Here is a 41,019-nt window from a genome sequence, read left to right as displayed (position 1 = left end):
GGGACTTTTTTTCTACAAAAAAATAGGCTCCATAAGATCCATAGGGGATTTACCCACTACAAATATTATAGAGCCAATATAAAAAGCAACAGCTGAAATAGTTGTTGCTTTTTCTGGCTCTGAAAATGTTTCTCAGACTGTGATTGTTTTATTTCTCAACGCGTGATTTGTTGGCAATATCAGCTAGGATAGCTTGAACAAAGTCATCAACTGAGACAGTTTGTGTTTCTTTTTGTCCGTAGCGACGAACGTTGACTGTTCCGTCTTCCATTTCCTTGTCCCCAACGATTAATTGGTAAGGAATCTTGCTTGTTTGTGAAGCACGAATCTTGAATTGCATTTTTTCATTGCGCTCATCTACGTCTGCACGGACACCACGGTCACGGAGTTTCTTGGCAACTTCCCAAGCATAGTCCACGTGTTTTTCGTTAGATACTGGGATGAGGGTTACTTGGTGTGGTGCAAGCCATGTTGGGAAGGCACCCTTGTAGTTTTCAATCAAGATAGCTGTGAAGCGTTCCATAGTTGAGATAACTCCACGGTGGATCATAACTGGACGGTGCTCTTCACCATCAGCTCCGATATATTTAAGGTCGAAGCGTTCTGGAAGCAAGAAGTCAAGTTGGATAGTAGAAAGTGTTTCTTCTTTTCCAAGAGCGGTCTTAACTTGAATATCCAATTTTGGTCCGTAGAAGGCTGCTTCACCTTCGGCTTCAAAGTAGTCCACGCCCATTTCATCAAGGGCTGCACGAAGCATGGTTTGAGCATTTTCCCACATCTCATCGTTGTCAAAGTACTTGTGAGTATCTTGAGGGTCACGAAGAGAGAGGCGGAAGCGGTATTCAGTCAAGTTGAAATCTTCATAAACATCGATAATCAACTGAAGGGCACGCTGGAATTCTTCTTGGATTTGTTCTGGAGTCACAAAGAGGTGACCGTCGTTGAGTGACATTTCACGTACACGTTGAAGACCAGTGAGGGCACCAGATTTTTCATAACGGTGCATCATACCGATTTCAGCAATACGGATTGGCAACTCACGGTAAGAATGAACATGGTGTTTGAAGACTTGGATGTGGTGCGGGCAGTTCATTGGACGAAGGACGAATTCTTCCCCGTCACCCATGTCCATAGTTGGGAACATGTCTTCTTGGTAATGATCCCAGTGACCAGAAGTCTTGTAAAGCTCAACTGAAGCAAGTGGCGGAGTGTAGACGTGTTGGTAGCCTGAAGCCAACTCCTTATCAACGATATAGCGTTCCAACTCACGACGAATAGCCGCACCATTTGGCAACCAGAATGGAAGCCCTTGACCAACCTCTTGAGAAATCATGAAGAGGTCAAGCTCTTTACCAAGTTTGCGGTGGTCACGTTCCTTAGCTTCTTCACGCATTTGGAGGTAGTTTTTCAAGTCTTTCTTGTCGAACCAAGCTGTACCATAGATACGTTGCATCATAGCGTTGTCGCTATTTCCACGCCAGTAAGCACCCGCTACATGAAGAAGGTGGAAGATTTGGATGCGGCCTGTTGAAGGAACGTGTGGGCCACGGCAAAGGTCTACATATTCACCCTGACGGTAGATGGTCAAACCACCTTCGTCTTCTGAGTGTTCTTCAATCAATTCTAATTTGTAAGGGTCGTTCTTGAAGATTTCACGTGCCTCGTCTTTAGTAACTTCTTCACGGATTGATGGGAAGTTTTCTTTGACAATTTTTTGCATTTCTTCTTCGATACGAGGAAGGTCTTCGTTAGAGATTTGACCAGCTGTGTTGTCAGTATCGTAGTAGAAACCATCTTCGATGGCTGGACCAACTCCCAAGTGAATGTCTGGGAAAAGACGACGAGCTGCTTGGGCGAACAAGTGAGCAGCTGAGTGACGCAAGATTGGAAGGGCATCTTCGTGATCAGGTGTCACGATTTCGATGCTTCCATCTTCAGTGATAGCACGAGTAGTGTCGATGAGTTTGCCGTTGAATTTACCAGCCAAGGCTTTTTTAGCTAGGGAATTGCTGATAGATTGGGCAATTTCAAAAGTTGTAACGCCAGATTCGAATTCACGAACAGCGCCATCTGGGAAAGTAATGTTAATCATGATGTTCTCCTTACTTATATTATTGACGAATGTGTTAACCCTATTCTGAAAACAGGGACAGAGGACTGTGAAAGCTAGAAAAACAAAAAGCGACATCCTCGAAAGGACGTCGCAACGTGGTTCCACCTTCATTTATGTACCTCAAAAGAGAGGGACACCTCTGATTGGCTCTAACGTGGCCACCGTTTTATGTTTGCATAAAAGTCAGTAGAGTAGTATCACTATAGTCTTTCTATGCGTTTCCAGCAACCACGCACTCTCTAGTAGAAAGGGACTAAGTGACTTGTCTCTATGGATTATTATAGCATGATTGTGAGATTTTTCAAGGATTTTGTGAAAGTTTTTTGTTTTTCATTTTTGTAGAATATGCTTGATGCCAATACCGGAAGCCATGCCCACCAGAGCCAAGGTTTCATAGATTAGCAAGTAAATTAGTATAAACTCACCAAAAGTTATGATAGTAAAGCAAAAGAGCAGTCCGTTACCAATTAACCACCAAAGTGAGAAACGGAAACGGTAGCTATAGAGTAACGATACAATCAAGATTACCAGAGGTGTAAAGAAGAGAAGATTGTTTATATAGAGTCCCTTGAGTGTAAGGGGGGCAGAAACAACTAGCAAGAACAACTCATAAAGTGTCCAATAAAAGAAAAATATGACCAGATAGTAGGGGAGATGGGAATAGAATCTAGGCATGATAATCACCTCGTTTAAAAACAGATAACTTAGATTTCTTGCTATGATTATTATAGCATGTTTAAAACAAGAAAGTAAATCTGTTGACAAAGAAGTTAGTTATTGGTAGAATAGGGATTGTCGTAAAGACAAATAACTTCTTCTTGGTTACAGGCATGCCAACCTGTCACTCGGATGAAGCCAAATAAAAAGGAGAAACATCATGGCAATCTCAAAAGAGAAAAAAAATGAAATCATCGCACAATATGCACGTCACGAAGGTGATACAGGTTCAGTAGAGGTTCAAGTTGCTGTCCTTACTTGGGAAATCAACCACCTTAACGAACACATCAAACAACACAAAAAAGACCACGCTACTTACCGTGGATTGATGAAAAAAATCGGTCGCCGTCGTAACTTGCTTGCATACTTGCGTAAAAACGACGTTAACCGTTACCGTGAGTTGATCAACTCTCTAGGACTTCGTCGCTAATTCAAGATACAAAGGCCGTCAAAAGCACAAAGCAAAAATAGGAAAATTGACGAAGAAACTTCAGTTTCTAGGAGATTTTATCTTTTTTGCCAAGTGCTTAGGCCGTGTTCAATTGAGCATATCTTGATAATGAAGCTACTCTAAAATGGGTAGCTTTTTTACTTTTGTCACCTTACTTTGGTATGCTCAAGTATAATCTTCGGTTACGGTTCCTAGCACTGTAAGGTAAAATAAACCAGATATTCTCCCTTCGGGGAGATTTTTTGTTTCACTAAAAATTTTGTACAATCTTCGGCTTACCGCCTAGTCTATAAACGGTTTATCCAGCAAGAATTATGATGCTAAGGGCGTCAAAAATCCGTATGAAAATAGGGAAAGGACACCGTGTTCGATGAACACAAGGAGTTTCATCTTTTTTACTAGGATTTTAGCCCGGGCTCAAATCAGCTCTCTGATTTTCAGAGGGCTTTTTTATTGAGGTTTTATCGGTCACAATTTTGGAGACTACAAAAACCTCAAATGGTATCAGCTAATTACACCATAAGGGTGCGTAGCTACTCGGCTTGAAAAGCCGAGTAGCTGTCTGCAAGCCCCTTCGGAGAGCCCACACTTTACGAAGTAAAGTATAGTATGTTATACTTTACATGGAAGTAGTCACCGAATTCCAGTTAGAAATTACTTTGTAACTACGTTTTGAGGAGGAGTAAAATGCTTTCCTATGTTCGAAATTACCCACTAGCGATAGCTAAATTAATGTGTCTGTGCTCTCCTAAAATCTGCTGATTTATTACTGACTAATACAGGAGGGTTTTTTATGGGACAGACAATCATATCTGCTATTGGTGTTTATATTTCCACCAGTATCGATTATTTAATTATTTTATTTATTTTATTTGCACAGCTATCACAGAATAAACAAAAATGGCATATTTATGCGGGGCAATATCTAGGCACAGGCTTACTTGTAGGGGCGAGTTTAGTTGCTGCTTATGTCGTTAATTTCGTGCCTGAAGAATGGATGGTTGGATTGCTTGGTTTAATCCCTATCTATTTAGGGATTCGATTTGCAATTGTTGGAGAAGGTGAGGAAGAAGAGGAAGAAGAGGAAGAAATTATTGAAAGATTAGAACAAAGCAAGGCAAATCAACTGTTTTGGACAGTTACATTGCTGACAATTGCGTCTGGCGGAGATAATTTAGGTATCTATATACCTTATTTTGCTTCATTAGATTGGTCACAGACCCTCGTGGCCTTGCTTGTGTTTGTAATCGGCATAATTATCTTATGCGAGATTAGTCGGGTGTTGTCCTCTATTCCCTTAATATTCGAGACAATTGAAAAATACGAGCGAATCATTGTGCCCTTAGTATTCATTCTACTTGGACTATACATCATGTATGAAAATGGCACGATAGAGACTTTTCTGACCGTGTAGATTTTTTTGTTTCACTAGGATTTTATACCGAGCTCAAATCAGCTCTCTGATTTTCAGAGGGCTTTTTATGTTGTCATCGTACCTCGATATACTCAAGTAGAATCTTCGGTTACGGTTCCTAGCACAATAAAACCAACTATATTCATTTGTTCTCATCTTGTTCCATTGTTGAAAATATGGTATACTTTTCATGAGAATTTTCTAAATTTTTAAGATTCTATCAAAGGAGGTTTGCATGCTTTCCAAATTTTCTGGAAGCCGACAAGACCAGCAATTTGTGTTACTTTTAGTTATTTTGCTAGGTATTTTAGGGATTTCTCTCTTTCTAGCAGTTTCAATGGGATCTGTTGCGATTGAACTAGGAGATACCTATCGGATTATTTTGAGCAGGTTGGGATTTCCTCTTGAGATAGGAGAGGTTTCCAAGTCTACTCTTGCCATTGTATGGAACATGAGATTCCCTCGAGTATTGTTAGGTCTGATAGTAGGAGCAGGCCTTTCTATGTGTGGTAGTGTGATGCAGTCTACAGTGAATAATCCCATCGCAGAGCCTTATGTCTTAGGAATATCTGCGGGTGCAACTCTAGGAGCAACCTTGAGCATCATTCTTGGTTTAAAAGTGATGATTAGCCTTGGAGCTTTTATTGGAGCTATTTTGGCCACAATTGCTGTCCTCATCATTGCCTCTATGCAGGGAAGGATGACGACTTCCAGTCTGATCTTATCAGGAACGGTTGTCAACGCTCTCTTTCTGGCTTTTTCAAACTTTATTATCTCAGTTGGTGCTAATGCTGACAGTGTGATGACCATTAAGTTTTGGACCATGGGCTCGCTCGCTGGGACTTCCTGGGCAGACTTGGTCCTGCCAACTATAGTAGTAGGAATGGCCTTTCTATTTTTCTCTACTCAGTATCGTGTTTTCAATGCGATGATGATGGGAGATGAGGCTGCTTTAACTTTGGGAATTCCTTTACGATTTTATTGGTATCTTTATGTGACCATGGTGGCTGTGCTGACAGCAGTCTTAGTGGCAACCTGTGGGATTATTGGATTTGTCGGTCTGATTACTCCACATTTAGCTCGAGGGTTAGTAGGAACGAATTACAAGAGGCTTTTTCCTGTTGCAACCTTGATGGGTTCCCTCTTTGTCATCTGGGCAGACGTACTCTCTCGTATCATCATTCCAAACGCAGAGCTTCCTATTGGTATTTTCACAGCCTTAGTAGGTGCTCCCTTCTTTATCTATATTGTTGGAGGTAGACGAAGGGAGGTGAGGGTCTGATATGGACTTGATTTGTCAGGATATCCATTTTGGACTAGGAGAGAAAAAAATCCTCAAAGGAGTCTCTCTTAAGGTTGAAGGGAATCAATTTCACACGATATTAGGACCAAATGGAAGCGGGAAAACCAGTCTACTTAAACTCCTCTATCGTCAGGAAAAGGCGGATAAAGGCTTGATAAGCCTAGATGGAAAGCCACTGGAGCATTGGTCACTCAAAGAAACAGCCAAGCAAATGGCAGTTGTGACCCAGTTTAACCAATTGCAGTTTGATTGTACAGTTGAAGAAATCGTCTTGCTGGGAAGAACTCCCCACCTCTCTTTTTTACAGAAGGAAAAGGAAAGAGATTATGTCCTCGTTCAAGATGCTCTTGTCAAGGTGGATATGCTCGAGAAGAAAACTCGTCTCTATTCGTCTCTGTCAGGGGGAGAGAAACAGCGAGTCTTACTAGCCCGCGCCTTGGCGCAAGAACCGACTCTCTTGCTCCTAGACGAACCAACCAATCACCTGGATATCAAGTATCAGCTAGACTTGTTAGCCATTGTGAAAAATCTCAATATCAATATTCTAGCTGTCCTGCATGATATTCAACTTGCTTGTCGCTATTCGGATTATCTCTATCTGATGAAAGAGGGAGAAATCCTTTACCAAGGGACTCCAAAGGAGATCATCACCCCTGAGTCATTGCAAACTGTATACGGAGTTCAAAGTCAGGTGACTTGGACTAAGGATCAGCAAGCTATGATTCACTATTTATAAGAATGAAAAGGAAAACAAGATGAAAAAAACACTAAGCATTTTACTCGTAACAGTAGCTACCCTAACCATGGCAGCTTGTGGCAATACTACTACAGAAAAAGCTACCACACAATCTAGCACAGAAACAAGTCAAAAGGCGAGCACAGAGACGACTTATCCACTAACGGTCAAAACCTATGACGCGAAAGGAAATGAAGTCGAACAAGTTTTTGACAAGACACCTGAAAAAGTTATCACCAACAATCTTTCAACCACTGAAATCTTATTGGAGTTGGGGTTGAAGGATAAAATTGCTGGCATGCTCAATCCAGACAATGCTGTGACGGACAAATACAAGGACGCGATTGCGACGATTCCTCAAATTGGGGATAAAAAAACAGTCTCACAAGAGACAGTTCTTTCTTATGAGCCAGACGCTGTGATGGGGCGAAACATGATGTTTTCTGAAAAATCCTTGGGGACAGTTAGCACTTGGAATGAAAACAAAATCCCAGTGTATACTCAAAAAGCTTCTCTCTCAACAATTCAGCAAGATTTGGGGAATATCGTAGAAGATGTCAAAAATCTTGGAATGATTTTTAATGTGCAGGACAAGGCCAATGAATACGCAGCCCAATTACAAACTAAAATTGACGCTGTTAAGAAAGCAAACCCAGCAAGCCAAGGTGAAAAGAAAAAGGCTTTGATTATGGTTGCTTATAATGATGAAACCTTCGGTGCCTACAAGTCAGCTTTGCAAGAAAGTTTGCTGAACCAACTTGGTTATACAAACGTTGCTACGGGGACATCGGGCTTGACCTTGGAAAACCTCGTGTCAATGGATCCTGAATTGATTATCTATGTAACCAGCGACCGCAATAAAAAATTGGATGAAAAAGCAGTAGAGTTGATGAAGGCAAATGCTGTTTTGGAAAGCGTTCCCGCTATTAAGAATCAAAAAATCATGACCATCTCTTACGATGAGTTGATGGATTATGGTCCAGCAGTGATTGATTCCCTTGAAAAAATCAATGACTTTATCAATAAATAATGAGTTTGATTGGGAAGGAATTCAAGTTAAAATCAGCCTTCCTTCTAACTACGACCCCAATCAAACCTATCCGGCTATTTTATTGAATGATGGAAACTTGGACTTCCTATCGTCCCTTTCCGAATCTGTGATTTTAGTGGGCTTGACCTCTAAAAATCGCTTAGACGACTACACTCCCTGGGCAACATCAGCTCTGAGAGATGGAGCTCCAGATTTTGGAGGTCAGGCCAACGTCTATCATGAACATTTATTTGGAGGTCTTTTAGATAAGTTGCAGTCGCTTTATCGCCTGGACGAAACTCGCCTTGCTTATGGAGGCTACTCACTAGGTGGTTTGGCGGCAGTCTACAGTCTTTTCAGCTTTGACAAGGTTTCCTGTGTCTTCTCCATCTGCGGTTCCTTTTGGTATCCTGATTTTGTGACTTACTGCAAGGAAGAGACAGTGAAAAATTTAGACTGTTTGCTGTATTTACAGAACGGTCAAACAGAAGGAGTCAATCATAGCAATCGCTTGGCTCAAGCACCAGCCTATGCTGAGCAAATCCATACCAGTCTTCAGAAATTCTATCCGAATGGTCAATTTGTCTTTGATCCTTATGGACACCATGAACAAGTAGCTGAACGATTCCTAAATTTTTCCAGCTGGTTGGCCCAAAAATGGAAAATCGAATAAAAGATTTATCCCTTGGCTTTTGCCAAGGGATTGTTGTATTTATTTAACCAAGTTTTTCTCTCTTTTTATCTGGATTCCATACGAAGCTTGCGATAAAGCTAAAGATGATGGTTAGGATAGCGAGGATAATGGCAAGGATGAGAGCAGGGATGCGGATAAACCACCAGAGTGGATTTGGTTTTTTATTATTGTGCCATTGTTTCGTTTCTTGGTCCAAACGTTGAAATTCTGCTTGGATGCGATTGGCGACTGTTTCAATGCCTTCATCATTCATTTTCTTGATATCTGAGATATCGATTGGATTTCCAAAGTTCATATCGACACGTTCACGGCTAACTAAGCCCTTCAAAGTCATGGGACCTGTATAGGTAACCGGCATGATACGGACCTTGGCCATTTTGGCAATCAGAGCTACGCCACCCTTGACATCGTTTGAGTGACGGCTCCCACTTGGAAACATGATGAGAGAGCGATCACTTTTTTTGAGAACATTGATAGGGTATTTGATGGCTGAGGCGCTAGGATTTTCCCGGTCGATGGGAAAGGCGCCACACATACGAATCCACCAACCAAAGATACGGTTGGTAAAGAGTTCTTTTTTGGCCATGAAGATGAATTGTTTTGGCTTGGTCGCAAAGGCCATATAAACTGGATCCCACCAGGTACGGTGAGGCGCAACCAGAATATAATTTTCATCTTGATTTGGAATTTTATCAGTATTATGATAGTGGGCATTGCCATTGATGGACCATAGGAGCAAGACAACCAATCCACGTAAATAAGTATAAAACATGCGATCTCCTTCGATTCTTTTCTTGTTATTATTATACCTTATCAAAGGAGGGCTGGCAAACTTTTCCCTTGACTAGGTGCATATTTGGGATGAGATTAGAATTCTTTTAGAAAAAATGATATGATAGAGTTCATGGATAAAAATAAGATTATGGGATTAACCCAAAGAGAAGTCAAGGAAAGACAGGCTAAGGGCTTGGTCAATGATTTTACTGCATCGGCCAGTACTAGCACTTGGCAAATCATCAAACGAAATGTCTTTACCCTTTTTAACGCTTTGAACTTTGCCATTGCTTTGGCCCTTGCCTTTGTGCAGGCTTGGAGCAATTTGGTCTTTTTTGCTGTTATCTGCTTTAACGCTTTTTCTGGAATTGTCACCGAGTTGCGGGCTAAACACATGGTGGACAAGCTCAATCTCATGACCAAGGAAAAGGTCAAGACTATTCGTGATGGCCAGGAAGTTGCTCTTAATCCTGAAGAATTGGTGTTAGGAGATGTCATTCGTTTGTCTGCAGGAGAGCAGATTCCTAGTGATGCCTTGGTTTTGGAAGGCTTTGCGGAAGTCAATGAAGCCATGTTGACGGGGGAAAGTGATTTGGTGCAAAAGGAAGTTGATACCTTGCTTTTGTCAGGAAGTTTCCTAGCTAGTGGGTCAGTTTTAGCTCAAGTTCACCATGTCGGTGCAGACAACTATGCTGCCAAACTCATGCTGGAAGCTAAGACAGTGAAACCCATCAACTCCCGTATCATGAAATCGCTGGACAAGTTAGCAGGTTTTACTGGAAAGATTATCATTCCTTTTGGTCTGGCTCTCTTGCTAGAAGCCTTGATGTTGAAAGGCCTGCCTCTTAAGTCATCCGTTGTAAATTCGTCAACAGCTCTTTTGGGAATGTTGCCCAAGGGAATCGCCCTGTTGACCATCACCTCTCTCTTAACTGCTGTTATCAAGCTTGGGTTGAAAAAGGTTTTGGTGCAGGAGATGTATTCTGTTGAGACCTTGGCGCGCGTGGATATGCTCTGTTTGGACAAGACGGGCACCATCACCCAAGGAAAGATGCAGGTGGAGGCTGTTCTTCCTTTGACTGAAGAGTATGGAGAGTCAGCGCTTGCCAGCATCCTGACAAGCTATATGGCCCATAGTGAGGATAAGAATCCAACAGCTCAAGCTATTCGCCAGCGATTCCAAGGCCAAGTAGCCTATCCTATGCTTTCGAATCTTCCCTTCTCAAGCGACCGCAAGTGGGGTGCTATGGAATTGGAAGGTTTGGGGACAGTTTTCTTAGGGGCGCCTGAGATGTTGCTGGACTCAGAAGTCCCTGAAGCCAGAGAGGCCTTGGAGAGAGGTTCACGTGTCTTGGTCTTAGCTCTCAGTCAGGAGAAATTAGACCATCACAAGCCACAGAAACCATCTGATATTCAGGCTCTAGCCTTGCTGGAAATCTTGGACCCGATTCGAGAAGGAGCAGCAGAGACGCTGGACTATCTCCGTTCTCAGGAAGTGGGGCTCAAGATTATCTCTGGAGACAATCCAGTTACGGTATCCAGCATTGCCCAGAAGGCTGGTTTTGCGGACTATGACAGTTATGTAGATTGCTCAAAAATCACGGATGAGGAATTGATTGCTATGGCTGAAGAGACAGCTATTTTCGGACGTGTTTCCCCTCATCAAAAGAAACTCATCATCCAAACTCTGAAAAAAGCAGGGCACACAACAGCTATGACAGGAGATGGGGTCAATGATATTCTAGCTCTTCGTGAGGCGGACTGTTCCATCGTGATGGCTGAGGGAGACCCAGCGACTCGTCAGATTGCCAATCTGGTTCTCTTGAACTCTGACTTTAATGATGTTCCTGAGATTCTCTTTGAAGGTCGTCGCGTGGTCAATAACATTGCTCACATCGCCCCGATTTTCTTGATAAAGACCATCTATTCTTTCTTGCTCGCAGTTATCTGTATCGCCAGTGCTTTACTAGGTCGGTCTGAGTGGATCTTGATTTTCCCCTTCATTCCAATCCAGATTACCATGATTGACCAGTTCGTGGAAGGTTTCCCACCATTCGTTCTGACTTTTGAGCGAAATATCAAACCTGTCGAGCCAAACTTCCTCAGAAGATCCATGCTTCGTGCCCTACCAAGTGCTCTCATGGTCGTCTTCAGCGTACTCTTTGTGAAAATATTTGGAAGTAGCCAAGGTTGGTCTGAGTTAGAAATCTCAACTCTACTCTATTATCTCTTGGGGTCAATTGGTTTCTTATCCGTATTTAGAGCTTGCATGCCATTTACCCTATGGCGTGTCCTCTTGATTGTTTGGTCAGTAGGAGGCTTCCTAGCCACAGCTCTCTTCCCAAGAATTCAAAAACTGCTTGAAATTTCGACCTTAACAGGACAAACATTACCTGTTTATGGAGCCATGATGTTGGTCTTTACCGTAATTTTCATTCTAACCAGTCGCTATCAAGTTAGAAAATAAAGAAAGACTGCAATCTGTGGATTGCGGTCTTTTTAGGTGCAGGGGTGCTAGCTGAAATGTGGTATAATAAGAGGTAATAGAGTTTTGGAAAGTGAGAGAAAATGATTTCAAAGAGATTAGAATTAGTGGCTTCCTTTGTGCCACAGGGAGCTATTTTACTAGATGTGGGGAGTGACCATGCTTATCTGCCTATCGAGTTAGTCGAAAGAGGACAAATCAAAAGTGCCATTGCGGGTGAGGTGGTGGAAGGTCCCTACCAATCTGCAGTCAAAAATGTTGAGGCTCACGGTCTAAAGGAAAAAATCCAAGTCCGTTTAGCAAATGGCTTGGCAGCCTTTGAAGAGGCAGACCAAGTGTCTGTCATTACCATTGCTGGTATGGGTGGTCGTTTGATTGCTAGGATTTTAGAAGAAGGCTTGGACAAGTTAGCTAATGTAGAACGATTGATCCTTCAGCCCAATAATCGTGAAGACGACTTGCGCATTTGGTTGCAAGACAATGGTTTTCAGATTGTGGCAGAAAGCATTCTAGAAGAAGCTGGTAAGTTTTATGAGATTTTGGTGGTGGAAGCAGGACAAATGAAGTTATCAGCTAGCGATGTCCGCTTTGGTCCCTTCTTGTCCAAAGAAGTCAGCCCAGTCTTTGTCCAAAAATGGCAAAAAGAAGCTACTAAGCTAGAGTTCGCCCTCGGACAAATCCCTGAAAAAAATCTGGAGGAACGTCAAGTTCTAGTAGATAAGATTCAAGCCATCAAGGAGGTACTCCATGCTAGCAAGTGAAGTAATTAACGCATATGAAGCCTTTTGCCCTCAGGAATTTTCCATGGAGGGAGACAGTCGTGGCCTGCAAATTGGCACTTTGGACAAGGATATCCAAAGTGTCATGGTGGCTCTCGATATTCGTGAAGAAACGGTGGCTGAAGCCATTGAAAAGGGTGTAGACTTGATTATTGTCAAGCACGCGCCGATTTTCCGTCCGATCAAGGATTTGGTAGCTAGCCGTCCACAAAATCAGATTTACATTGATCTGATAAAGCATGATATCGCAGTTTATGTCAGCCATACCAATATTGACATCGTTGAAAATGGCCTCAATGACTGGTTCTGTCAGATGCTAGGCATCGAGGAGACGACTTATCTACAGGAGACAGGTCCTGAACGTGGAATTGGACGTATTGGGAATGTTCAGTCTCAGACATTTAGAGAATTGGCCCAACACGTCAAGCAAGTCTTCGGCCTTGATAGCCTTCGAATGGTGCATTATCAAGAGACTGATTTGCAGAAGTCTATTTCAAGAGTGGCCATCTGTGGTGGTAGCGGGCAGTCTTTCTATAAGGATGCTTTATCTAAAGGAGCGGATGTCTATATCACTGGTGATATTTACTACCACACTGCCCAGGATATGTTGTCTGATGGCTTGCTGGCATTGGATCCAGGTCACTATATCGAAGTGCTTTTTGTGGAAAAAATTGCTGAGCTTCTTAATCAATGGAAAGGAGAAAGTGGCTGGACTATTGATATTGTACCTAGTCAAGTATCGACCAATCCTTTCCACCATATCTAGTTAGAAGGTGAAGACAATGAAAAAAGTTGCCATTATTGGAGCAGGGATTGTAGGTGCAACAGCTACCTACTACCTCTCGAAAGAAAGTGACCTAGAGGTGACCGTCTTTGACCATGGACAAGGTCAGGCTACCAAGGCCGCAGCAGGAATTATCAGCCCCTGGTTTTCCAAACGCCGCAATAAAGCCTGGTACAAAATGGCGCGCTTGGGGGCTGACTTTTATGTGGATTTATTAGCTGATTTAGAGAAGTCAGGACAAGAAATCGACTTTTACCAGCGTTCGGGAGTCTTTCTCCTGAAAAAGGATGAAACTAAGTTGGAAGAACTCTATCAACTAGCCCTCCAGCGTAGAGAAGAATCTCCTTTGATAGGCCGGTTAGCCATTCTGGACCAAGCATCAGCTAACGAATTATTCCCTGGTTTGCAGGGATTTGACCGTCTGCTCTATGCTTCTGGTGGAGCGAGAGTAGATGGCAAACTTTTAGTGACTCGTTTGCTGGAAGCCAGTCAGGTCAAGCTGGTCAAAGAAAAAGTAACTCTGACACCTTTAGCATCAGGCTACCAAATTGGCGAAGAGGTGTTTGAGCAGGTTATTTTGGCGACGGGAGCTTGGTTGGGTGACTTGTTAGAACCCTTGGGTTATGCTGTGGATGTCCGTCCCCAAAAAGGACAACTCCGAGATTATAGGCTTGCCCAAGACATGGAAGCTTCCCCTGTGGTTATGCCAGAAGGGGAGTGGGATTTGATTCCTTTTGCAGGTGGGAAATTGTCCTTAGGTGCTACTCATGAAAATGACATGGGATTTGATTTGACGGTAGATGAAACTTTACTCCAGAAAATGGAGGAGGCAGCCTTGCCTCACTACCCAACCTTGGCAGAAGCGAAATCATCTGGTGAACGTGTGGGAATCCGTGCCTATACCAGTAATTTCTCTCCTTTCTTTGGAGAGGTGCCAGAATTGGCAGGTGTCTATGCAGCTAGTGGACTAGGTTCATCAGGCCTCACAACGGGTCCTATCATTGGCTACCATCTAGCCCAACTGATCCAAGGCAAGAAATTGACCTTGGACCCAGTAAACTACCCAATTGAAAACTATGTCAAACGACTAAAAAGCGAATAAGCATTTTACTGAAATTTTATCCTACCCTCTAGGATGGCAAATGACATTCCCTATCAAAAATGGTAAAATAAGAAAAAATAATCCGAGAATCGAGGAAAGAAGATGCAAGAAAAGATTTTGGTAACGGGTGGGGCAGGTTTTATTGGAACCCACACTGTTATTGAGTTAATCCAAGCAGGTCATCAGGTTGTTGTGGTGGATAACCTTGTTAATAGTAACCGTAAAAGTTTAGAAGTTGTTGAGAGAATTACAGGAGTTGAAATTCCTTTTTATGAAGCTGACATCCGTGATACAGATACCCTCAGAGACATTTTCAAACAAGAAGAACCAACAGGTGTCATTCACTTTGCTGGCTTGAAGGCTGTTGGTGAATCTACCCGTATTCCTCTTGCCTACTATGACAACAATATCGCTGGAACTGTTAGTCTTTTGAAGGTCATGGAAGAAAACAACTGTAAAAACATTATTTTCAGTTCTTCTGCGACAGTTTACGGGGATCCGCACACAGTGCCAATCTTGGAAGATTTCCCACTTTCAGTGACCAACCCATATGGTCGTACTAAGCTTATGCTTGAGGAAATTTTGACCGATATTTACAAAGCAGACTCAGAATGGAATGTGGTCTTGCTTCGTTATTTCAACCCAATCGGAGCTCATGAAAGTGGAGACCTAGGAGAAAATCCAAATGGTATTCCAAACAATCTCTTGCCATATGTGACGCAAGTAGCCGTTGGAAAATTAGAGCAGGTGCAAGTGTTCGGAGACGATTACGATACGGAAGACGGAACTGGTGTTCGTGACTATATCCACGTTGTTGACTTGGCTAAAGGTCACGTTGCAGCTCTGAAAAAAATCCAAAAAGGATCAGGTCTAAACGTTTATAACCTTGGAACAGGGAAAGGTTACTCAGTTCTTGAAATTATCCAAAACATGGAAAAAGCAGTGGGACGTCCAATTCCTTACCGCATCGTAGACCGTCGCCCAGGTGATATCGCAGCCTGTTATTCAGATCCTGCAAAAGCCAAAGCAGAACTCGGCTGGGAAGCAGAACTCGGCATCACCCAAATGTGTGAAGATGCATGGCGTTGGCAAAGTAAGCATCCAAATGGATTTGAAGACTAATATGGTGATGTCAATCATTGTCCCCTGTCTAAACGAAGAGGAAGTACTTCCTCTTTTTTATCAGGCTTTGGAAGATTTGATTCTTGATTTGGGAGCAGAAATCGAGTATGTCTTTGTCGATGATGGATCGAGTGATGGAACCTTGGAACTCTTAAAGGCCTATCGGGAGCAAAATTCGGCAGTGCATTATATTTCTTTCTCACGAAATTTTGGGAAAGAAGCAGCCCTCTATGCAGGTTTGCAATATGCGACAGGAGATCTGGTGGTGGTAATGGATGCAGACCTCCAAGATCCTCCTAGTATGTTGCTTGAGATGAAAAACTTACTAGACCAAAATGCAGATTTGGACTGCGTAGGAACACGGAGAACCAGTCGGGAGGGAGAACCCTTCTTTCGTAGTTTCTGTGCTGATATCTTTTACCGCCTTATGCAAAAAATCAGTCCAGTAGCCTTGCCCTCAGGTGTCCGTGATTTTCGCATGATGAGACGGTCTGTGGTCGATGCCATTTTAGCTTTGACCGAGTCCAATCGTTTTTCTAAGGGACTCTTTGCCTGGGTCGGTTTCAAAACCTACTATTTGGACTATCCAAATGTCGAAAGGCAGGCTGGCAAGACCAGTTGGAGTTTTAGGCAACTCTTTTTCTACTCCATTGAAGGGATTGTTAATTTTTCAGATTTTCCCTTGATTATCGCCTTTGTGGCTGGTCTCCTATCTTGTTTCATTTCTCTGCTTATGACCTTTTTTGTTGTGGTTCGGACTCTCATTTTGGGCAATCCGACATCAGGTTGGACATCTCTGATGGCTGTTATTCTCTTTCTTGGGGGAATCCAACTCTTGACCATTGGGATTCTCGGCAAGTATATCAGTAAGATTTATCTAGAGACTAAAAAAAGACCACTTTATCTCATCAAAGAAAAAAGTGATCTTCCTAATTTTACAGAAAAAAATAAAGTGAAAAGACTATAATTTTACATGGAAATGTGCTAAACTAGAGGGAGTGGATTATCGCCATTGATTTAGGTTTCCTGGTTTCCAATCAGGGCACGAGTTGGGCAATTTTTAACAGCCTCTAAGACATCCTGACTAGGAGAAATTTCTTTTTCCAGTTGGTCGGGGTCATCGTAAAAACGCACGATTCCATTATCGTGGTAATCAAATAAATCAGAATAAGTTTGGCAAAGCCCACAGGCGATACATCGTTCAGGTATAAGTGTGATTTTCATATTTATATTGTAATAAGAAAAGTAAAAAAAAACAAGGAGTAGGGTATGGCAAAAGAACCGTGGCAAGAAGATATTTATGAAAATCAAGAAGAAACAAGATCAGAACGTCGTAAGAGAACTCAAGGTAGAGATGTAGTGGCCAATCGTGTCTTGACGATCCTAGCCAGTATTTTCTTTGTAATTGTGGTGGTAATGATTATTGTTCTCATCTATCTATCATCGGGTGGGAGTAATCGCACAGCAGCCTTGAAAGATTTTCACGATTCAGACGCAAATGTAGTACAGATTTCATCTTCTAGTAGTTCCCAGCCTGAACAGAGTTCAGAATCTTCTTCTGAACACTCGGAGGAAGCTACAGATCCAGAAGGGACGACAAAAGTCTTAGCTGGAGAAGGAGAAGCAGCCATTGCAGCTCGCGCTGGGATTTCGATTGCCCAGTTAGAAGCCTTAAATCCTGGGCATATGGCTACAGGGTCTTGGTTTGCTAATCCAGGTGATGTTGTCAAAATAAAATAGGAGTTGATATGAAAACAATTCAAATTGCTATTGACGGCCCTGCTTCAAGTGGTAAGAGTACGGTCGCAAAGATTATTGCCAAGGATTTTGGATACACCTACCTAGATACAGGTGCTATGTATCGTGCGACGACCTATATGGCTCTCAAGAACCAGTTAGGAGTGGAAGAGATTGAGGAGCTTTTAGCCTTATTGGACCAGCATCCAATCAGTTTTGGACGTTCAGAAACTGGAGAACAACTTGTCTTTGTAGGAGATGTGGATATTACCCATCCTATCCGTGAAAATGAAGTAACCAATCATGTTTCTGCTATTGCAGCAATTCCTCAAGTACGTGAGAAACTAGTTTCCCTCCAACAAGAGATTGCCCAGCAAGGTGGGATTGTCATGGACGGTCGCGATATTGGGACTGTTGTATTGCCACAAGCAGAATTGAAAATTTTCCTAGTAGCTTCTGTTGATGAGAGAGCAGAACGCCGTTACAAGGAAAATATTGCTAAGGGAATTGAAACAGACCTTGAAACCCTAAAAGAGGAAATTGCTGCGCGTGACTACAAGGATAGTCATCGTGAGACTTCACCTCTCAAACAAGCAGAGGATGCTGTCTACCTTGATACAACTGGCTTGAACATTCAAGAAGTAGTTGAAAAAATCAAAGCAGAAGCTGAAAAAAGAATGTAGATGTAGAAAAGCCGATAGATTGATATCGGTTTTTTTCTATATTTGTCAAAATGCTGATTTTAAGGTATAATAGTTGCTGTTCGAGAAATTTTGATTTTCAAAGAATAGTGAATGATGATAAGGAGAAACCATGAACAACCTACCAAATTGCCCAAAATGTAACTCAGAGTATGTCTACGAAGACGGTGCCCTACTGGTTTGCCCAGAGTGTGCTTATGAGTGGAATCCTGCTGAAGTTGCAGATATAGAAGAGGGCCTTGTTGCTATCGATGCCAACGGGAATAAATTGGCTGACGGTGATACTGTAACCCTCATCAAGGATTTGAAAGTAAAAGGTGCGCCAAAAGATTTGAAACAAGGGACGCGCGTGAAGAATATCCGCATCGTAGAAGGCGACCACAATATCGACTGTAAAATTGATGGCTTTGGTGCCATGAAGCTCAAATCAGAGTTTGTGAAAAAAATTTAAGCATGTCGAAACACTATAAACTTGTATTTTATAGCCGTATCTTCTTGTTTCTAGCGGCTTTTACGGGAGTTTATCTTGAAATCGCCAAGCATGGTGGATTTGGGATGTTGCTCTATTATACGGTTCTGTCAAATCTGTTAGTAGCGATTTTTACGCTCTATCTTCTAAAGGTTATGAGCCGTTTAGGTGAAAATTGGCAAAGGCCAAGTCTCTTGCGCTTAAAAGGTGGAGTCACTATGAGTATCATGATTACCTGTGTGATTTACCATTTCCTATTAGCGCCAATTGCGACTAATTTCTATACCCTAGAAAATTTCCTTTGCCACTATATCGTTCCCCTCTGGTTTTTAGCAGATACCCTCTTTTTTGACAAACAGGGTCAATACAAAATCTGGGATCCAGTTGTGTGGACGATTTTACCCTTGCTGTATATGATTTTTGCTCTTTTTAATGGCTTGGTACTGAAACTTGATGTTCCTAATTCTAAGGTCAGTCCCTTCCCTTACTTCTTTTTGAATGTGAACAAGGGTTGGGATGTCGTGTTCAAGTGGTGTCTGATTATCTTTGTTGCCTATATGGTGGCAGGATTTATCTTCTACTTTATTAAGCAAATCAAGAGAAAATCATCCTAATACTCTTCGAAAATCAAATTCAAACCACGTCAGTTTCGCCTTGCCGTACTCAAGTACAGCCTGCGGCTAGCTTCCTAGTTTGCTCTTTGATTTTCATTGAGTATAAGACACAAGGGATTCATTTTCGAGTTTAAGAAGGAGTCTATACACTAAAGAGGCTTCTTCTTTTCTTGCTTGTTTGATAACTATCAAAAAAAGTAGAAGATTAAGAGAAATATAGAAAGAGATTTCATGAAACAATTTTTAGAACGGGCCAGTATTTTGGCTCTCTCCCTCGTTTTGATTACGTCCTTTTCCATCTCGAGTGCCCTGCCAGCCATGTTTGACTATTATCAAGGCTATCCTAAGGAACAAATTGAGCTCTTGGCGAGCTTGCCATCCTTTGGAATCATGATGATGTTACTATTAAATGGTTTCTTAGAAAAAATATTTCCTGAGCGTTTACAGATTAGTTTGGGATTGTTGATTTTATCACTGAGTGGAACGGCTCCATTTTGGTATCAAGCCTATCCCTTTGTCTTTGGAACACGGATTCTTTTTGGTTTGGGAGTTGGGATGATCAATGCCAAGGCTATTTCTATCATCAGTGAGCGTTATCAAGGGAAAACGCGAATTCAGATGTTAGGGCTACGCGGTTCTGCAGAGGTCGTTGGGGCTTCTCTCATTACCTTGGCAGTCGGTCAATTGTTGGCCTTTGGTTGGACAGCTACCTTTCTAGCCTACAGTGCTGGATTTTTGGTACTGACCCTCTATCTGCTCTTTGTCCCTTATGGAAAAGAAAAGAAAGAAGTCAAGAAAAAAGCGAAGGAAGCAAGTCACTTAACTCGAGAAATGAAAGGCTTGATTTTTACCCTAGCTATAGAAGCAGCAGTTGTAGTTTGTACCAATACGGCTATTACTATTCGTATTCCAAGTTTGATGGTGGAAAGAGGACTTGGAGATGCCCAGTTATCTAGTTTTGTTCTTAGTATCATGCAGTTGATCGGGATTGTGGCTGGGGTGAGTTTTTCTTTCTTGATTTCTATCTTTAAGGAAAAATTGCTCCTCTGGTCTGGTATTACCTTCGGCTTAGGGCAAATCGTGATTGCCTTGTCTCCATCCTTGTGGGTGGTAGTGGCAGGAAGCATTCTGGCTGGTTTTGCCTACAGTGTAGCCTTGACGACGGTCTTTCAACTTGTCTCTGAACGAATTCCATCTAAACTCCTCAATCAAGCAACTTCATTTGCTGTATTAGGCTGTAGTTTCGGAGCCTTTACGACCCCATTTGTTCTAGGTGCAATTGGCTTACTAACTCACAATGGGATGTTGGTCTTTGCTATCTTAGGATCTTGGTTGATTGTAACCTCTATCTTTGTCATGTACCTACTTCACAAGAGAGCTTAGGATTGGTTTCCTAAGTTTTTCTTTTTGTGAATTTTGTACCCAGACAATTATAAATTTTCTAGCTTGTTACGAGACTAATTTCTTGATAAAATAGAAGTTATGACGAGATACAAAGCAACTATTTCCTATGATGGTTATGCCTTTTCTGGTTTTCAGCGCCAGCCTCATGCGCGTAGCGTTCAGGAAGAAATTGAAAAAACCTTGACCAGGTTAAATAAAGGGCAAGCCATTACTGTTCACGGTGCTGGTAGGACAGATAGTGGGGTTCATGCTTTGGGACAGGTTATTCATTTTGACTTGCCCTATCAAATGGATGAGGAGAAGCTCCGTTTTGCTTTGGACACCCAGTCTTCTGAAGATATTGATGTGATTTCAATTGAGCTTGTGGCGGATGATTTTCATTGCCGTTATGTCAAGCATAGCAAGACCTATGAGTTTATCGTAGACAGGGGCCGTCCTAAAAATCCTATACGCCGTCACTATGCTACTCACTTTCCTTATCCACTCGATGTGGAACGCATGCAGATTGCACTCAAAAAGCTAGAAGGAACCCATGATTTCACAGGCTTTACAGCATCTGGAACCAGTGTGGAGGATAAGGTTCGCACTATTACCGAAGCTAGTCTCAAGGTGGATGAGACAGGTCAGTTTTTGACCTTTACATTTTCAGGAAATGGTTTCTTGTATAAGCAGATTCGCAATATGGTGGGGACTCTTCTCAAAATCGGAAATAATCGAATGCCAGTAGAGCAGATTGACCTCATCTTGGAGAAAAAGGACAGGCAACTTGCAGGTCCCACTGCAGCACCAAATGGTTTGTATTTAAAGGAGATTCGTTATGAAGAATAATCGTATTTTAGCACTTTCAGGAAATGATATTTTTAGTGGTGGTGGATTGTCCGCTGATTTAGCGACCTATACCTTGAACGGCTTGCATGGCTTTGTAGCAGTAACTTGCTTGACAGCCTTGACAGAAAAAGGATTTGAGGTCTTTCCAACTGACGATACCATTTTTCAACATGAATTGGATAGCTTGCGTGATGTGGAGTTTGGGGGAATTAAGATTGGTCTTCTTCCTACTGTCAGTGTGGCTGAGAAGGCCTTGAACTTTATCAAGCAACGTCCAGGAGTGCCTGTGGTATTGGATCCTGTCTTGGTCTGCAAGGAAACGCACGATGTAGCAGTTAGTGAACTCTGCCAAGAGTTGATTCGCTTTTTCCCTCATGTCAGTGTGATTACGCCTAATCTTCCTGAAGCAGAATTATTGGCTGGTCAGGAAATCAAAAGCTTGGAAGACATGAAAGCTGCAGCTCAGAAATTACATGACTTAGGAGCGCCTGCAGTCATTATCAAGGGAGGCAATCGACTTAGTCAGGACAAGGCTGTAGATGTCTTTTATGACGGACAAAAATTTACAGTCCTAGAAAATCCTGTTATCCAAGGGCAAAATGCTGGTGCAGGTTGTACCTTTGCCTCTAGCATTGCCAGTCACTTGGTTAAAGGTGATGAACTTTTACCAGCAGTAGAAAGCTCTAAGGCTTTCGTTTATCGTGCTATTGCACAAGCAGATCAGTATGGAGTAAGACAATATGAAGCAAACCAAAACAACTAAAATCGCCCTTGTATCCCTATTAACCGCCCTCTCTGTGGTTCTAGGTTATTTCTTAAAAATTCCAACACCGACAGGCATTCTAACTCTTTTAGATGCAGGTGTCTTCTTTACGGCTTTCTACTTTGGTAGTCGTGAAGGGGCTGTAGTAGGAGGACTAGCAGGTTTCTTGATTGACCTCTTATCAGGCTATCCTCAGTGGATGTTCTTTAGCTTGGTTAACCATGGCTTGCAGGGATTTTTCGCAGGATTTAAAGGAAAAACTCAGTGGTTAGGCCTTATCTTAGCAACGATTGCCATGGTAGGGGGCTACGCCTTGGGTTCTACTTTGATGAATGGCTGGGCTGCAGCCCTACCAGAAATTTTACCAAATTTCATGCAAAATATGGTAGGGATGATTGTAGGATTTATTCTTAGTCAAAGTATCAAGAAGATTAAGTAAAAAGTTAGCTGTTCGAGCTAACTTTTTTTGTATAAATTTAATCAAAATAAAGCAAGTCTTTGCTGGTGCTTGTAAAGAGGTCAAAGCCATCTTTGGTAACAACACCACAGTCTTCGATACGGACACCGACTTTACCAGGGATATAGATACCTGGTTCAACAGAGAAGCACATGCCTTCTTCGATAACCATGTCGTTTCCTTCCATGATAGATGGGAATTCGTGGACATCCATACCGATACCGTGACCGAGACGGTGGTTGAAGTAGTCGCCGTAACCAGCTTTTTCAATGACCTCACGGGCAGCACGGTCCACTTCATGGGCAGTCACACCTGGCTTGATAAAGTCAAGAGCAGCTTGTTGAGCTTCAAGAGTCAAGTTATAAATGTCTTTCTTGAATTGGTCAGGTTTGCCAACTGCGACTGTACGAGTCATATCTGACGCATAGCCGTTGACGAGAACACCAAGGTCAAAGAGGAGAAGGGCGTTATTTTCAACTTTGTTTGCTGCTGGAATACCATGTGGATTTGCAGCATTATTACCAGTCAAGACCATGGTATCAAAACTCATTTCATAACCTTCACGCTTCATAGCAAAGTCAATTTGGGCGATGATATCTGTCTCAGTCTTATCAAGAGAAATATTGTCAAAACCAACCTTAACAGCCTTGTCCGCATAGAGACCTGCAACCATCATTTTTTGCACTTCATCAGCTGATTTGATGAGGCGCATGCGTTGGATACGAGGAGTGAGGTTTTCAAACTCAGCAGTTTCAAAGACTATTTTCAAGCCATGATATTTGGTCAAGATGAGATTGTCAAACTCAACAGCGACACGTTTGAAATCAAGCTGTGGAAGAGCATGTTTCATTTTTTGCCATGGATTTTCAGAATCCACATAGCCCACAACTGGGAAGGAAACAGTGCTAGTAGCACGTTCAACTTCAAGGGCTGGGACAAAGAGGAGGGGTTCTTGATCTGCTAGGACAAAAAGGAACATTTGGCGTTCATGGGGATCACTGTAAAAGCCAGTGAGGTAATTGATTGTGACGGGGTCAGATACGACAGCGACGTCTAGTTTTTCTGATTCAAGATATGTTACGATTTGTTGTAATTTAGACATATGCTACCTTCTTTCTACTCCTCTATTTTGGCAAAAAATGAGAGAAAATGCAAGGGAGAAGGGTAAAAGAAAAGACAAAAAGAACTCCGACAAGATAACGGAGTTCTTTGATATCATTTTCCTTTGTTTAAGAAAAGTTAGCCTTGCTTTTGACGTCGCTGTATTCTTCAGCGATTTCTTGGCTGAGAATGTCCTCATAGGCAGGGAGTTGGATGTCCTGACCGTATTTCTTCTTGAGGGCAGTAGTGACCAGGCGATAAGCTAGATTGGCATTACGAGAGAGGATAGGCCCGTGGAAGTAGGAACCAAAGACATTCTTATAATGAACCCCTTCGCCGACTTTTTCTTCGTTATTTCCATTTCCATAGACAACCTGTCCCAGTGGTTTTTGGTCATCAGAGAGGAAGGTACGGCCCTGGTGATTTTCAAATCCATAATAGGTTTCATTGAAATCTTCATTGTGAATCTTGATGTCCCCGATAAAACGGTTATTGGTCTGGTTGAGCGTGTAGTGGCCCATGACACCTAGACCTTCGATACGTCTCCCTGAAGCTTCAACATAATATTGACCCAATAGTTGGAAACCACCACAGATAGCGAGAACCACACCGTCGTTTTGGATGTAGTTGTCAATGCTCTCTTTTTTAGAAGGTAGGTCGTCTGCAATAATACTTTGTTCAAAGTCTTGACCGCCACCGAAAAAGGCAATGTCGTAGTGATTTTCATCAAAGTTATCATGGAGAGAAACGATATCAACCGTCACATGGGCTCCCAGTTTTTCAGCCACATACTTGAGCATGAGGATGTTTCCATTGTCCCCGTAGGTATTCATGAGGTTACCGTAGAGGTGGGCAATGTTGAGCTGATAGGGGTAATTGCCAGCTTTTGAGGAAAGTGAAGTATAAACCATTAGTTCATCTCCTTTCTAACAATCTGACGACTAGCCAGCAGTTCGCGGAATTCAAGCATAGCAGTATAGGTAGCCAGAATATAAGCATGCTTGCAGTCTTGGTTCTCAATGGTCTTAAGAACTTGTTCCAGACTACTTGTTTCAGTGATTTTCTCAGCTGGATAGCCTGTTACTCGTAGACGACGAGCGATTTCAGAATGACGAACACCGCCAGCGTTGATTTCAGGGATGTCCATGTCAGTGATTTGTTCAAAATCAGCATCCCAGATCCAGCTGGTATCAATTCCGTCTGCATAGTTAGCGTTAAGGAGGACAGATAGGCTAAATGGATAAGGTGCTAGTTTAATCATTTCGATAGCTTGGGTCGCACCGACTGGATTTTTAATTAAGACAAGGGTACATTCCTTGTCACCGATATGGAAGGTTTCTTGGCGTCCAAAGACAGCACGGCTCTTGTCAAATCCCTGCTTGATGAGTTGTGAATCTGCACCAAGGAAACGGGCGATGGCAACCGCAGCTAGGGCGTTGTAGATATTGTAGAGACCACCGATTTGAATACCGTATTCTTGTCCGTCAATGACAAAGCGAGAGCGATTGTTGGTCAACTCAACTAGTTCTGTCAAACGATAGTCGAGATCAGGACGTTTACATCCGCAGCCTTCACAGATATAGGCACCCAAGTTTGCATAGGTATTATGCTCATATTTGAGGATGCCTTGGCAGTCAGGACAGAGAATCCCTTCTGTATTATAGTGAGCCAGCTGGGCTGGCCCTTTCTCCAAGTCAAAACCAAAATACTCTACAGGATTTGGAATAGCTGGCTTGTAGAAAAGTGGACTGTCTCCATTAAGGAGAACAGTGGCAGTAGGTACCTTACGAATAGCATCCAAAATCATCTTGTAAGTTGTGTAAATCTCGCCATAGCGGTCCATCTGGTCACGGAAGATATTCGTAATGACAAAAAGGCTTGGCTGGATATAGTCACAGATACGAGATAGACTAGCTTCATCGATTTCTAGAACGGCAATATTTTTCCCAGTTTTAGAAGATTTGGCTGTTAAGAAGGTTGTCGCAATTCCTGTAATCATGTTGGCACCGCTTGGGTTGGTCAGAACTTGACCATAAACCTCTTTTAAAATGCCGACAGTGAGGGCAGTTGTCAAGGTTTTTCCGTTGGTTCCAGTGACCACGACAATCTCGTAGTTCTTAGCTAGGTTTTGTAAAATATCTTTATCAAATTGAAGGGCGACTTTTCCTGGGAGCGTACTTCCTCGGCCAAGACGGCTTAAAACGAAGTGGGAAGAACGCCCAGCAAGAAGGCCCAAAGTAGTTTTTAAGTTCATGTTTCTATTATATCATAAAAGAGGGAAAAGACAGATTTGAGATTTCGCAGAAGTAAAAACAGCCCACAGAGGGCTGTCAGTTAAGATGAGATTTCAACTTAAATCGCAAACAAGTCATTCAAATTCTCAGCCAAGGTTGGGTGAGTGAAGATTTGTTTTGTGAAGTAAGTGTAAGGAATCTTATTGTCCATAGCAACAGTGATGATGTTGATGATTTCTTGAGAACCTTCTGAGAAGATGCTTGCTCCAAGAATTTCTTTTGTTTCAGTATTAACAATAGCTTTGAAAGCTCCTCGAAGGTCTCCGTTTACGTGACCACGAGGCATTGCTGCAACAGGGATTTCTTTCACTGCGTATGGAAGTTTCAAATCAGTCGCTTGGCTTTCAGTCAAACCGACTTGTGAAAGTGCAGGTGTGATAAACATAGTGTTCGGTACATTGAGACGGTCTTCAAGTGTGTAGCTACCATCTCCAGCAAGGTAGCTGTAGACAACACGGAAGTCATCAAGTGAAATGTAAGTAAATTGAAGGCCACCGTTGACATCTCCAACTGCAAAGACACCAGGAACGTTTGTTTGACAATGTTTGTCCACTTTAATAGCGCCACGTTCAGTTAGTTCAATATCTGTATTTTCAAGTTGAAGTGGTTCTACATTTGGTTTGCGTCCAGTTGCGTAGAGAAGGGCATCGAAACGGTAAGTTTCATTTTCAGTTACGACAAGCACTTGGTCACCGTCATTTTTAATTTCAGTAGTACGGATATTTTGAAGTAATTCAATACCGTCTTCTTCCATGTATTGTTTAGCAAGAGCTGCGATGGAAGGTTCTGCACGAGGTAGGAAAGTATCCAAGGCATCTAGGACTGTGACCTTGCTTCCAAGTTTATTGTAAAGGCCAGCAAATTCAAGACCGATATTTCCGCCACCAAGGACACCAAGTTTTTCAGGTAATTTGTCCAAGTTTTGGATACCTGTTGAGTCAAAGACGTTTTTGCTTGTAGCAAGTCCAGGGATTGGCAAGACGTTTGAAACAGCACCAGTGTTGATGACGATTGTTTCAGCGGTCAGTTCTTTCTTTTCATCACCAGCTTGGATTTCGATGACTTTATTTGAAAGGAAGTGAGCTTCCGCATCAAAGATATCTACGCCTGTACCAGCAACAGTCGCATAGTTTTTACCGTTAAGGCGACCAGTGATAGTGTTTTTGGTAGCAATGACTTCTTCAAAAGATAAGTCTTTCTCAGCAGCAACTAACAAAGTTTTAGTTGGGATACAACCGATGTTGATACAAGTTCCACCGTACATAGCTTTGCTACGTTCAACGAGGGCAACTTTTTTGCCAGCTGAAGCCAATTTACCAGCTAGTGTTTTACCAGCTTTACCAAATCCGATAACGATTAAATCATAAGTTAACATTTAGAGTTCCTCCTATTCGAATTTCATTCTAGCACAAGAAAAAAACTTTTGCACAATTCTGCTACGCTTTAAAAAAGTTTATGAAATAGTGGAAAGTTTAACTTTATTTTCTCAGAAAAATCGTTTACATGACTTTATCGACGGATTAGGCTATCTTTTGCTTCTCTCTTGTGTTATACTAGATAGGTTGCAAAGAAAACAGTACTTTTCTTTTGTGGAAAAGAAGCAACACGATTTTATATCCAGTATATGAAAATACGTCATAAAAAGAAAAGTATAAACTAAGCCCTATAGGGTGGCTTCGCACCACCTTTAGAAAGAAGAATAACGTGAAATTTAATGAATTAAACTTGTCTGCTGATTTGCTAGCAGAGATTGAAAAAGCTGGTTTTGTAGAAGCTAGTCCGATCCAAGAACAAACTATTCCCTTGGCTCTCGAAGGCAAGGATGTTATCGGTCAAGCTCAGACTGGTACAGGAAAAACTGCAGCCTTTGGCTTGCCTACCCTTGAAAAAATCCGTACAGAAGAGGCGACCATCCAAGCCTTGGTTATCGCTCCAACTCGTGAACTCGCTGTCCAAAGTCAAGAAGAACTCTTCCGATTTGGTCGCAGCAAGGGAGTCAAAGTCCGCTCAGTATATGGCGGATCAAGCATTGAAAAGCAAATTAAGGCTCTTAAATCTGGTGCCCATATCGTGGTGGGAACTCCAGGTCGTCTCTTGGACTTGATTAAACGCAAGGCCTTGAAATTGCAAGATATTGAAACTCTTATCCTTGACGAAGCGGATGAAATGCTCAACATGGGCTTCCTTGAAGATATCGAAGCTATCATTTCTCGTGTCCCTGAAAACCGTCAAACTTTGCTTTTCTCAGCAACTATGCCAGATGCCATCAAACGTATCGGTGTTCAGTTTATGAAAGAACCTGAGCATGTGAAGATTGCTGCTAAGGAATTGACAACAGAATTGGTTGACCAATACTATATTCGTGTTAAAGAACAAGAAAAATTTGATACCATGACTCGTCTTATGGATGTGGAACAGCCTGAGCTTGCTATCGTATTTGGTCGTACAAAACGTCGTGTAGATGAATTGACTCGTGGTTTGAAAATCCGTGGCTTCCGTGCAGAAGGAATTCATGGAGACCTAGACCAAAACAAACGTCTTCGTGTCCTTCGTGACTTTAAAAATGGCAATCTTGATGTTTTGGTTGCGACAGACGTTGCAGCGCGTGGGTTGGATATTTCAGGTGTGACCCATGTCTATAACTACGATATTCCACAAGATCCTGAAAGTTATGTTCACCGTATCGGTCGTACAGGTCGTGCTGGTAAGTCAGGTCAGTCTATTACTTTCGTATCACCAAATGAAATGGGCTACCTTCAAATCATTGAAAACTTGACTAAGAAACGTATGAAAGGTCTCAAACCTGCAAGTGCAGAAGAAGCCTTCCAAGCTAAAAAACAGGTAGCTCTCAAGAAAATTGAACGTGATTTTGCAGATGAGACTATCCGTGCCAACTTTGAGAAATTTGGTAAGGATGCTCGTAAGCTAGCTGCCGAATTTACTCCAGAAGAATTGGCAATGTATATCTTGAGTCTGACTGTTCAAGACCCAGATAATCTTCCTGAGGTGGAGATTGCACGTGAAAAACCACTGCCATTTAAACCATCAGGTAATGGCTTCGGTGGTAAAGCTAAGGGAGGTCGTGGAGGCCGTCGTGGGGACGACCGTCGAGACCGTGATCGCCGTGGCAATGGTCGTCGTGATGATTTCAAAAAAGGAAGTCGTGGCAATGATCGTTTTGATAAGGAAAAACGTTACCGTAAGGATAATAAAAAACCACGCAATACTTCAAGTGAAAAGCAAACAGGCTTTGTTATTCGTAATAAGGGCGATAAATAAGAAAAAGCGGTTCAAAATGAATCGCTTTTTTATATAAGGAGACCGAATGGAAAAAGAAAGATAAATAAAATAGATATATTATCTTTTTGTAATATTATAATACACAAAAATAGGGAGCTTGTCAATAGAAAAGAAGCAATTTAATTAAAAATATTCTTGTTTTTTCAAATTGCAATTAAATAAGCAATTTTCAGATAATAATTGAAAATTCAAGCTGTTTATGTTATAATGATAGCGATTAAATTCGAGGTGAAAAATGGCACATTTATTAGAAAAAACTAGAAAAATTACTTCTATCCTGAAGCGCTCAGACGAGCAGTTGCAGGAAGAACTCCCCTACAATGCGATTACCCGTCAATTGGCAGATATTATTGACTGTAACGCCTGTATCGTTAATAGCAAGGGACGTCTCCTTGGCTATTTTATGCGTTACAAAACCAATACAGATCGTGTAGAGCAATTCTTCCAAACTAAGATTTTCCCTGATGACTATATTCAAGGTGCGAACATGATTTACGATACAGAAGCCAATCTGACAGTTGATCATGATTTAAGTATTTTTCCTGTGGAAAGTCGTGCCGACTTTCCAGATGGTTTGACGACTATTGCACCGATTCATGTATCGGGGATTCGTCTTGGTTCTCTGATTATTTGGCGCAATGATAAAAAATTCGAAGATGAGGACTTGATTCTTGTTGAGATTGCCAGTACCGTTGTTGGGATTCAACTTCTTAATTTCCAACGTGAAGAAGATGAGAAAAATATTCGCCGCCGTACTGCTGTTACCATGGCAGTCAACACCCTTTCTTACTCCGAACTCCGTGCTGTTTCAGCAATTTTAGGGGAATTAAATGGAAATGAAGGGCAGTTGACTGCGTCTGTGATTGCAGACCGTATCGGTATTACCCGTTCTGTGATTGTCAATGCCCTTCGTAAACTTGAGTCTGCGGGAATTATTGAAAGTCGCTCACTTGGAATGAAGGGAACCTATCTTAAGGTCTTGATTTCAGATATTTTTGAAGAAGTGAAGAAAAGAGATTACTAATGACTAAGGCTTTAATTTCGATTGACTATACAGAAGATTTTGTTGCAGATAGTGGAAAATTGACAGCAGGCGCTCCAGCTCAGGCGATTTCGGATGCCATCAGCAAGGTAACTCGATTAGCTTTTGAACGAGGAGATTACATCTTCTTTACCATTGATGCTCACGAAGAAAACGATTGTTTTCATCCAGAAAGTAAACTATTTCCTCCTCATAATTTGATTGGGACTAGTGGACGGAATTTATACGGAGATTTGGGGACCTTTTATCAAGAACATGGTTCAGACAGTCGTGTCTTTTGGATGGATAAACGCCATTACTCAGCTTTTTCGGGTACTGACCTAGATATCCGTTTGAGAGAGCGTCGAATTTCTACAGTTATTTTAACAGGAGTCTTGACGGATATTTGTGTCCTGCATACAGCTATAGATGCCTATAATCTAGGATATGACATCGAGATTGTTAAACCAGCTGTTGCTTCCATCTGGCCTGAAAATCACCAATTTGCCCTAGGTCATTTCAAAAATACACTTGGAGCTAAGTTGGTAGATGAAAATCTAAATGAAATTTCAGAGTAATTTGGTTGATGAAATGAAAAATTTTGAAAAAAGTGTTGACAAGCATCCCAAAAGTTGATATACTAGTAAAGTAATCGACGCGGGGATGGCGGAATTGGCAGACGCGCAGGACTAAGGATCCTGTGACCGCTTTAGGTCGTGAGGGTTCAAGTCCCTCTCTCCGCATAGGATAAGAGTTAGCTTAGGCTAGCTCTTTTGTTTTTTATTGGGCTTATAATATCTATGGTGGGCGTCCATCGCTTTCAGATAAATTTCTCCTAATTCTCTCTACTTTTTCCGAATAAATAGATAGAGCCATAGAATCTAGTGAACCTAGATTTAAAACTATGGTATAATGAAAGGAGAAGAAATATGACTTTACGTCATCCGGGCATTAGCCCGACCAATGATTTGGTAGCTAAGAAAATTTTCAGCAATCCAGAAATCACTTGTCAATTTATCCGCGATATGCTGGACTTACCAGCCAAAAATGTAACCATTTTGGAGGGGAGCAATATTCATGTCTTGCCTTCCCTGCCGTACTCGGCCCAGGATTTCTATACCAGTATAGATGTTTTGGCAGAGTTGGACAATGGCACGCAGGTTATTATCGAAATCCAAGTTCATCATCAGAATTTTTTCATCAATCGCCTGTGGGCTTACCTGTGTAGTCAGGTCAATCAAAACCTAGAAAAAATTCGTCAACGAGAAGGTGATACACATCAAAGTTACAAACACATCGCACCTGTTTATGCTATTGCTATCGTAGATAGTAATTACTTCCAAGATGATTTGGCTTTTCATAGCTTTAGCATGCGCGAGGACACGACAGGTGAGGTCTTAACTATCACCAATAACGGTCAAGAAAACCATCTAGTCAAGATGGCATTCTTGGAATTAAAAAAATACAGAGAAACCAGCAAAGACGAGGTTCGCAAGCCCTGGTTGGAGTTTTTCGGGAATAAACCCTTTACCCAGCAACCCGAGCGAGCCATCAGCCAAGCAGACCAACTGCTGGACTACAAGAGCTGGTCCGAGGAGGACAGGAAGATGTTTAGTCAACTACGTATGCGAGAAGAACAAGCCTTGTTAGCACAGGACTATGCCTTGGAACAAGCTGAGGAGAAAGGTTTAGAGCGTGGTCTTGAACGTGGGCGAGCTGAGGGTATTGAACAAGGCTTAGAGCGTGGGAAACTTTTTGCCTTCCTAGATATGGTCCGTCAAGGTCTCCTGACTTCTGAAGTTGCCAGCCATCAATTGGGTATGACTGTCGCTGAGTTTGAGGCCTTGTTGTAAAGTCATAACTAATAATGGTCAAAATAACGTTCTTGGAACTAAAAAATACAGAGAAACCAGCAAAGACGAGGTTCGTAAACCGTGGTTGGAGTTTTTCGGTAATAAACCTTTTACCCAGTAATAAGCTTTCATCAATCCGCTGTCTATAAAAAGTAAGGATAGGCAGTCTACCATTTAAAATAAAATAATGACAGATTTTTCCGAGGCAAAAGGTAAGATCTGTTTTTTATTTATATTAAATTTTATAGTTTAGATATTTTAAATATAAGTATAATAACACTTGCATATATATATATATATATAATTCTTGAAAAATGCTCATAAACACGATTGTTATCGTATTTTTGTTTTGAATAAACTTTATGTAAGTGCTTGATTTTGAATCATAAAAGTATTAATATATTGTTGAGAAGTTATGTTTCAAAGCTTTTTAGCTAATCAATTGAAACAATGAAAGGATATGCTTATGTTTGGTAAAAAGCGTGACGATAATGGTGAAAAACTTTACCGTTATTCTATAAGAAAGTACCATTTTGGTGCTGCGAGTGTGGCGATTGCAGCGCTCATCTTTTTTGCGAATGGAGTAGCTAAGGCGGATATGCCCGTCTCTCCTGCAACAGCCAATACTGAAAAAGTGGGGGTTGCTGTTACTGGTTTGACCGAGGGAGTTCCACCTACAGAGGAACATTCAGAAAAATCACAGGAAGTAGGGTCTGAGAAAGAGGCAATTACTAAGAAATCGGTGGATAAGTCTGCTCTTAATCAGGCTCTTAGTGACCTTCAAGCAGAGATTGCTAAGATAGATAACGGGAAGTTGTCAAGTCTAGCTAGTCAGATTTCTCAATTAACCGACGAAAGCAAACGTTTGCTTGGAGATGAAAATACATCTGAAGAAGCAGTTGCAACCTTAGTGGGTCGAGTTCAAGCTATGACAGAGCAGGTACGTCAGCTCCAGTCTAAGAATGATAATAAGCCTGCTAACGAAGCTAGTGCTGTTTCTAAGGAAAATAAAGAAGCCTTGAATGCTACACGGACTAGCGAAGCGACGTTAGAGGGTAATCTCACTTTAGATAAGCCAGCAAAAGTAATAGAAGGTTCCACAGTTAGTTCTAAAGTTCAAGATGAAAAAGAACTTAAAAAGACTGATAAAAGTGCGCTTTCTGTTGAAGGAACTGAAGATGGCAGAAAGTCTGAAAAAGCTGGTAAAGAGGAGGGAACTGTAACCAAAAAAGATAAACTGGAAGCGCTATCTGGTTATTTGGTTCGCTACTTAGATGCCGCTAGAAAAATTGAACGCCCTGAGACCAAGAAATTTTTGGAAGGTGTGGAAGAAGTTGTTCGCTCTGTTGAAAATGGATTAAAAAATCCACAATTAACAGCTTCAGAAATTGAAGAATTAATGAAGCAAGGGAAACAAGCAGAGAAAAAACTTGCACTTGCTGTCACACGAGAACATTCAGGAAAACGTGATCTAGATAATGGTAAGAAGATGTTACCTGATTCATATTTTAGAGCAGCGATTAATAGAGCAGCAAACGGTGTAGTTTATGATGCTCAAGGTAACAACAATTTAACAGATGCATTAGTAGGGTATATTACCACAAAAGGAGATAATTCAGGTTATCCACCAGGAACTATCTTATACATCTCTCATAATGATAACGGAAGTAGTGCAGGGAATAATAATAATAACTTAGGACCTCAACCTGTAAAATATTTAAAAAATAAAGTTTTTGCGAGAGTAACTAAGAATTCAAATGGATATCACTGGACAATCTCATATAATAACGGGAAAGAATCAAGGCAAAATCCAATTTACTACTTTACTGTTCCAAGTGGTCATTCTGTACAAAATATGACTTTGAAAGAGAATGGTTCTGTTGTAAAACACGGTGGGGTTGCTCAAGTATTTAATGGTGAAGCAGACAAATATTTAACAGCTGTCGGTTCACCAAATGGTGGGGTAAATGGTAGTCCTTACTATGAAAATGTTGCAAATGTCAATAATGGAATTGTTGGTGACCGCGGCGGGATTTATACTTTAGATGATTTCGTAAAAAATAATACCAGTGTATATTATAATCGTGATGGTATGTCAAATGAAGACATAAGAATTATGGATAAGTTGTACGATAAGATTAAAAGTTCAACTCAAAATGTTTTTGCGTTTAGACCAAGAGATTTTGATGCCGGTAATACTTATGAAGTAGAATTTGATACAAAAGCTGATACTGAAGCTCCACTTTACTATATTGCAGGTATGAAATCATATGAAAAAATACCTAGTGGACGTTTTATGCACAAGAGTTATCAACAATGGTATGGCGTGCAAGAACGATATAATGTAACGGTTAATACGAATGTGTTAAAAACCACTTTCCTAAAAGGTACAGGGGTAGGTACTTTGGATACAGCAAGTGGTCTGATGAGCAATGCTGTTACTATTGAGGATACTTATAATAATAACACGCAGACGAACCCTGGCCGTGGAGATGTTACCGATTACCGTACTTATAAACCAACTGGTGATTTTAGTGCGGATTATTTAAAGAATTTACATAATCGCTTTAGTAGACAACGTTCAGAAGATGGCGTGAACACAACTGCTGATAGAACAAAAGGAAACCATACTCTTTATATTGAAGCTAAAGTTAAGGGACAAGCCATTAACTTCCGTTTGCCATATAAAATTGTGACTCAGTCTGATATTTATCAACCAGTAGCTAAAGAAGTGACGGATACAAAGAATTATAAGGCTGATTTAGGGAATGCCGATACTTATATCAAGAGTTATACGGATGTTTCATCTCAAATTGATGGATTTAAAACTCCAGATGCTGATGATATGGAAACCCCAAACCCTGGAAATTCATTCTTTAAGGATCGAATTTCAGAATTTCCTCGTACAAGTGAAAAAATTAAAGAACAGGCAGTGAAGCAAGTTCAATGGGTAGACGGCTCAAGTTTATCAACAGGTAAGAGAGTAATCGAATTAACACTTGATAATCGTAAAACAGAGTTATTTACAGTGCCAGATGATATCGATGTTTTACCAGGTGGAAAAATTTCAAAAGAAAACTTAGAAAAGTTAAAAGAAGCGATTCGTCAACAATATCAAAAGGTAAATACGAATGGGCAGGTGGTAGGAAATGTCCCAACTATCACGGAGACAACGCCTGTTTGGGTGAAAAAACAGGTTAAGGTTACCTACTATGATAATGAAAATAATTCTAGCACAAATAATCAAGACGATTCTGTAGACTATGTAGATGTACTTTTCAAACATATTCAAAAAGAAGCTAAACCAGCTGCTCCAACAATAGCAACTCCGCTTGATGGATCTGCTTCTGTTACACCAAATGGTACGACAGATAAATTGGTTGTTTCTTATAGACCAACTAGACAACAGAGCGATACTACACTTACGGTGAAAAAAGAAGGATCATCATGGGGAGTAGTTGGTAATCGTCCAGATGGTGTAACTGTGGACACTTCAACAGGTCGTGTTTCTATTACAGAGCCAACCGTTGAAGATAATACGAAAATTAAAGCTATTGCTACGTATCTGAATAGTGATGAAACTTCAGCTGAAGATACTGTTAAGAGTAGAGATACTCAAGCTCCTACTGTTATGATGAATGGACGACCCTTAACTGAAAGAGCTTCTGATAATCGATTCGTTATTTTCCGTGGTGCTGATTTCACGCCTACTTTTAAAGTAGCAGATAATTCGAATACAATTGCTGAATTTAATATAAAAAATATTCCAAATGGTGTTTGGTTTAATAAATCAGGGAATAAAGACTATGCTCGTACTTTAATTACAAATGGAGATTATCATTTTAGTAATACAAAAGTAGATGATGATGCTCCTTTGGTAACGCGTGAAGCTTCTGTTACTGTAAGAGACCTCAGTGGTAATGCAAAAGAATATAAATTTGAATATACCATTGCTGATGTTATGGTGAGAAATTCACCTAAAGCTGCTTCTCTTAACGAAAAAATAGGAGATTCTCATAATTACTTGATTGATACGTTAAATGGTAGCACGGATCAAGGAAATAAATATTTCCCAGGAGGAATGAGTTGGGAATGGGAAAATGCTAATCAAGATACAAAATTAACTAATCTTGGATTAGTTAGACATGTAGCAAAAGCTGTATTCCCAACGGGAGCTCAAAACGGAACCCTTACAGCTAACGGTATGACTCTCTATGCGCCACGTGAAATTAAAAGAGAAGTAAACTTCAATGTCACTGATAATGCGAAACCACAAGCTACTCTAAATGGAGTATCGCTAGGTACAACAGCAGGAACACCAATTTTTACGATTTTCCGTGGAGCGACCTTTAATCCAGAATTAAAGGCATGGGATAATGCTGGAAAAATTAGTAATGTAACGGTCAGTGGATTACCTGGAGGAGTGACAAGTACAAACTTCCCAGGAAGTCAACAAACAGGTAGCGAAACAAGTAAGTACACAGCTAAATTATCAAATGGTACTGTAAATAATGATTATGCTCTAGGAGAACACGAGGCTACTTTAACGGTCACAGGTAGTGATAATAGGGATGTTAGTACCTTTAAATTTAAATATCGTGTTGTAGATTTAGATTTTAAAAATGTTTATGAAACACCTGATGCTGGTCAACAAGGTGGTAAGAGTTATGTTATCGGACTTCATGATGGCAATTCTGTCAATGTAAAGAATGGTACTAAAAATATCAATCTTAAAGACTACTGGAAAGTCATTAATGATTCAAGTAAGGCGGATAGAGGATATTCTTATCTACCAGATGGAATGGTTTATAGTATTAATAATGGTGGAATCTCTTCTAATCCTGCTGATGTATCTAAAGGTGCTAGTATCGCTATGGGGCACTATGCGCGTATGATTAAAGCTGATTTCAGTCAAGCAGGCGATATTGCCAATAATAATAGTACTACAAGAACCGTATTTGCACCGCCTATTATTGAACGAAGAATCCTAGTTGCAGTAGATCCAACAGCTCCAACGATTGATGGAGGAGCAGATCTTCTATATGGTCAAGCAGGATATAAGCCAGATATTAAAGTGAAGAATATCGTTAATATTGGAGAGAGTACTTCTGAAGTAGGTACGGTTAACAAAGAGGCAACTCGTACGATTCAATTATATAGTGATCAAGATGATACAACCCCTATAGCAGAACATTCTTTTGATAAAGGAAGTAGAGAAACCGAGTGGACTTTCCGAGAAAGTGATATTAGTCGTAAACGTCCAAATGGATTGATAGAAGGGGAAACTCTTTATGCACGCGTGAAGGTAACTCACCGTGGTGTATCTACAATGTCAGGTAATAGTAACGAAAAAGAAGTTACTGCCCGACTAAATTTAATAGAGAATGCAACTAACCGAATCGTTCAAGCAAATGATAGCAAGTTGAACGATGCTGAGAAAGCAGCAATTAGAATCGCTTTGAAAAAAGCAAATCCTACACTTGGGTTGCAAGATGAAAATATTGAGATTTCAGACAGTGGATCTATTGTTGTTACAAAAGACAAGAAACGTGGTTGGCTTCAAACTGAACCTAATAAGAATAGAGGAGAGGGATTTGTTACTCGATTTGCAGATATTCGCAAAGATTTCTTATTAGAAAATATCGAAGGTGCAAAACTACCGAATAGAGATACAGATAAAGGTTTTGCTTGGTCTAATAGTACAAGTGACCCATCTGTAAATGGAAATCGTAGTTTAATCTATTACTATGATGCGACAAAAGGACAAGGTATCAATCTAAATGATGTCTTAAGAATGATGCACTTAAAACCAAAAGCAGGTACAAATAGTGTTGAAAATCCATCTCTTGTTGAAGCTAGAGGGGATGATAAAGAAAAAGCTGAACATAATCGTGAAGGTTATAGTAAGGATTCGCGTACAAACGAGTTTAAAAAAGGTTCTGACTATATTAATACGCTAGATTTGGTAGATGCAGGAAATCTTAGTGGTGGACAGGTTGTTTCTAATTCACCTAATAAGTTAGTTGAAAACGGAAAAGGAACTCCTGGCGCTGTTAATACAAGTCTACAAAATGCAAGTATTGCTGGAGCTAACGGAATACAGGCAATCTCATTAGATCATGTGGCAAATGGTAGTGGAGCTATTTATAAAGCTCAGTTGTATCTTCGTCCTGAGTATGTTAATACAAATACGCTGTCTAAGAGAAATGAAACTAAAGATACAACGACAAATGTTATTAATGTCTACTTTGTTCCTATAGACACAGAAAATCCACGGGTACAGCGCTCTAGTACAAATGTTTTAGGGGTTACTAAAAAATTATATGACTATTTACCGAAAAATGGGCGCCCATCTTTCACTAGTCTTGTGAAATTAACAGATAATTATGATAAAGATGATGATACCAATGCGAAGACCAATACGTTAAGAAGCAAGCTAAATATGTGGCTTAAAACAGGAGATACTAAGACTCAAATCGTTGAAAATGGGGTAGAGAAGGCTGATGTTATCGATAAATTGTATCAAGATGCCAGCTCAACAACAGTCTATGAACTTTTAGCGGAAACGGTGGATAGTTCTGGTAATAATAGCTCTGAAGGTAATAGTGATGGAACAAGTCTAGGATTCTTTAAAACACAGTATCCAGCGGTTACTTATCGTAAAAAAGATAATCAAGAAGTAAGGACGTACTTTGAAATTGTGGGTCAACCGCTGACAGGAGCTATTTATGAAAATGGAGGGCATATTAGAAACCCGCTTGAAGCGGAATGGTATATATCTTTTGATGGACGTAAACCAAACAGAACGTCAATTTCCTTCAAGGATGGAAATCTTCCAGATAGAAGTCTTCGAAAAGATATTGGTACAAGAACGAAAACTATAACTGTAACTTATCCTAATGGTGAAACTGCTCCTGACAAAGAAATAACAATCACTACTTATGGAGATGAGATAGCCTATGAAAACGGTAAAAATCGATTTGAAACTACGGTAGGAAAGGCATTTTCAAGAGACAAATACAAGTATGTGAGACCAATCGATAAAAATGTAACTACAAATAGAGGTGTTTATTGGAATAGAAATGGACAAGGGAGTACCACACCGGTTGATAATATCGAGAATAAAGTTGGGGTCTATAGCGGTGTAATTAATACTTGGTATTTAAACCTTCGTTCAGCTCGAGGCGACGTCGCAACTGAGAGTGGACACTACAGTGATCAAAACTTAGATGTTAATTTTGCAGTTTTACCACAAGCACCAACTATAAATGCAGATGCCTTCCGTGGTAAAGCGGGTACGAAACCGCCGGTGACGGTAGGAAATCTTCCAACATCAGATCAATTAGGAACAGATGCTAGAGTAACGGTGGAATTGTACCAAGGAGGTAATAAAGTTGCTTCTAAAGAGTTAAGTCGCGATGAGGTAACTAGCGGAGCAGGTTCGGTTCATTTCGATGCTACTAATTATATGTCTAATCTGACTCTTGGAGAAAAGGTTCATGCGGTGGTTAAAGTTGCGGGTGGTAGCGGAACTACAGCCTATAACTTGTCATCTGCAAATAGCAATGATGTCCAAGTCGCTCCTCAAAAACCAACTTTTGACGCAACTGCGGTCACCTCAACTAGTCGTACATTAAGCGGTACATTGGGTGGATTTGATGCTCCTAATAAAGTAGTCAAAGTTCATTTGAACGATGAGAATAGGACCGTTCTATCTAGTGCTGATGGGCGCGTGACAATCACTAGAGATAAATGGACAGCTACGCTTCCTGCTACTGTAAAACTTCGTCAATCAGTTGCTAAGAATGGAGAAACTACAACACCGCCAGCGATTACAGTGGAGAATACAGTCACAGGTGGAACAGTTTCAACTACAAGTGATGATAAAGAAGTCTCAATGGGTTCTTACTCTGTAACACCTACAATTGCGGGTAGTAAGCATATTGACATCACAGTTCCACATGATGCTAAACGAGTTGAATTACGTTTCCATAATAGTGAAGAAAATGGAGATAAAGCAAATAGTATTGTTCTTGTTCGTGGTCAAAATGGTGGAGATTGGCATGTAGACGCAGTACGGACTGATCACACTGCGGTAAGTGATGCAAATAAATTTGTAGCAAAGATTGAAAATGGAGTTAGTCGTACAAACGCCTCTGAAAATCTAGTAAGAATTCATATCAAGGAAATTGAAGGTGGGTCTAAACTTCATTTGAAGGAAGAAGTAGCGAATGGTAGTGGAACAAGTACTTACGGCAAAGGCTTAGGTTTACGTGTAGCTTACCAATCCGAAGCAGGACAAGATCCAGTAACTGCTGGAAATTGGATGATTTCTAACATTAGCAATACGTCTCCGACTCTGGAGTACAAAGGAACGGAAGGAAGAAGTGATACGACTCGTAAAGTCTTCCCATCTGGAACAAGTATTACGAAAGAGAAATTAGCTGAACTAGTAACTATCAGAGATACTGAAGATAATCATACAGTTCTTGAAGATAAGCCGTACGGTACTGGAAGTCTCCAAATAATGTCTGGATTGACAGAAACACCAGGAAAAGCAACTCCGGCAGGACGATATACAGTAGTCCTTAAAGCTATCGATAGTCAAGGAAAAGAAAGTAATACCTTGACGGTGCATGTGGGTGTGGTGTCTACGGATGTGAAATACCAACCACAAGTCGGAGGAGTCAACCTAGGAAGTGCTAAGCCAATAACAGTCGCAGGTGACAACCATAAACAAACCGACGAAGTGAAATACACACCAGCAGAAACCATTACAGAAGCTGGCAAGGTGTATGTCTTGAAGAATAAAGGAGAGCAAACTGTACACTTAACAGATGCCCCACAAGTCTTCAATGTGGAATATGAGGAAAAAGCAGCCTCAACCGATCTTCACTACCAACCACAAGTCGGAGGAGTCAACCTAGGAAGTGCTAAGCCAATAACAGTCGCAGGTGACAACCATAAACAAAC

32 protein-coding genes, 1 tRNA gene and 2 pseudogenes are annotated in these 41,019 nt (G+C 41.0%); 27 read left to right on the top strand and 8 right to left on the bottom strand.

The window, feature by feature from the left end; genetic code table 11:
* Window positions 1–148 precede the first annotated feature (148 nt).
* A complete protein-coding gene (thrS, locus tag N8M20_RS08245) occupies window positions 149–2,092 on the bottom strand; it encodes a threonine--tRNA ligase (protein ID WP_261080260.1) in 1,944 nt (647 codons plus the stop codon).
* 322 nt (window positions 2,093–2,414) lie between these two features.
* Window positions 2,415–2,788, bottom strand: a pseudogene (locus tag N8M20_RS08235) (hypothetical protein).
* Between the two features lie 202 nt (window positions 2,789–2,990).
* Between N8M20_RS08235 and rpsO the strand changes: the two are divergent.
* The 6 genes from rpsO (at window position 2,991) to N8M20_RS08205 (ending at window position 8,437) form a co-directional block, all read left to right on the top strand.
* A complete protein-coding gene (gene rpsO, locus N8M20_RS08230; RefSeq protein ID WP_001018251.1) occupies window positions 2,991–3,260 on the top strand; it encodes a 30S ribosomal protein S15 in 270 nt (89 codons plus the stop codon).
* Between the two features lie 814 nt (window positions 3,261–4,074).
* The gene (locus tag N8M20_RS08225) at window positions 4,075–4,695 is read left to right on the top strand and encodes a CadD family cadmium resistance transporter (RefSeq protein WP_000531713.1); all 621 of its coding nucleotides are present in this window, start codon (window positions 4,075–4,077) and stop codon (window positions 4,693–4,695) included.
* Window positions 4,696–4,930: 235 nt separating this feature from the next.
* Window positions 4,931–5,977 carry a FecCD family ABC transporter permease gene (locus tag N8M20_RS08220; RefSeq protein WP_261080259.1) on the top strand — a complete coding sequence of 349 codons (1,047 nt, stop codon included), beginning with the start codon at window positions 4,931–4,933 and terminating at the stop codon, window positions 5,975–5,977.
* Window position 5,978: 1 nt separating this feature from the next.
* On the top strand, window positions 5,979–6,734 hold the full coding sequence (locus N8M20_RS08215) for an ABC transporter ATP-binding protein (protein WP_261080258.1): 756 nt from the start codon (window positions 5,979–5,981) through the stop codon (window positions 6,732–6,734).
* A gap of 19 nt (window positions 6,735–6,753) precedes the next feature.
* Window positions 6,754–7,764 carry an ABC transporter substrate-binding protein gene (locus N8M20_RS08210; RefSeq protein WP_261080257.1) on the top strand — a complete coding sequence of 337 codons (1,011 nt, stop codon included), beginning with the start codon at window positions 6,754–6,756 and terminating at the stop codon, window positions 7,762–7,764.
* Window positions 7,745–8,437: an alpha/beta hydrolase-fold protein gene (locus tag N8M20_RS08205; protein ID WP_261080256.1), complete on the top strand. Its 693-nt coding sequence runs from the start codon at window positions 7,745–7,747 to the stop codon at window positions 8,435–8,437. The genes N8M20_RS08210 and N8M20_RS08205 overlap by 20 nt, the downstream gene beginning before the upstream one ends.
* 43 nt (window positions 8,438–8,480) lie before the next feature.
* Here N8M20_RS08205 and N8M20_RS08200 read toward each other — a convergent pair whose 3' ends face one another.
* Window positions 8,481–9,230: a lysophospholipid acyltransferase family protein gene (locus N8M20_RS08200; RefSeq protein ID WP_261080255.1), complete on the bottom strand. Its 750-nt coding sequence runs from the start codon at window positions 9,228–9,230 to the stop codon at window positions 8,481–8,483.
* A gap of 132 nt (window positions 9,231–9,362) precedes the next feature.
* On the opposite strand from N8M20_RS08200, the gene N8M20_RS08195 reads away from it, so the two are divergent.
* The 6 genes from N8M20_RS08195 to N8M20_RS08170 all read left to right on the top strand — a co-directional run bounded on the left by N8M20_RS08195 (window position 9,363) and on the right by N8M20_RS08170 (window position 16,471).
* Window positions 9,363–11,699 (top strand): cation-translocating P-type ATPase, encoded by a 2,337-nt coding sequence (locus N8M20_RS08195; RefSeq protein WP_261080254.1) that lies wholly within the window; start codon window positions 9,363–9,365, stop codon window positions 11,697–11,699.
* A gap of 101 nt (window positions 11,700–11,800) precedes the next feature.
* Window positions 11,801–12,478: a tRNA (adenine(22)-N(1))-methyltransferase gene (locus tag N8M20_RS08190; protein ID WP_261080253.1), complete on the top strand. Its 678-nt coding sequence runs from the start codon at window positions 11,801–11,803 to the stop codon at window positions 12,476–12,478.
* Window positions 12,465–13,262: a Nif3-like dinuclear metal center hexameric protein gene (locus N8M20_RS08185; protein WP_261080252.1), complete on the top strand. Its 798-nt coding sequence runs from the start codon at window positions 12,465–12,467 to the stop codon at window positions 13,260–13,262. Before N8M20_RS08190 ends, N8M20_RS08185 begins: the two co-directional genes overlap by 14 nt.
* Before the next feature lie 16 nt (window positions 13,263–13,278).
* On the top strand, window positions 13,279–14,382 hold the full coding sequence (locus tag N8M20_RS08180; protein WP_261080251.1) for an NAD(P)/FAD-dependent oxidoreductase: 1,104 nt from the start codon (window positions 13,279–13,281) through the stop codon (window positions 14,380–14,382).
* Between the two features lie 102 nt (window positions 14,383–14,484).
* Window positions 14,485–15,504 (top strand): UDP-glucose 4-epimerase GalE, encoded by a 1,020-nt coding sequence (galE, locus tag N8M20_RS08175; RefSeq protein WP_001156540.1) that lies wholly within the window; start codon window positions 14,485–14,487, stop codon window positions 15,502–15,504.
* A 1-nt stretch (window position 15,505) separates the two neighbouring features.
* Window positions 15,506–16,471, top strand: a complete 966-nt coding sequence (locus N8M20_RS08170; RefSeq protein ID WP_261080250.1) for a glycosyltransferase family 2 protein — start codon at window positions 15,506–15,508, stop codon at window positions 16,469–16,471.
* A gap of 50 nt (window positions 16,472–16,521) precedes the next feature.
* Here the strand turns inward: N8M20_RS08170 and N8M20_RS08165 are convergent, their stop codons facing one another.
* Window positions 16,522–16,728 carry a ferredoxin gene (locus N8M20_RS08165; RefSeq protein WP_194250482.1) on the bottom strand — a complete coding sequence of 69 codons (207 nt, stop codon included), beginning with the start codon at window positions 16,726–16,728 and terminating at the stop codon, window positions 16,522–16,524.
* Window positions 16,729–16,773: 45 nt separating this feature from the next.
* Between N8M20_RS08165 and N8M20_RS08160 the strand changes: the two genes are divergently transcribed.
* The 8 genes from N8M20_RS08160 to N8M20_RS08125 all read left to right on the top strand — a co-directional run bounded on the left by N8M20_RS08160 (window position 16,774) and on the right by N8M20_RS08125 (window position 22,459).
* On the top strand, window positions 16,774–17,244 hold the full coding sequence (locus N8M20_RS08160; RefSeq protein ID WP_261064490.1) for an SAG1386/EF1546 family surface-associated protein: 471 nt from the start codon (window positions 16,774–16,776) through the stop codon (window positions 17,242–17,244).
* Between the two features lie 8 nt (window positions 17,245–17,252).
* Window positions 17,253–17,924, top strand: a complete 672-nt coding sequence (gene cmk, locus N8M20_RS08155; protein ID WP_261080249.1) for a (d)CMP kinase — start codon at window positions 17,253–17,255, stop codon at window positions 17,922–17,924.
* A gap of 130 nt (window positions 17,925–18,054) precedes the next feature.
* Entirely contained in the window at window positions 18,055–18,393 is a 339-nt protein-coding gene (locus N8M20_RS08150; RefSeq protein WP_224218834.1) for a zinc ribbon domain-containing protein YjdM, read from the top strand.
* Between the two features lie 2 nt (window positions 18,394–18,395).
* Complete coding sequence (locus N8M20_RS08145; protein ID WP_000033944.1) at window positions 18,396–19,025, top strand: Pr6Pr family membrane protein; 630 nt, start codon at window positions 18,396–18,398, stop codon at window positions 19,023–19,025.
* Between the two features lie 231 nt (window positions 19,026–19,256).
* Window positions 19,257–20,408: an MFS transporter gene (locus N8M20_RS08140; protein ID WP_261080248.1), complete on the top strand. Its 1,152-nt coding sequence runs from the start codon at window positions 19,257–19,259 to the stop codon at window positions 20,406–20,408.
* 99 nt (window positions 20,409–20,507) lie between these two features.
* The gene (gene truA / locus N8M20_RS08135) at window positions 20,508–21,257 is read left to right on the top strand and encodes a tRNA pseudouridine(38-40) synthase TruA (protein WP_261080247.1); all 750 of its coding nucleotides are present in this window, start codon (window positions 20,508–20,510) and stop codon (window positions 21,255–21,257) included.
* Window positions 21,247–22,020 (top strand): bifunctional hydroxymethylpyrimidine kinase/phosphomethylpyrimidine kinase, encoded by a 774-nt coding sequence (locus N8M20_RS08130; protein WP_261080246.1) that lies wholly within the window; start codon window positions 21,247–21,249, stop codon window positions 22,018–22,020. Before truA ends, N8M20_RS08130 begins: the two co-directional genes overlap by 11 nt.
* Window positions 21,998–22,459, top strand: a complete 462-nt coding sequence (locus N8M20_RS08125) for an ECF transporter S component (protein WP_000814989.1) — start codon at window positions 21,998–22,000, stop codon at window positions 22,457–22,459. Before N8M20_RS08130 ends, N8M20_RS08125 begins: the two co-directional genes overlap by 23 nt.
* 37 nt (window positions 22,460–22,496) lie before the next feature.
* Here N8M20_RS08125 and N8M20_RS08120 read toward each other — a convergent pair whose 3' ends face one another.
* From N8M20_RS08120 to N8M20_RS08105, 4 genes are all read right to left on the bottom strand, one after another.
* Entirely contained in the window at window positions 22,497–23,579 is a 1,083-nt protein-coding gene (locus tag N8M20_RS08120) for a M24 family metallopeptidase (RefSeq protein WP_261080245.1), read from the bottom strand.
* A gap of 127 nt (window positions 23,580–23,706) precedes the next feature.
* The gene (gene gatD / locus N8M20_RS08115) at window positions 23,707–24,489 is read right to left on the bottom strand and encodes a lipid II isoglutaminyl synthase subunit GatD (protein ID WP_077804874.1); all 783 of its coding nucleotides are present in this window, start codon (window positions 24,487–24,489) and stop codon (window positions 23,707–23,709) included.
* Window positions 24,489–25,832, bottom strand: coding sequence for a lipid II isoglutaminyl synthase subunit MurT (murT, locus tag N8M20_RS08110; protein ID WP_077804875.1), 1,344 nt, complete (start codon window positions 25,830–25,832; stop codon window positions 24,489–24,491). The genes gatD and murT overlap by 1 nt, the downstream gene beginning before the upstream one ends.
* A gap of 98 nt (window positions 25,833–25,930) precedes the next feature.
* Complete coding sequence (locus N8M20_RS08105) at window positions 25,931–27,247, bottom strand: FAD-containing oxidoreductase (protein WP_261080244.1); 1,317 nt, start codon at window positions 27,245–27,247, stop codon at window positions 25,931–25,933.
* 329 nt (window positions 27,248–27,576) lie between these two features.
* Between N8M20_RS08105 and cshA the strand changes: the two genes are divergently transcribed.
* From cshA to N8M20_RS08075, 7 genes and pseudogenes are all read left to right on the top strand, one after another.
* Entirely contained in the window at window positions 27,577–29,151 is a 1,575-nt protein-coding gene (gene cshA / locus N8M20_RS08100; RefSeq protein ID WP_261080243.1) for a degradosome RNA helicase CshA, read from the top strand.
* 256 nt (window positions 29,152–29,407) lie between these two features.
* Entirely contained in the window at window positions 29,408–30,196 is a 789-nt protein-coding gene (gene codY, locus N8M20_RS08095; protein ID WP_000940721.1) for a GTP-sensing pleiotropic transcriptional regulator CodY, read from the top strand.
* Window positions 30,196–30,771: a cysteine hydrolase family protein gene (locus tag N8M20_RS08090; RefSeq protein ID WP_042750413.1), complete on the top strand. Its 576-nt coding sequence runs from the start codon at window positions 30,196–30,198 to the stop codon at window positions 30,769–30,771. Before codY ends, N8M20_RS08090 begins: the two co-directional genes overlap by 1 nt.
* A gap of 79 nt (window positions 30,772–30,850) precedes the next feature.
* Window positions 30,851–30,936 (top strand) — tRNA-Leu (locus N8M20_RS08085).
* A gap of 186 nt (window positions 30,937–31,122) precedes the next feature.
* Window positions 31,123–32,046: an Rpn family recombination-promoting nuclease/putative transposase gene (locus N8M20_RS08080; protein WP_261080242.1), complete on the top strand. Its 924-nt coding sequence runs from the start codon at window positions 31,123–31,125 to the stop codon at window positions 32,044–32,046.
* Window positions 32,047–32,050: 4 nt separating this feature from the next.
* Window positions 32,051–32,164: pseudogene (locus N8M20_RS10795) on the top strand (Rpn family recombination-promoting nuclease/putative transposase); the annotation flags it as partial.
* Window positions 32,165–32,512: 348 nt separating this feature from the next.
* A partial coding sequence (locus N8M20_RS08075) for a YSIRK-type signal peptide-containing protein (protein ID WP_261080241.1) occupies window positions 32,513–41,019 on the top strand: 8,507 nt, incomplete at its 3' end.

Origin of the sequence: Streptococcus mitis (assembly GCF_946190275.1) — a bacterium.
Lineage (GTDB): Bacteria > Bacillota > Bacilli > Lactobacillales > Streptococcaceae > Streptococcus > Streptococcus mitis_DC.
The sequence above is the reverse complement of the archived record's forward strand: the minus strand, read 5'-3'. Positions and strand labels throughout refer to the sequence as shown.

Excerpts from the sequence above, each read along its gene's own strand:
- thrS (WP_261080260.1), bottom strand. The coding sequence starts at position 2,092 with ATGATTAACATTACTTTCCCAGATGGCGCTGTTCGTGAATTCGAATCT.
- rpsO (WP_001018251.1), top strand. The coding sequence starts at position 2,991 with ATGGCAATCTCAAAAGAGAAAAAAAATGAAATCATCGCACAATATGCA.
- N8M20_RS08225 (WP_000531713.1), top strand. The coding sequence starts at position 4,075 with ATGGGACAGACAATCATATCTGCTATTGGTGTTTATATTTCCACCAGT.
- N8M20_RS08220 (WP_261080259.1), top strand. The coding sequence starts at position 4,931 with ATGCTTTCCAAATTTTCTGGAAGCCGACAAGACCAGCAATTTGTGTTA.
- N8M20_RS08215 (WP_261080258.1), top strand. The coding sequence starts at position 5,979 with ATGGACTTGATTTGTCAGGATATCCATTTTGGACTAGGAGAGAAAAAA.
- N8M20_RS08210 (WP_261080257.1), top strand. The coding sequence starts at position 6,754 with ATGAAAAAAACACTAAGCATTTTACTCGTAACAGTAGCTACCCTAACC.
- N8M20_RS08205 (WP_261080256.1), top strand. The coding sequence starts at position 7,745 with ATGACTTTATCAATAAATAATGAGTTTGATTGGGAAGGAATTCAAGTT.
- N8M20_RS08200 (WP_261080255.1), bottom strand. The coding sequence starts at position 9,230 with ATGTTTTATACTTATTTACGTGGATTGGTTGTCTTGCTCCTATGGTCC.
- N8M20_RS08195 (WP_261080254.1), top strand. The coding sequence starts at position 9,363 with ATGGATAAAAATAAGATTATGGGATTAACCCAAAGAGAAGTCAAGGAA.
- N8M20_RS08190 (WP_261080253.1), top strand. The coding sequence starts at position 11,801 with ATGATTTCAAAGAGATTAGAATTAGTGGCTTCCTTTGTGCCACAGGGA.
- N8M20_RS08185 (WP_261080252.1), top strand. The coding sequence starts at position 12,465 with ATGCTAGCAAGTGAAGTAATTAACGCATATGAAGCCTTTTGCCCTCAG.
- N8M20_RS08180 (WP_261080251.1), top strand. The coding sequence starts at position 13,279 with ATGAAAAAAGTTGCCATTATTGGAGCAGGGATTGTAGGTGCAACAGCT.
- galE (WP_001156540.1), top strand. The coding sequence starts at position 14,485 with ATGCAAGAAAAGATTTTGGTAACGGGTGGGGCAGGTTTTATTGGAACC.
- N8M20_RS08170 (WP_261080250.1), top strand. The coding sequence starts at position 15,506 with ATGGTGATGTCAATCATTGTCCCCTGTCTAAACGAAGAGGAAGTACTT.
- N8M20_RS08165 (WP_194250482.1), bottom strand. The coding sequence starts at position 16,728 with ATGAAAATCACACTTATACCTGAACGATGTATCGCCTGTGGGCTTTGC.
- N8M20_RS08160 (WP_261064490.1), top strand. The coding sequence starts at position 16,774 with ATGGCAAAAGAACCGTGGCAAGAAGATATTTATGAAAATCAAGAAGAA.
- cmk (WP_261080249.1), top strand. The coding sequence starts at position 17,253 with ATGAAAACAATTCAAATTGCTATTGACGGCCCTGCTTCAAGTGGTAAG.
- N8M20_RS08150 (WP_224218834.1), top strand. The coding sequence starts at position 18,055 with ATGAACAACCTACCAAATTGCCCAAAATGTAACTCAGAGTATGTCTAC.
- N8M20_RS08145 (WP_000033944.1), top strand. The coding sequence starts at position 18,396 with ATGTCGAAACACTATAAACTTGTATTTTATAGCCGTATCTTCTTGTTT.
- N8M20_RS08140 (WP_261080248.1), top strand. The coding sequence starts at position 19,257 with ATGAAACAATTTTTAGAACGGGCCAGTATTTTGGCTCTCTCCCTCGTT.
- truA (WP_261080247.1), top strand. The coding sequence starts at position 20,508 with ATGACGAGATACAAAGCAACTATTTCCTATGATGGTTATGCCTTTTCT.
- N8M20_RS08130 (WP_261080246.1), top strand. The coding sequence starts at position 21,247 with ATGAAGAATAATCGTATTTTAGCACTTTCAGGAAATGATATTTTTAGT.
- N8M20_RS08125 (WP_000814989.1), top strand. The coding sequence starts at position 21,998 with ATGAAGCAAACCAAAACAACTAAAATCGCCCTTGTATCCCTATTAACC.
- N8M20_RS08120 (WP_261080245.1), bottom strand. The coding sequence starts at position 23,579 with ATGTCTAAATTACAACAAATCGTAACATATCTTGAATCAGAAAAACTA.
- gatD (WP_077804874.1), bottom strand. The coding sequence starts at position 24,489 with ATGGTTTATACTTCACTTTCCTCAAAAGCTGGCAATTACCCCTATCAG.
- murT (WP_077804875.1), bottom strand. The coding sequence starts at position 25,832 with ATGAACTTAAAAACTACTTTGGGCCTTCTTGCTGGGCGTTCTTCCCAC.
- N8M20_RS08105 (WP_261080244.1), bottom strand. The coding sequence starts at position 27,247 with ATGTTAACTTATGATTTAATCGTTATCGGATTTGGTAAAGCTGGTAAA.
- codY (WP_000940721.1), top strand. The coding sequence starts at position 29,408 with ATGGCACATTTATTAGAAAAAACTAGAAAAATTACTTCTATCCTGAAG.
- N8M20_RS08090 (WP_042750413.1), top strand. The coding sequence starts at position 30,196 with ATGACTAAGGCTTTAATTTCGATTGACTATACAGAAGATTTTGTTGCA.
- N8M20_RS08080 (WP_261080242.1), top strand. The coding sequence starts at position 31,123 with ATGACTTTACGTCATCCGGGCATTAGCCCGACCAATGATTTGGTAGCT.